This is a genomic window from Mycobacterium sp. E3247 (assembly GCF_001667785.1).
Taxonomy (GTDB): Bacteria; Actinomycetota; Actinomycetes; order Mycobacteriales; family Mycobacteriaceae; genus Mycobacterium.
Genome location: NZ_LZJG01000078.1, coordinates 1 through 48,936, shown reverse-complemented (window position 1 = coordinate 48,936; position 48,936 = coordinate 1). Strand labels below are relative to the sequence as shown.

General features: G+C 69.7%; 45 protein-coding genes and 1 pseudogene. 27 read left to right on the top strand and 19 right to left on the bottom strand.

Annotated features, from left to right (window positions below; genetic code table 11):
• The 5 genes from A9X04_RS04420 to A9X04_RS04400 form a co-directional block, all read left to right on the top strand.
• The coding region (locus tag A9X04_RS04420) for a universal stress protein (RefSeq protein ID WP_067918095.1) at window positions 1–691 on the top strand (691 nt) is incomplete at its 5' end.
• Window positions 692–706: 15 nt separating this feature from the next.
• Window positions 707–2,167, top strand: a complete 1,461-nt coding sequence (locus A9X04_RS04415) for a bifunctional aminoglycoside phosphotransferase/ATP-binding protein (RefSeq protein WP_156764212.1) — start codon at window positions 707–709, stop codon at window positions 2,165–2,167.
• A 99-nt stretch (window positions 2,168–2,266) separates the two neighbouring features.
• Window positions 2,267–3,265, top strand: a complete 999-nt coding sequence (locus A9X04_RS04410) for an NAD(P)H nitroreductase (protein ID WP_082974799.1) — start codon at window positions 2,267–2,269, stop codon at window positions 3,263–3,265.
• A gap of 49 nt (window positions 3,266–3,314) precedes the next feature.
• Window positions 3,315–4,430, top strand: coding sequence for a 3-oxoacyl-ACP synthase III family protein (locus A9X04_RS04405; RefSeq protein ID WP_067918094.1), 1,116 nt, complete (start codon window positions 3,315–3,317; stop codon window positions 4,428–4,430).
• The gene (locus A9X04_RS04400) at window positions 4,414–5,301 is read left to right on the top strand and encodes a 3-oxoacyl-ACP synthase (RefSeq protein WP_067918091.1); all 888 of its coding nucleotides are present in this window, start codon (window positions 4,414–4,416) and stop codon (window positions 5,299–5,301) included. Before A9X04_RS04405 ends, A9X04_RS04400 begins: the two co-directional genes overlap by 17 nt.
• A gap of 88 nt (window positions 5,302–5,389) precedes the next feature.
• On the opposite strand, the gene ppsA is transcribed toward A9X04_RS04400, so the two are convergent.
• The gene (gene ppsA, locus A9X04_RS04395) at window positions 5,390–7,795 is read right to left on the bottom strand and encodes a phosphoenolpyruvate synthase (protein ID WP_067918090.1); all 2,406 of its coding nucleotides are present in this window, start codon (window positions 7,793–7,795) and stop codon (window positions 5,390–5,392) included.
• A 247-nt stretch (window positions 7,796–8,042) separates the two neighbouring features.
• On the opposite strand from ppsA, the gene A9X04_RS04390 reads away from it, so the two are divergent.
• Window positions 8,043–9,419 (top strand): wax ester/triacylglycerol synthase family O-acyltransferase, encoded by a 1,377-nt coding sequence (locus tag A9X04_RS04390; RefSeq protein ID WP_067918089.1) that lies wholly within the window; start codon window positions 8,043–8,045, stop codon window positions 9,417–9,419.
• On the opposite strand, the gene A9X04_RS04385 is transcribed toward A9X04_RS04390, so the two are convergent.
• Window positions 9,414–10,094 carry a PAS and ANTAR domain-containing protein gene (locus A9X04_RS04385; protein WP_067918088.1) on the bottom strand — a complete coding sequence of 227 codons (681 nt, stop codon included), beginning with the start codon at window positions 10,092–10,094 and terminating at the stop codon, window positions 9,414–9,416. The two genes, A9X04_RS04390 and A9X04_RS04385, sit on opposite strands and share 6 nt — an antisense overlap.
• An 88-nt stretch (window positions 10,095–10,182) precedes the next feature.
• Complete coding sequence (locus tag A9X04_RS04380; protein ID WP_067918113.1) at window positions 10,183–10,632, bottom strand: Hsp20/alpha crystallin family protein; 450 nt, start codon at window positions 10,630–10,632, stop codon at window positions 10,183–10,185.
• Window positions 10,633–10,776: 144 nt separating this feature from the next.
• On the opposite strand from A9X04_RS04380, the gene A9X04_RS04375 reads away from it, so the two are divergent.
• The 7 genes from A9X04_RS04375 (at window position 10,777) to A9X04_RS04345 (ending at window position 18,977) form a co-directional block, all read left to right on the top strand.
• Window positions 10,777–11,154, top strand: a complete 378-nt coding sequence (locus A9X04_RS04375) for a helix-turn-helix transcriptional regulator (protein WP_067918087.1) — start codon at window positions 10,777–10,779, stop codon at window positions 11,152–11,154.
• Between the two features lie 78 nt (window positions 11,155–11,232).
• Window positions 11,233–11,769: a DUF1360 domain-containing protein gene (locus A9X04_RS04370; protein ID WP_067918085.1), complete on the top strand. Its 537-nt coding sequence runs from the start codon at window positions 11,233–11,235 to the stop codon at window positions 11,767–11,769.
• A gap of 287 nt (window positions 11,770–12,056) precedes the next feature.
• Complete coding sequence (locus A9X04_RS04365; protein ID WP_067918084.1) at window positions 12,057–12,764, top strand: GAF and ANTAR domain-containing protein; 708 nt, start codon at window positions 12,057–12,059, stop codon at window positions 12,762–12,764.
• Window positions 12,765–12,818: 54 nt separating this feature from the next.
• On the top strand, window positions 12,819–14,000 hold the full coding sequence (locus tag A9X04_RS04360; protein WP_067918083.1) for a zinc-dependent alcohol dehydrogenase: 1,182 nt from the start codon (window positions 12,819–12,821) through the stop codon (window positions 13,998–14,000).
• Window positions 14,001–14,069: 69 nt separating this feature from the next.
• Window positions 14,070–16,220 (top strand): glycogen debranching protein GlgX, encoded by a 2,151-nt coding sequence (gene glgX / locus A9X04_RS04355; protein WP_067918082.1) that lies wholly within the window; start codon window positions 14,070–14,072, stop codon window positions 16,218–16,220.
• A gap of 143 nt (window positions 16,221–16,363) precedes the next feature.
• The gene (locus A9X04_RS04350; RefSeq protein WP_067918081.1) at window positions 16,364–18,118 is read left to right on the top strand and encodes a sensor domain-containing diguanylate cyclase; all 1,755 of its coding nucleotides are present in this window, start codon (window positions 16,364–16,366) and stop codon (window positions 18,116–18,118) included.
• 91 nt (window positions 18,119–18,209) lie between these two features.
• Window positions 18,210–18,977: an SDR family oxidoreductase gene (locus A9X04_RS04345; protein WP_082974797.1), complete on the top strand. Its 768-nt coding sequence runs from the start codon at window positions 18,210–18,212 to the stop codon at window positions 18,975–18,977.
• 93 nt (window positions 18,978–19,070) lie between these two features.
• On the opposite strand, the gene A9X04_RS04340 is transcribed toward A9X04_RS04345, so the two are convergent.
• Genes A9X04_RS04340 through A9X04_RS04330 form a run of 3 tightly spaced genes read right to left on the bottom strand, consistent with a single transcriptional unit; the run spans window position 19,071 to window position 22,136 of the window.
• On the bottom strand, window positions 19,071–20,039 hold the full coding sequence (locus tag A9X04_RS04340; protein ID WP_067918109.1) for an aldo/keto reductase: 969 nt from the start codon (window positions 20,037–20,039) through the stop codon (window positions 19,071–19,073).
• 10 nt (window positions 20,040–20,049) lie between these two features.
• Window positions 20,050–21,054: a sensor domain-containing protein gene (locus A9X04_RS04335; protein ID WP_067918077.1), complete on the bottom strand. Its 1,005-nt coding sequence runs from the start codon at window positions 21,052–21,054 to the stop codon at window positions 20,050–20,052.
• Between the two features lie 44 nt (window positions 21,055–21,098).
• The gene (locus A9X04_RS04330) at window positions 21,099–22,136 is read right to left on the bottom strand and encodes a hypothetical protein (RefSeq protein WP_067918071.1); all 1,038 of its coding nucleotides are present in this window, start codon (window positions 22,134–22,136) and stop codon (window positions 21,099–21,101) included.
• Between the two features lie 148 nt (window positions 22,137–22,284).
• Here A9X04_RS04330 and A9X04_RS04325 point away from each other — a divergent pair, with 148 nt between their 5' ends.
• Both A9X04_RS04325 and A9X04_RS04320 read left to right on the top strand, forming a co-directional pair.
• Window positions 22,285–22,845 carry a hemerythrin domain-containing protein gene (locus tag A9X04_RS04325; protein ID WP_067918069.1) on the top strand — a complete coding sequence of 187 codons (561 nt, stop codon included), beginning with the start codon at window positions 22,285–22,287 and terminating at the stop codon, window positions 22,843–22,845.
• 67 nt (window positions 22,846–22,912) lie between these two features.
• Complete coding sequence (locus tag A9X04_RS04320) at window positions 22,913–23,572, top strand: UdgX family uracil-DNA binding protein (protein ID WP_067918067.1); 660 nt, start codon at window positions 22,913–22,915, stop codon at window positions 23,570–23,572.
• Between the two features lie 12 nt (window positions 23,573–23,584).
• On the opposite strand, the gene A9X04_RS04315 is transcribed toward A9X04_RS04320, so the two are convergent.
• From A9X04_RS04315 to A9X04_RS04295, 5 genes are all read right to left on the bottom strand, one after another.
• Entirely contained in the window at window positions 23,585–25,378 is a 1,794-nt protein-coding gene (locus tag A9X04_RS04315) for a thiamine pyrophosphate-requiring protein (RefSeq protein ID WP_067918066.1), read from the bottom strand.
• Window positions 25,379–25,686: 308 nt separating this feature from the next.
• Window positions 25,687–26,742: a DNA topoisomerase IB gene (locus A9X04_RS04310; protein WP_067918065.1), complete on the bottom strand. Its 1,056-nt coding sequence runs from the start codon at window positions 26,740–26,742 to the stop codon at window positions 25,687–25,689.
• Between the two features lie 119 nt (window positions 26,743–26,861).
• Window positions 26,862–27,257, bottom strand: coding sequence for a heme-binding protein (locus tag A9X04_RS04305; protein WP_067918064.1), 396 nt, complete (start codon window positions 27,255–27,257; stop codon window positions 26,862–26,864).
• Between the two features lie 279 nt (window positions 27,258–27,536).
• Window positions 27,537–27,944, bottom strand: coding sequence for an STAS domain-containing protein (locus A9X04_RS04300; protein WP_067918062.1), 408 nt, complete (start codon window positions 27,942–27,944; stop codon window positions 27,537–27,539).
• A 239-nt stretch (window positions 27,945–28,183) separates the two neighbouring features.
• Complete coding sequence (locus A9X04_RS04295) at window positions 28,184–29,023, bottom strand: SDR family oxidoreductase (protein ID WP_067918060.1); 840 nt, start codon at window positions 29,021–29,023, stop codon at window positions 28,184–28,186.
• Between the two features lie 171 nt (window positions 29,024–29,194).
• Here A9X04_RS04295 and A9X04_RS04290 point away from each other — a divergent pair, with 171 nt between their 5' ends.
• Window positions 29,195–29,431 carry a general stress protein CsbD gene (locus A9X04_RS04290; RefSeq protein WP_067918059.1) on the top strand — a complete coding sequence of 79 codons (237 nt, stop codon included), beginning with the start codon at window positions 29,195–29,197 and terminating at the stop codon, window positions 29,429–29,431.
• A gap of 143 nt (window positions 29,432–29,574) precedes the next feature.
• Window positions 29,575–29,871 carry a DUF3349 domain-containing protein gene (locus A9X04_RS04285; protein WP_067918058.1) on the top strand — a complete coding sequence of 99 codons (297 nt, stop codon included), beginning with the start codon at window positions 29,575–29,577 and terminating at the stop codon, window positions 29,869–29,871.
• A 10-nt stretch (window positions 29,872–29,881) separates the two neighbouring features.
• On the opposite strand, the gene A9X04_RS04280 is transcribed toward A9X04_RS04285, so the two are convergent.
• From A9X04_RS04280 to A9X04_RS04270, 3 genes are read right to left on the bottom strand one after another with little or no spacing between them, the layout of a single operon-like run.
• A complete protein-coding gene (locus tag A9X04_RS04280) occupies window positions 29,882–30,646 on the bottom strand; it encodes an endonuclease/exonuclease/phosphatase family protein (protein WP_067918056.1) in 765 nt (254 codons plus the stop codon).
• 52 nt (window positions 30,647–30,698) lie between these two features.
• Window positions 30,699–31,472, bottom strand: a complete 774-nt coding sequence (locus A9X04_RS04275) for a PIG-L deacetylase family protein (protein ID WP_067918054.1) — start codon at window positions 31,470–31,472, stop codon at window positions 30,699–30,701.
• A gap of 8 nt (window positions 31,473–31,480) precedes the next feature.
• Complete coding sequence (locus A9X04_RS04270; RefSeq protein WP_067918053.1) at window positions 31,481–32,422, bottom strand: acyl-CoA dehydrogenase family protein; 942 nt, start codon at window positions 32,420–32,422, stop codon at window positions 31,481–31,483.
• 341 nt (window positions 32,423–32,763) lie between these two features.
• On the opposite strand from A9X04_RS04270, the gene A9X04_RS04265 reads away from it, so the two are divergent.
• On the top strand, window positions 32,764–33,369 hold the full coding sequence (locus tag A9X04_RS04265) for a nucleotidyltransferase (protein WP_067918051.1): 606 nt from the start codon (window positions 32,764–32,766) through the stop codon (window positions 33,367–33,369).
• Here the strand turns inward: A9X04_RS04265 and A9X04_RS04260 are convergent.
• Window positions 33,363–33,620, bottom strand: a complete 258-nt coding sequence (locus A9X04_RS04260; protein ID WP_007168278.1) for a hypothetical protein — start codon at window positions 33,618–33,620, stop codon at window positions 33,363–33,365. The two genes, A9X04_RS04265 and A9X04_RS04260, sit on opposite strands and share 7 nt — an antisense overlap.
• Window positions 33,621–33,775: 155 nt before the next feature.
• Between A9X04_RS04260 and A9X04_RS04255 the strand changes: the two genes are divergently transcribed.
• From A9X04_RS04255 to A9X04_RS04245, 3 genes are read left to right on the top strand one after another with little or no spacing between them, the layout of a single operon-like run.
• Complete coding sequence (locus A9X04_RS04255) at window positions 33,776–34,792, top strand: chemotaxis protein CheB (protein ID WP_067918105.1); 1,017 nt, start codon at window positions 33,776–33,778, stop codon at window positions 34,790–34,792.
• Complete coding sequence (locus tag A9X04_RS04250; protein WP_067918107.1) at window positions 34,785–35,543, top strand: STAS domain-containing protein; 759 nt, start codon at window positions 34,785–34,787, stop codon at window positions 35,541–35,543. Before A9X04_RS04255 ends, A9X04_RS04250 begins: the two co-directional genes overlap by 8 nt.
• Before the next feature lie 55 nt (window positions 35,544–35,598).
• Window positions 35,599–37,440, top strand: a complete 1,842-nt coding sequence (locus A9X04_RS04245) for a CheR family methyltransferase (RefSeq protein ID WP_067918049.1) — start codon at window positions 35,599–35,601, stop codon at window positions 37,438–37,440.
• A 5-nt stretch (window positions 37,441–37,445) separates the two neighbouring features.
• On the opposite strand, the gene A9X04_RS04240 is transcribed toward A9X04_RS04245, so the two are convergent.
• Window positions 37,446–38,330 (bottom strand): chemotaxis protein CheB, encoded by an 885-nt coding sequence (locus A9X04_RS04240; RefSeq protein WP_067918047.1) that lies wholly within the window; start codon window positions 38,328–38,330, stop codon window positions 37,446–37,448.
• Between the two features lie 184 nt (window positions 38,331–38,514).
• Between A9X04_RS04240 and A9X04_RS04235 the strand changes: the two genes are divergently transcribed.
• The 3 genes from A9X04_RS04235 to A9X04_RS04225 all read left to right on the top strand — a co-directional run bounded on the left by A9X04_RS04235 (window position 38,515) and on the right by A9X04_RS04225 (window position 41,638).
• Entirely contained in the window at window positions 38,515–39,681 is a 1,167-nt protein-coding gene (locus tag A9X04_RS04235; protein WP_067918045.1) for a glycosyltransferase, read from the top strand.
• Window positions 39,682–39,723: 42 nt separating this feature from the next.
• Window positions 39,724–40,818, top strand: a complete 1,095-nt coding sequence (locus A9X04_RS04230) for a helix-turn-helix transcriptional regulator (RefSeq protein ID WP_082972993.1) — start codon at window positions 39,724–39,726, stop codon at window positions 40,816–40,818.
• Between the two features lie 304 nt (window positions 40,819–41,122).
• Entirely contained in the window at window positions 41,123–41,638 is a 516-nt protein-coding gene (locus A9X04_RS04225) for an STAS domain-containing protein (protein ID WP_082974795.1), read from the top strand.
• Here A9X04_RS04225 and A9X04_RS04220 read toward each other — a convergent pair.
• Window positions 41,635–42,993, bottom strand: a complete 1,359-nt coding sequence (locus tag A9X04_RS04220; RefSeq protein ID WP_067918099.1) for an FAD-dependent oxidoreductase — start codon at window positions 42,991–42,993, stop codon at window positions 41,635–41,637. The genes A9X04_RS04225 and A9X04_RS04220 overlap by 4 nt on opposite strands.
• Before the next feature lie 131 nt (window positions 42,994–43,124).
• Between A9X04_RS04220 and A9X04_RS04215 the strand changes: the two genes are divergently transcribed.
• Window positions 43,125–44,081 (top strand): alpha/beta fold hydrolase, encoded by a 957-nt coding sequence (locus tag A9X04_RS04215; RefSeq protein ID WP_067918042.1) that lies wholly within the window; start codon window positions 43,125–43,127, stop codon window positions 44,079–44,081.
• On the opposite strand, the gene A9X04_RS04210 is transcribed toward A9X04_RS04215, so the two are convergent.
• Entirely contained in the window at window positions 44,076–45,422 is a 1,347-nt protein-coding gene (locus A9X04_RS04210; RefSeq protein WP_067918097.1) for a flavin monoamine oxidase family protein, read from the bottom strand. The genes A9X04_RS04215 and A9X04_RS04210 overlap by 6 nt on opposite strands.
• Before the next feature lie 198 nt (window positions 45,423–45,620).
• Here A9X04_RS04210 and A9X04_RS04205 point away from each other — a divergent pair, with 198 nt between their 5' ends.
• Together A9X04_RS04205 and A9X04_RS04200 are read left to right on the top strand one after the other, a co-directional pair.
• Window positions 45,621–46,859 (top strand): MFS transporter, encoded by a 1,239-nt coding sequence (locus A9X04_RS04205; protein WP_082972995.1) that lies wholly within the window; start codon window positions 45,621–45,623, stop codon window positions 46,857–46,859.
• 4 nt (window positions 46,860–46,863) lie between these two features.
• On the top strand, window positions 46,864–48,240 hold the full coding sequence (locus A9X04_RS04200; protein ID WP_067918039.1) for an LLM class flavin-dependent oxidoreductase: 1,377 nt from the start codon (window positions 46,864–46,866) through the stop codon (window positions 48,238–48,240).
• On the opposite strand, the pseudogene A9X04_RS04195 reads toward A9X04_RS04200, so the two are convergent.
• Window positions 48,223–48,936: pseudogene (locus A9X04_RS04195) on the bottom strand (hypothetical protein); the annotation flags it as partial. The gene A9X04_RS04200 and the pseudogene A9X04_RS04195 sit on opposite strands and share 18 nt — an antisense overlap.

Sequence of the window (48,936 nt, the reverse complement as noted above, 5' to 3'; positions counted from 1 at the left end):
GCAGGGCCGCGAGGTTCTCGAGCAGGCCGTCAAGATCGCCGAGGAGGCCGTCACCACCGACCGTAAGGTCGACGTCCGCAGCGAGCTCAGGTGCGCGCCCCCGGTGCCCACCCTGGTCGAGATGTCCAAAGAGGCCGAGATGGTCGTCGTGGGCAGCAATGGCCGCGGCGCGCTGGGCAGGCTGTTGCTGGGCTCGGTGAGCGGCAGCGTGGTGCGCAGCGCGCGCTGCCCGGTCGCGGTGATCCGCGACGAAGACCCGCTCATGGAGCATCCCCAGCAGGCCCCGGTGCTTGTGGGCATCGACGGCTCACCCGCCTCCGAGGCGGCGGTGGGCGTCGCGTTCGACGAAGCGTCGCGCCGCGGGGTCACCCTGACGGCGCTGCACGCATGGAGCGACGTCGACGTCTTCGAACTGCCCGGGGTGGACTGGTCGGCGGTGAGGGCGGAGGCCGAGCGGAGCCTGGCCGAGCAACTGGCGGGCTGGCAGGAGCGTTATCCCGACGTCACCGTGCAACGGGTCGTGGTCGCCGACCGGCCGGCCCGGCAGCTGATCGAGCAATCGGAATCGGCGCAACTCGTCGTCGTGGGCAGCCACGGCCGCGGTGGCCTGTCCGGCATGCTGCTGGGTTCGGTGAGCAACGCCGTCGTCCACTCGGTCCGCATGCCGGTGATCGTCGCGCGGCCGTCCTAGGGCCGCGCCGCCGCCGTGCCGTATCTCGATCTGCACGAAACCCACACGGGCGTCGTCATTCTCGCCGGCGACCGCGCCTACAAAGCCAAGAAGCCGGTGCTGACCGACTTTCTCGACTTCCGCGCGCCGCAGCAGCGCGAGCACGCCTGCCGCCGGGAGGTCGAGCTCAACAGCCGGCTCTCGCCCGAGAGCTACCTCGGCGTAGCGCACCTCACCGATCCGCTGGGCGGCCCGGCCGAGCCGGTCGTGGTCATGCGGCGCTACCGCGACGAGGACCGCCTCGCGCACCTGGTGGCCCACGACACCGCAGAGTCCGTGCACCGCGTGCTGGACGCGGTCGCGGCCGCGCTGGTCCGCTTCCACGAACGCGCCGAGCGCGGCGAGGCGATGGACGCCCAGGGCGAGGCCGCCGCGATCGAGGGGCGCTGGCGGGAGAACCTGTCCGAATTGGAACGGTATGCGACCCAATCGATTCCGGGCATAGCCGAAAGTGAGGTAGCTCTTCTGCAGCGCCTGGTGACCCAGTTCGTCGCCGGCCGCGCGCCCCTGTTCGCGCGGCGCGTCCGCGAGGGGCGCATCGTCGACGGGCACGGCGACCTGCTAGCCGATGACATCTTCTGGGTGGACGGAAAACCGGCGCTGCTGGACTGCCTGGAGTTCGACGACCGGTTGCGCTACGTCGACTGCATCGACGACGCCGCCTTCCTCGCGATGGACGTGGAGTTTCTGGGCCGCAAGGACTTCGGCGACTACTTCCTACAGCGTTACGCCGAGCACGCGGGTCGGGCGGCGCCGCGAGCGCTGTCCGACTTCTACATCGCCTACCGGGCCGCGGTGCGGGCGAAGGTGGACTGCGTCCGCGTTTCGCAGGGCAGTCCGGGCGCGTCCGAGGACGCCGCCCGCCACCTGGCCATCGCCACCCGGCACCTGCAGAGCGCCACCGTCCGGCTCGCGCTCGTCGGCGGCAACCCGGGCACGGGGAAGTCCACCGTGGCCCGCGGTCTGGCTGAATCGTTTGGGGCGCAGCTCATTTCCACCGACGACGTGCGCCGGGAGCTCCGGGACTCGGGCGCCATCGCCGGTGAGCCCGGCGTGCTGAACGCCGGGCTCTACAACCCCGACCAGGTCGCGGTGGTCTACGAGACCACACTGCGCCGCGCGCGGCAGTTGCTGGGCGAGGGGCACTCGGTGATCCTCGACGGCACCTGGCGCGATCCGCGGGCGCGCGAGGCGGCTCACCGGCTGGCCACCGAGACGCACTCGGCGCTCGTCGAATTCGTGTGCTCGGTGACGGCCGACGTGGCGGCCGACCGGATCAGGACCAGGCCCGCGGGCAATTCGGAGGTGACCCCGGCGATCGCGGCCGCCCTGGCCGCCGGGCACGCCGACTGGGACGGCGCGCACCGGATCGACACCTCGCGGCGCCCGGACCTCGTCGCTCACGAGGCGCAGGACCTCTGGGTGCGCGCGACGTAACAGCCTCGGGAGGTTCCAACGTCCCGGCCGCCGGGGACCAACGGCCCTGCCCGCAGCCGCCGCGCGGCGCATACAGTTTGCCTCACCGAAAGCGACGAAATGGTGAAGATGGACGCGAAAGTGCCGACCGAGCAGGTCATCCGGGACGCGGTGGCGCTCGCGTGCCGCGCGCCTTCGCTGCACAACAGCCAGCCCTGGCGGTGGGTGGCCGACGGCACGAGGCTGCACCTGTGGGCCGATCCGCGCCACGCGATGCACGGCACCGACCACACCGGCCGGGAGCTGATCCTGAGCTGCGGCGCGGTCCTCGACCACCTGCGGGTCGCGATGGCCGCCGCGGGCTGGGAAAGCGTCACCGAACGTTTTCCCCCCGAGGGCAGACCGGATCACCTCGCGAGCGTGGGCTTTCTGCCCGTGGAGAACGTGACGGCGCAATGCCGGCTGCGGGCCGACGCGATCCTTCGCCGCCGCACCGACCGGCTGCCCCTGGGCGCACCGACCGCGTGGCCCACGCTGCATTCTGCCCTGAGCCACGCGGTGACCCCGTACGACGTGTCGCTGGACGTGGTCGACGACGACGAGCGACCGAGGCTGGCCGAGGCGTCGCGGCTCACCGAGCAGTTGCGCCGAAGCGATACGTCCTACCTGACCGAATTGCGTTGGTGGACCTCGCCCTTCGAAGCGAACGCCGACCACGTGCCCGAAAGCGCTCTGCTGTCCAGTTCCGAGGCCGCGCGCGTCGACATCGCACGCGCGTTCCCGCCGGCGGGCGGGGGCCGCCGCCGCGCCGCGATCGAGGCGGACCACTCCAAGATCGTGGTCCTGTCCACCCAACACGACGATGCGCCGCCCGAAGTGCTGCGTTGCGGTGAGGCGCTGTCGGCGGTGCTGCTCGAATGCACTCTGGCCGGCATGGCCACCTGCACGCTGACCCACATGACGGAGATGTCGCTGAGCCGCGACATCATCAGGCGGATCACCGGCGGCTCCGGCCAGCCGCAGCTGCTGATCCGGGTCGGCCGGTCACCGGCCAAAGACCCGCACGCGAAGCCCACCGCCCGGCGCCCGGTGACCGAAATCCTCGAGATGCGTGGGTGACCGACATGCCCAGGACTACGGCAAGGACTAAGCCAAGGAGGTGCCATCGATGACTCGGCACTGGCTGGTGATGGAAACAACCGGGGAAGCGGCCGGGGAAGGTCCTGAGGCCCCCTTCGTCGCGCGGGTCGCGGCCGCGGGCCGGCATCTGCCCGGAACCCACCTGACGACCGACGAGCTGATGGCGTCGACCCGCCACCACACCCACATCGACCTGGAACGGCTGACCGGGATCCGCGAACGCCGGGTGTCGGTGGGCGACGAGGATTCCTACACCCTGGCCAGCTCGGCGGCGCTGAACTGCCTGGCCACCGCGCAACAGGACCCGGCGGCGCTCGACGTGGTGATCAGCTGCAGCATCACCAAGTTCCGCGACGGGCTGACCCAGTGGCTCGAGCCGACCATGAGTAGCGCCGTGGCGCGCGGGATCGGGGCGGTGAACGCGATGACGTTCGACGTGTCCAACGCGTGCGCCGGAATGCTCACGGGCGTAACGATTGTGAACAACTGGATCCGCCAGGGCGTCGTCGAGCGCGGGCTGGTCGTCAGCGGCGAGTACATCTCGCAGCTCAGCAACAACGCCGCCCGGCACATCCGCAACATCATGAGCAAGGAGCTGGCCTGCCTGACCCTGGGCGATGCCGGCGCGGCGCTGCTGCTCGAGCGGGCGCCGGCCGGTTCGGCCGGCATCGCCCTGGCGGGCTTCACCACCGTCGCCGACTACAGCCGGCTCTGCCTGGCGTATCCGCAGGGGGACGACCCCGGCGCGCGGATGTTCACCAACTCCCGCGCCATCCAGAAGGCCGCGATCGCCAACACCCCGCTGCTGTTGAGCGAAGTGCTTGACACCGTTGGTCTTTCGATCCATGACATCGACCACGTCATCACCCACCAGACGTCAGCGCGCGCCATCCGCAAGGGAATGGCCCGGATGTCGGAGGTGTTCGGCGACAGCCCGCGCCACGACGCGGTGATCACCGTCGACCGCTACGGGAACACCGCCTCCACGACCCACACGGTGGCGCTCGTCGAGGAACTCGAGGCCGGGCGGATCAAGCCCGGGGAGCGAATCGCGTTGCTGGCGTTGGCCTCCGGGCTGGAGATCGGTGTGGTCTTGTTGACCCTGGACGAGGATGTGGTGAGCCGCTATGGGCACGGTGATTGATCGGATCGACGTCTCGCATCCGCGGCTGCGGGGGCGCCACAGCGCGTTGCACCTGGCCGTCGTCGCCGCCAAGGACTGCCTGAAGCGGGCCGGATGCGAGGCCAAAGACCTCGACCTCGTCGTCAATGCCGGCATCTACCGCGACCGCAACCTCGGTGAGCCGGCACTCGCCGCGCTGATCCAGGACGACATCGGCGCCAACCCGGAGGACCCGCACGCCGGTGCCCACGGCACCTTCTCCTTCGACATCGCCAACGGCACCTGCGGGCTGCTGACGGCGCTGCAGATCGTCGACGGGTTCATGCGCAGCCGCGCCATCCGGCGCGCGCTGGTGGTCGCCAGCGACGCCGACCCCGGGCACGGGATGAGCGAGAACTTCGGATTCTCGGCCGCCGGCGCGGCGATGCTGTGCGGCTGGTCCGACGACGACTACGGCCTCAGCCGGGTCTCCTGGGTGAACGACCCGAGTGAAGCAGGCGACGAAACCTTCAGCGCCACGGTCGGTTTCGCCGATTCGCGCAACGTCCTGCGCTTCGCCGAGTCGGCGGCGATGGACGAGCGGTTCGCCGCGGCGGCCGGGCGGGCGGTGTCGGCGTGCCTACAGGAGCAGTCGGTCGGGCTGTCCGACGTCGACGTGATCGTCGCCGCCCCCGCCCGGGCCGGATACCGCAGCGCACTGGGCGCCCGGCTGGGCGTGCCGGTCGAGTCGATCAGCGTCGCCGACGACGAACGCATGCACACCGCCGCCCTGGCCGCCGCGTTCGGGCGGCGGGCCGAGCGGTTGCCGGCGGACGCGCGGGTCCTGTTCGTCGCGGCCGGGGCCGACGTCGTCGCCGGCGCCGCCCTCTATCGCCAGCCGCCGCGCGGGTGAATGCTGAGCCAGGCCGCGCCGAGATTGCGCTCAGGATCGTGAATGCTCACGATCTTCAGCCCTGAAGGCAATCTCGACGCTCAGTCGATTACTGCAGTTGCACCGCGCGCTCGAGGTCCAGGATCTGCCGAGTGGTCTTGACCACCACGTCGGGGTTCAGGCTGATCGAGTCGATGCCGCAGCGAACCAGGAACTCGGCCATATCGGGGTAGTCCGACGGTGCCTGACCGCACAACCCGGAGTGGATCCCGTTGCGCCGGCAGCCCTCCACGGCCAGGCGGATCATCTCCTTGACGCCCTCGTCGCGTTCGTCGTAGTCGAAGGCCACGATCTCGCTGTCCCGGTCGACGCCGAGGGTCAGCTGGGTGAGGTCGTTGGACCCGATGGAGAACCCGTCGAAGCGCTTGGCGAATTCGTCGATCAGGATGACGTTGTTGGGGATCTCGCACATCGCGTACACCTTGAGCCCGTTCTCCCCGCGGCGCAGACCGTGTTTGGCCATCTCCGCCAGGACCAGGTCCGCCTCGGCCACCCGGCGCACGAACGGCAACATCAGCACGACGTTGGTCAGCCCCATCTGTTCGCGCACCCGCTTCATCGCCCGGCACTCCAGCGCGAATCCCTCGGCGTAGGCGGGGTGCGCATAGCGCGAGGCGCCGCGGAAGCCGATCATCGGGTTGCTCTCGGCCGCTTCGAAGTCGCTGCCGCCGACCAGGCTGGCGTACTCGTTGGTCTTGAAGTCCGACATCCGCACGACGACGGGCTTGGGCCAGAAGGCGGCGGCGATGGTGCCGATCCCTTCCGACAGGCGCTCCACAAAGAATTCGGCGCCGTCGGAATAGGCGTACGTCAGCGTGTCGATGGTCCGCCGGGCCTCGGGATCGTCCACCCGGTCGGGGTGGAGCAGGGCCAGCGGGTGCACCCGGATGTATTCGCTGATGATGAACTCCATCCGGGCCAGCCCCACGCCGTCGTTCGGCAAGAACGACGTCTTGAACGCCAGATCCGGGTTGCCGAGGTTGAGCATGATCTCGGTGTGCGGGCGCTCCTGGTCGGACACCTCGGTGCGGTCGACGCGAAAGCCCACCTCGCCGCGGTAAACCCGCCCCGTGTCGCCCTCCACGCACGACACCGTGACGACCTCGCCGTCGGGCACGCGCGTGGTGGCGTTGCCCGCGCCGACGACGGCGGGGATGCCGAGCTCGCGGGCGATGATCGCCGCGTGACAGGTGCGCCCGCCGCGGTTGGTGACGATGGCCGCGGCGATCTTCATGATGGGTTCCCAGTCGGGCGTGGTGATGTCGGCGACCAGCACGTCGCCGGGCTGGAACTCAGACAGCTTCCCGAGGTTGTCCATCCGCCTGGCGATGCCCGTGGCGACCTTCTCGCCGACCGAGCGGCCCTCGGCGAGTATCTCCTTGCGTTCGCCGCCCTTGCCCTCGAGCACGTAGCTTTCGAGCACCGTCTGGCTGCGCTGGGAGGCCGCGGTTTCGGGGCGCGCCTGGACGATGTAGAGCCGCCCGTCGAGACCGTCCTTGGCCCATTCGATGTCCATCGGCAGTCCGTAGTGCCCCTCGATGGCGCACGCGTAGCCGGCCAGCTCGAGAACGTCGTCGTCGGTGACGCAGAACCGGGCCCGGTCGGCCCTCGGCGTGGGGATGTTGCGGGTGGTGTTCTTCGTCTCGCCCTCGACGAAGATCATCTTGACCGCCTTGTCCCCGATCAGCCGGCGCAGCACCGCCCGGTGGCCGGCCTGATACGTCGGCTTGTGGACGTAGAACTCGTCGGGGTCGACGGCGCCCTGGACCACGTTCTCGCCGAGTCCGTAGGCGCCGGTGATGAATACGACGTCGTGGAAGCCGGATTCGGTGTCCAGGGTGAACATCACCCCCGACGAGGCGAGGTCGGAGCGCACCATCTTCATGACGCCGATCGACAGCGCCACCTTGAAGTGGTCGAAGTCCTGGTCGATCCGGTAGTGGATGGCCCGGTCGGTGAACAGGCTGGCGAAACACCGGCGGCAGGCGTCCAGCAGGCTCTCGGTGCCCTTGATGTTGAGGAAGGTCTCCTGCTGGCCGGCGAAGCTGGCGGTCGGCAGGTCTTCGGCGGTCGCCGAGCTGCGCACGGCCAGGCTGACGTCTTCGCCGTATTCCTGCTGAAGCTGCCGGTAGGCGGCCGTGATCTCGGCGGTGAGCTCAGGGGGAAGCCCTGCGCCGTAGACGATTTCGCGGGCGAGCTTGCCCTTGCGTGCCAGCGCGGTGACGTCGTTGGGGTCGAGGTCGTCGAGCGCGGCGTGCAGCGCGTCCCAGGCGCCGGCGCTGTCCAGCACGTGCCGGTAGGCCTCGGCGGTGATCGCGAACCCATGCGGGACCCGCACGCCCTGTCCGGTCAACTTTTGGAACATCTCGCCCAGCGAGGCGTTCTTCCCGCCGACCAGCGGGACGTCGGAGATGCCGATCTCTTCGAAGAAGCGGACATAGGTGAAATCGCTCATGGTGTTCTTCCTCCGGTGGGTTGCATCGCGTCGTAGATGCGGCAGCAGATCGATCTCGATCGGTCCGGCAGTGCGGTCGGGTCGGTGCGGGACGCGGCTGCGAAAGCATCTGCCGCGCTGCTCAATTGCTTTCCCGTCACCCCCTCACGATATGGCCGGGGGCGCGCCGCCACAGCCGCCGTTCGACCTCAGTAGTTGGGGACTTACGGCCCTGCCAGCGGGGCATTGCGGCGCGGAAAGTAGCACCATGGAGCAACTGACCGCCCTGGACGCCGGTTTCCTGGAGGTCGAGGACTCCGATCCCCACGTCAGCCTGGCGGTGGGCGCGGTGTCGATCGTGGAGGGACCGGCCCCGACGTACAAAGAGTTCGCCGCCTCGTTTGCCGAACGGGTCGAGACGATCCCGCGCTGCCGGCAGGTCCTGCGGACCCACCCACTCGACCTGCGGCCGCCGGAGTGGGTGGACGACCCCCGCTTCGACCTCGGGCGCCACCTGCACCGGGTCGCGCTGCCGAACCCAGGCGGCGACGCGGAGCTGTTCGACATGATCGCCACGCTGATGGAACACCGGCTCGATCGGGAGCGCCCGCTGTGGGAATGCTGGATCATCGAGGGGCTCGGCAAGGGCCGGTGGGCGGTGCTGACCAAGATCCACCACTGCATCGCCGACGGCATCGCGACCACCCAGCTGCTGGCGAAGTTCAGCGACGACGGCGACGAGGACAGCTTTGCCGCCGACGTCGGCGCCGCGAAGAAGCCCGCGCATCCCGATGCGCCGAAGGTGAGCCTCAACCCCTTGAGCTGGGTCGGCGGAATCAGTCGGAGCGCGTTCGGCGCGGTGGCCGCGGCCGAACACGCGGCGATCGGGGTGGCCGAGCTGGCGGCCGGCCTGCTGCACCCCGCCCCGGAGTCGTCGCTGCACGGGTCGGTCACCACGATGCGGCGGTACAGTGCCGCACGCGTCGGGCTGGCAGACATGAACAAGGTCGCCCGGGCATTCGACGTCACGCTGAACGACGTTGCGTTGGCGGCGATCACACACAGCTATCGGGCGATCCTGCTGGCGCGCGGGGAGCAGCCCGGCCCGGATTCCCTGCGCACCCTGGTTCCCGTCTCGGTGCGCGCGGTCGACCATTTCCATGTCGCGGGTAACCGGGTCTCGGCGATGCTGCCGTTGCTGCCGGTCGACGAGCCCGATCCGGTGCAGCAGCTCAAGCTCGTGCACCACCGGCTCGCCCGCGCCAAGGCGAGTGGCCAGAGCGAGGGCGGCAGCGCGGTGGTGGTGGCAGCCAAGCGTACCCCATTTGCGTTGTCCGCGTGGGCGATTCGGTTGCTGTCCCGGTTGCCTCAGCGGGCGGTGGTCGCGTTGGCGACCAACGTGCCCGGCCCGCGCAGCCGTCAGCGGCTGATGGGCCGCCGGGTGCTGGAGCTGCTGCCGATTCCGCCGATCGCGCTGCAGGTGCGCACCGGCATCGCGATGCTCAGCTACGCCGACACGTTCGTCTTCGGGATCACCGCCGACTACGACACCGCCCCGGACATCGACACGCTCGCCACCGGCATCGAGAAGGGCATGGGCCATCTCGCCGCCGCCGCCCGTGGCCGGCGCCGCAAGTCGTCATGACCCGTCGGCGGGGGCGATGCGTTGGTGTGCGGTGAGCATCAGGTGGTCGAACTGCGCCTGGGCGTTGGGGGGCAGGCCGGCGCCGCGGAAGTCTTGCGCGATCTGCTCGGCGAGCGCCCGCAGCTTGATATTCGCTTCCTGCGAAAGCCATTTGAGCAACTCGAAGGCCGCGCTTTCGCCGATGCCGTAGACCAGCATCAGCATGCCCTTGGCCTGTTCGATGCCGGCCCGGTTCTCGCTGATCTCGGCCAGCCTGGCGCTGACAAGCTCCTCGTTCGCCTGTCCCGGGGCCGGTGAGACGTCGATATAGAAGCCCTGCGTTCCGACCACGTCGCCGTCGTCGTCGAAGAACCGGTCGCCCACCACGACGACCTGGCGCACGTTGCCGGCGGTGTCGATGATGCGATGGCGGGTGCTGAACGCCTGGCGGGTGTTGACGATCTGATCGATGGTGGCCGCGACCTGCCCGCGGTCGTCCGGATGCTTGTGCGAGAGCACCAGTTCGGTGGTGGGGGTGACGGTCCCGGGCTCGTAGCCGTGCATCCGTTGGACCTGCTCCGACCACTCCCAGCGCTGGTCGGTGAAGTAGAAGCGAAACCAGCCGGCCGGTTGGGCGGCGCCGCCGGCCAACGCCCGTTCGACGTCAGCCGTTTGCCCGTCGAGTTCCCACTTCATGTCGCACCTGGTCTCCCTTGGGACCGTTGAGCAGGGGCGGGGCGGCGGCCGGTGTGCCCGGCACGACCCGGGCCGCCGCCCGCCCTCGTCAGGCGTTGATGACCTCGTGCTGCTTGGCGTTTTCGTCGATGGCCGTCTGCGCGCCGCCGTGCTCGACGGTGATCTTGCGCGGCTTGGCCCGTTCGGCGACCGGAATGCGCAGGCGCAGAACGCCTTCGCGGTAGGACGCCTCGATCTTGTCGGTATCGAGGTTCTCTCCGAGGACCAGTTGCCGGCTGAAGACTCCGCGCGGCCGCTCGGTGGCCAGCATCTCGCGGTCGGGGTCCAGGCCGGGCCGCTCGGCGCGCACGGTCACCACGTTGCGCTCGATGTCGATGTCGAGCGAGTCGACCTTGATGCCCGGGAGGTCGAACTCGACGACGAACTCCTCGCCCTGGCGCCAGGCGTCCATCGGCATCACCGCCGGCCGGGCGGCCGTGCCGAACGCCTGCTGGGTAAAGCGGTCGAGGTCACGGAAGGGGTCGCTACGCATCAGCATGGTGGTCACCTCTCACTCCGATCTGGGTTGTGGTCTGGCAATTCCCTATGTCTAATGACATAGATTTCTTATAGCACTGTCGACACTATGTCGCAAGTGTGATAAATAGATTTTCTGAGCCAGCTAGCTTCGAGGAGACGCGTGATGACCGACCAACGCGGCGATTCCGGCGCCCCGGCGTCCGATCACGGCGTGTACGGCATCTCGGTGGCCGCCGAGCTTTCGGGCATCGCGGTGCAGTCGTTGCGCCTGTACGAACGCCATGGTCTGATCACGCCGGCGCGCAGCGACGGCGGCACCCGGCGCTACAGCGCCGACGACCTGGCCCGGCTCAAGCGCATCAGTGAGCTCGTCGACGCCGGCGTCAACCTGGCCGGGATCGCCCGCATCCTCGACCTCGAGGACCACAACGCGTCGCTGTCGGCGGCCAACACCGACCTGCGGTCCACCAACCGGACGCTGCGCAACGCCGTCCGGGGCGCGAGGTTCACCGGCGCCGCCGCCGGTGAACAGGGTGTCTGACCGCCCCGCGGGTCCACCGATTGCACGCACCGCCACCGGGTATCCAGCCTGCTGTGCCCCTGAGGTGAAGGAGATGCAATGGCAGACGTGGCGGAAGCCAAGACCCAGGTGGTCGACGGCGCACGGCGCGAGGCGGACGCGTATCGCGGTGAGGCGTCCCGGCCGCTGGGCGGCTACGTGGCGGTGTTGGTGATCTACAGCGCCGTGGTGGCCGTCGCGACCGCCGCCGCGCTGCTCAGCGGGCGCACGCTACCGAATCGCTGGCGAATCCAGGACCTGGTCACGGTGACCCTGGGCACCCACAAGCTCTCCCGCACCCTGACCAAGGACGCGGTGACGAGCCCGCTGCGCGCGCCGTTCACGCGCTATGCGGGCACCGGCGGGCCGGCGGAGGTTATGGAGGAGGTCCGCGACGAAAGCCCGCTCCGGCACAGCCTGGGGGAGCTGCTGACCTGTCCGTTCTGCCTGGACATGTGGGTGGCGACCGGCTTCGCGATCGGCCTGGTGTTCGCGCCGCGGTTCACCCGCCTGATCGCGGGTGTCTTCACGGTGCTGGCCGGCGCCGACTTCCTGCAGCTGGTGTACGCGAAGGCCCAGCAGTCGGCCGAAGGCTGACCGGTCCTCGACACCGACGGCGGTGGCCGGCGAATTCGGTAGTTGTGGCGAAAAATGTTTATTGCCAGCGCATTACGTGTATGCAGTGCTGCTGCCGAACTAAGCAGAGTGATTGGCGTGGGAGGTTGCGCTTCGCTAATTGGCCGATAGACTTCGCTTGGTGGGTTGACACACCGAACTCACGTTTTCAACGATCGAACCTGCGAGGCGTGGCTCTCGAAAAGAAGTGTGCCCTAATTCGCCCCTTGGGCGGTCACCCAGGGGGCAGACGTTCGAAGGGGGATGCTATGCAGAACGGCAGTGCGGTGGTCGTCGCCCAGCTCGCCGAGATGGTGTCCAACCTCGAACGCCGGGAAATCGACACCGCGGCGGGGCTCAACGAGCTCATCGGCAACGGCGTTCTGCATGTTGCGGGCTCGCAGTACGCGGGGATCACCGTCGCCGAGCGCAGCAAGTCCGTCACCAACGTGGCCGCCACGCACCGTTATCCGGTCCTGTTGGACGAGATCCAGAATCGGTACGCGGAGGGGCCGTGTGTGGAGGCGGCCTGGCGTCACCACGTGATGCACGTCGAGGACCTCAGCGAAGAGCAGCGGTGGCCGCGCTATCGGCGGCACGTGCTGGAGCAGACCCCGATCCGGTCCATTCTGTCCTACGAGTTGTTCGTCGACCGCGGCAGCATGGCGGCGCTCAACTTCTACGCCGACGCCCCGCACGCGTTCCCCGACGATTCGCTGGAGCTCGGTGCCGTTTATGCCACCCACATCGCGCTGGCGTGGTCGATGTTGCGGCGCCAGGACCAGTTCCGCAGCGCACTGGCGTCGCGGGACATGATCGGTCAGGCCAAGGGAATCATCATGGAGCGCTTCAATCTCGACGCCATCGAGGCGTTCGAACTGCTCACCCGCCTCTCGCAACAGTCCAACACCAGGCTCATCGACATCGCCCGGGGGCTCATCGAGAGCGAGCATCCACTCAAGCGCTGTCACGGCTAGCGGGCCGCATCGGCCCGAGTTTCGCGCCCGTCCAGGCGGGTATGTGCCATCCTCATGAAAGCTGTCACATGGCACGGCAAGCGCGACGTGCGGGTGGAGTCGGTGCCCGACCCGAAGATCGAGAAGCCCACCGACGCCATCATCGAAGTCACGTCGACCAATATCTGCGGATCCGATCTGCATCTGTACGAGATCCTCGGGGCTTTCATGAAGCCCGGCGACATCCTGGGGCACGAGCCGATGGGAGTCGTGCGGGAGGTCGGCGGCGAGACGGGCGACCTGCGGGTCGGGGACCGGGTCGTGATCCCGTTCCAAATCTCTTGCGGCAGTTGCTACATGTGCGACCACCAGCTCTACACCCAATGCGAGACGACCCAGGTGCGCGAGCAGGGCATGGGCGCCGCGCTGTTCGGCTACTCGGAGCTCTACGGCGAAGTCCCCGGTGGGCAAGCCGAGTTGCTGCGCGTCCCTCAGGCGCAGTTCACCCACATCAAAGTCCCTGTGGGACCGCCAGATTCGCGATTCGTCTATCTGTCGGACGTGCTGCCCACCGCGTGGCAGGCGGTGGCCTACGCCGACATCCCTGACGGCGGCACGGTGACGGTGCTCGGCTTGGGGCCCATCGGCGACATGGCCGCGCGCATCGCAGATCATCTCGGCTACCGGGTGTTCGCCGTCGACCTGGTGGCCGAACGCCTGGGACGCGCCGCGCAACGCGGTATTCACACCATCGACCTGGGGCGGCTGGATTCCTCGCTGGGCGACGCGATCCGGGACCTGACCGACGGGCGCGGCTCCGACTCGGTCATCGATGCGGTGGGCATGGAAGCGCACGGTTCCCCGGCGGCCCGGCTGGCCCAGCAGGCCACCGGCCTGTTGCCCGACGTCTTCGCCAAGCGGCTCATGCAGACGGCGGGGGTGGACCGGCTCAGTGCGCTGTATTCGGCCATCGACATCGTGCGCCGCGGCGGCACGATATCGCTGATCGGGGTGTACGGCGGGATGGCGGACCCGTTGCCGATGCTCACCCTGTTCGACAAGCAGGTGACGCTGCGGATGGGCCAGGCGAACGTGAAGAGGTGGGTGGACGACATCATGCCGCTGCTCACCGACGACGACCCCCTCGGCGTCGACACATTCGCCTCCCACGTGCTGCCGCTCGACGCGGCCCCGCACGCGTACGAGATCTTCCAGAAGAAGCGGGACGGGGCGGTCAAGGTCATCCTCAAGCCCTGAAAATCGTTGGGGTGCAATCTCTTCCGCGCAACCGTTTGGGGGTGGCGCGGGTAGGGTATTGATTGCGCCATGACCTCCGCAGAAACACCCGCCCCCACGCCCACCGGAGAGGTGTGGCCGGGCCGGGCCTATCCCCTGGGCGCGACCTACGACGGTGCGGGCACCAATTTCGCCGTGTTCAGCGAAGTGGCCGAACGGGTGGAGTTGTGCCTGTTCGACGCCGACGGCACCGAGAGCCGGGTCCTTTTGCCCGAGGTCGACGGTTACATTTGGCACGCCTACATCCCCAACATTGAACCCGGTCAGCGTTACGGCTACCGCGTGCACGGCCCGTACGACCCGCAGAACGGCCTGCGGTGCAACCCGAACAAGCTGCTGGTGGACCCGTATTCGAAGGCCATCGACGGCTCGTTCGAGTGGGATCAGGCCCTGTTCAGCTACAACTTCGGCGATCCGGAGAGCCGCAACGACGACGACTCGGCCGCGTTCATGCCCAAGTCGGTGGTGATCAACCCCTACTTCGACTGGGGCAACGACCGGCCGCCCGACCACCAGTACGCCGACACGGTCATCTACGAGGCGCACGTCAAGGGCCTGACGCAGACCCACCCCGACATCCCCGAGCAGCAGCGCGGCACCTACGCGGCCGTGGCACACCCGGTGATCATCGAGCACCTCAAGAGCATCGGCGTCACCGCCATCGAGCTGATGCCGGTGCACCACTTCGCCAACGACTCCACCCTGGTGGACAAGGGCCTCTCGAATTACTGGGGCTACAACACGATCGGCTTCTTCGCGCCCGACTTCAAGTACTCGAGCTCCGCGTCACCGGGCGGCCAGGTGCAGGAGTTCAAGGCGATGGTGCGCGCGCTGCACGAGGCCGGCATCGAGGTCATCCTCGACGTCGTCTACAACCACACGGCCGAGGGCAACCACATGGGCCCGACGCTGTCGTTCCGCGGCATCGACAACGCCGCGTACTACCGGCTGGTCGACGACGACAAGCGCTACTACATGGACTACACCGGCACCGGCAACAGCCTCAACGTCGGGCACCCGCACGCGCTGCAGCTGATCATGGACTCGCTGCGCTACTGGGTCACCGAGATGCACGTCGACGGCTTCCGGTTCGATCTGGCCTCGACGCTGGCCCGCGAGTTCTACGACGTGGACCGCCTGGCGACGTTCTTCGAACTCGTGCAACAGGATCCGACGGTGAGCCAGGTCAAGCTGATCGCCGAACCCTGGGACGTCGGGCCGGGTGGTTACCAGGTCGGCAACTTCCCGCCGCAATGGACGGAATGGAACGGCAAGTACCGCGATGCCGTCCGCGACTTCTGGCGCGGCGAGCCGTCGACGCTCGACGAGTTCGCCTACCGGCTGTCCGGGTCCGCCGACCTCTACGAGCACACCGCGCGCCGGCCGGTGGCCTCGATCAACTTCGTCATCGCCCACGACGGCTTCACGCTGCGCGACCTGGTGTCCTACAACGAGAAACACAACGAGGCCAACGGCGAGGACAACAACGACGGCGAGAGCCACAACCGGTCGTGGAACTGCGGCGCGGAAGGGCCGACGGATGACCCGGACGTCAACGCGCTGCGCGCGCGCCAGCAGCGCAACTTCCTGACCACGCTGCTGCTGTCGCAGGGTGTGCCGATGATCTGCCACGGCGACGAGCTGGGCCGCACCCAGAAGGGCAACAACAACGGCTACTGCCAGGACAACGAGCTCACCTGGATCGACTGGGCGAAAGCCGACAACGGCCTGCTGGAGTTCACCCGGCTGGTGTCGGCGCTGCGCGGTAACCACCCGGTCTTCCGCAGGCGCCGTTTCTTCTCCGGCAAGCCGCTGGGCCGCCGTGGCCAGGACGGGCTGCCGGACATCGCCTGGTTCACCCCCGAGGGCACCGAGATGACCGAGGAGGACTGGGGCGCGGGGTTCGCGAAATCCGTTACCGTATTCCTCAACGGGCACGGCATCCCCGACCGCGACGCGCGGGGGCAGCGGGTGCTCGACGACTCGTTCCTGCTGTGCTTCAACGCTCACCACGAGCCGATCGAATTCACTTTGCCGGCAAAGGAATTCGGCGCCGCTTGGCAGCTCGTGGTGTTCACCGGCCCCGACGAGGAGACGCCCGCGGAGGAAGTGCCCGGGGGAGGCACCTTCACCGTGGACGCGCACACCGCCGTGGTGTTGCAGGCCCCCGACGGGGCCTGACCCGCACCGGCGGCGCGCCGCGGCGATCGTGCGCGAGCGGTGACCTTTCGCCCACAGATTGGTTACCTTGTGCCCTCCGCCGCCGGCCGCCCCTTCCCGCACACTGTCGGTTGCACCGCCGCGGGGGGAGGAAGGGGCAGCCGATGGACAAGTCGAGCCCCGACTCGTGTCTGAACGACGTGGCCTGGTGCAGGCGGATCGCCCTGCTGGTGGTGTTTGCCCTTGCCGCCCTGACCTGGGTGGGCTGGACGACCGGCATCGACCGGCTGACCCGGATCGACCCGGCCTGGCCGCAGATGATGCCATGGACTTCGTTGTGGCTGGTAGGGCTGGCTGCGGCGATCCTGCTCCAGTCCGGTCGCCCCTCGCGGGGGCGGGTGTGGGCCGGGAGGGGCCTCGCCCTGGCGGTAGGGGCCCTTGCGGCCGTCACCGTCGTGGAGTACGTCATCGGCAGGCCGTCGACCGGCCTGGACCTGGTGTGGTTCTCCGACGCGGTGCGCGCGTCGCAACAGACGTGGCCGGGGCGCCCCAGCGCGCAAACGACGTCGTCGGTCCTGCCCCTGGCGGCCGCGGCGGCATTGATTCGCGTGGATCGCGGAACCCGCGTGGTCTGGCCCGCGTGCATGGCGGCCGGCGCGCTCATCCCATTCGTCACGGTCGGGGCCTACCTGTTCGGCGCGTTGGCGCTGGTGGGCTTCTCGCCGTCGACCGGCCAGGCGCTCATGACGGCCGTGGCCCTGCTGCTGCTCGGCGCCGCGACAACGCTGGCACGCCCCGACCGGTCTCCGGTCGCCTGGCTGCTCGCCCGGCCCGACAAGAAGACGCTGCTGCGGTTGGCGGTCCTGCTCGCCGCGCTTCCGGTCGTCGTCGCGCTGTCGCGGCCCTTCTTCCTGCGGCTTCGTCTGGGCGAGCACGCGGACTGGACGTTTTCCATACTGCTGGGCACGGCCGTCGTCGGGGCGATCACGTTCTTCTTCATTCAGCGCGAACAGAAACTGTTGATTGAGAAGGAGCTGGTCAGCAAGGAACGCGCCGACGCCGAGGCGCGCTACCGCCTCATCGCCGACAATGCGGTCGACGTCATCGTCCACCTCCGCGGCGAGGACGTCGCGTGGATCTCACCGTCGGTTGAGGCCGCGTTCGGCGGGCCACCCGAACACTGGACCGGTGCACAATTCAGCCGCCAGATCCACCGTGATGACCGCGATGCGATCGTGTCGGCGTTGCAGCGGATCGCCGGCGGTGCATCGGTCCTGCAACGGTTCCGGATCCGCTCCACCGACGGCAGTTTCCACTGGGTCGACGGCCACGGGAAGCCGTATGTCGACGCCGACGGCAGGACCGACGGACTGATCGCCTCGCTGCGCATCGTCGACGATCAGGTCGAGGCCGAGCAGCGACTCGAACGGCTGGCCCGGTTCGACACCCTGACCGGCCTGGTGAACCGGGCCGAGGCCATCGGCCGGCTCGCCGCGGCGCTGGAGCAACCGCGACCGCCGGGAATGTATGTCGGCGTGTTGTTCTGCGACGTAGACCATTTCAAGGACATCAACGACACGTGGGGACACGGCATCGGCGACTTCGTACTCGCGACCTTGGCCGCGCGGGTTCGCGGCAGCGTTCGACGCGGAGACACCGTCGGCCGGACGGGCGGCGACGAAATGCTGGTCCTGTTGCCCGGCGTCCGCAGCATCGACGAGCTCACCCAGGTGGCCGAAAAGATTCGTTGCCGTGCCGCCGAACCCATTTATGTCTCCGGCAAGGCGCTGTACGCGACGCTGAGCATCGGCGCCACCCTCGCCCTTCCCGGTGACTCCGTCGACGCGGTCACGGCCCGGGCGGACACGGCCATGTACCAGGCCAAGTTCGGCGACCGGAACACCGTCGTCCGGAATTGAGCAGCCCAACCATCACCGCGTGACGGGCGATATCCGGTAGGTTCTTGCCGACGGCAGCTCGTTACAAGAGAGGGCAAATATGTCAAGGACAGTGGTGGTGGGCGCCTCGAGCGGACTCGGTCGTTGCATCGGCGTGGGCCTCGCCCAGCGCGGCGACCAGGTCGCCCTGTTGGCCCGGCGCCGCGATCGGATCGAGGCGGCGGCCAGGGAGGCCGGCCCGGGCGCGATCGCCATCGAATGCGACGTCACCGACGAGGCGTCGTGCCGGTCTGCGATCGCCGCCGCGGCCGACGCCCTGGGCGGCATCGACAACGTCGTCTACACCCCCGCCGTCGGCCCGCTGGTCCGCATGGTCGACACCGACGCCGCGACCTGGCGGCGCATCTTCGACACCAACGTCATCGGCGCCGCGCTGGTGACGGCCGCGGCGGTGCCGCACCTGACGGTCTCCGCGGGTAAGGCCGTCTACCTGTCCTCCGACGCCGGCACGTTCGGGCCGCCGTGGCCGGGCCTCGGCGCGTACGGCGTCAGCAAGGCGGCCCTCGAGCGGATGGTCGACGCCTGGCGGGCCGAACACCCCGACATCGGCTTCACCACCCTGATCGTCGGCGAATGCCCGGGTGGCGAGGGGGACGCGGCGACCGGAATGAACAGCGGCTGGGACATGGACCTCGCGATGCGGGCCGTGCCGCTGTGGGCCTCCCGCGGCTGCATGCCCGGCAAGCTGATGCCGGTCGAGGACCTCATCGACGTGGTGCACACCATCCTGCGGACCAACGCCGCGACCTCGATGCCGGTGGTGGTGGCCAGGGGCGCGCCCGCCAGCCCCGCCGCGTTCGCCGATTCCGCCCAGTCCTAACGGGTCCGCGGGTCTGCGCGTCCGCGCCGAGATTGCCGTGGTGGCTGTTCTCGAGGGCCTGGCCACAGCCCTGATGGCAACCTCGGCGCGAAACTAGCGGCCCAGCTTCTCCCGGACCAGGTCGGTCAGGAAACGCCCGGCCGAGACCGGCCGGAAGGCGCGGGCCGCCCCGGTGAGCGCCTCACGGGCGTCCGCCGGCAGTTCGATGTCGGCGGCGGCGACGTTGAATTCGAGCTGCTCGACGCTGGACGCGCCGGGGATCGCGACGACCCCCGGATGACTGATCAGCCACGCCAGCGCCACCTGAGCCGGTTTGGCACCGACGGTGGTCGCCACGTCGCGCAGCGTCTGCAACAGCGGCTCGACGCGGCGCAGGTTCTCCGTGCCGAACAACGAATTCAGCGCCCGGATGCCACCGGGCCGGTTGTCCAGGCCGTACTTGCCGCCCAGCAGCCCCTGCTCGAGCGGGCTGTAGGCGATCACGATGCGGTTCTCCCGCTCGGCGAAGGGCACCAGGTCCTCCAGCGGCCCGCCGTGCGCCAGCGAGAAGTGCACCTGGTTGCTGACGACCGGCCGGCCGAGCGCGGCGTCGGCCTTCCGCCACCGCTCCAGCGAGTAGTTGGAGACGCCGACCGCGCCGATCTTGCCGCCGTCGAGCAGGTCGCGCATGCCCGGCATGATCACGGTGTCGGGGACCAGTGGATTGGATTGGTGGATCTGGTAGAGCGGGATGCGGTCCAGGCCCAGCCGTCGCGCGCTGGCGCGCTCGCGCTGCTTGACCACCGCCGGGAACGGCGCGACCGGCATGATCTTGCTGGCCACCGCGACGTCGGCGCGTTCGTCGCCGAGCGCCTCGCCGAGGATCCGCTCGCTCTTGCCCAGCCCGTACACCTCGGCGGTGTCGAACAGTGTCACCCCCAGGGCGAGCGCGCGGCGCACGATGTCACGCGCGGCGCCCGAGGCGTAGCCCTCGCCGTAGCCCCATTCGCGTGACCCGAACTGCCAGGTGCCCAAGCCGATCCGGCTGACCCGTCCGACTCCGTCGACGTCGAGATACTTCATGCCGCCCACCCTAGCCAGGGATCTTGCCCAGCACGTAGGTGGCGATGCCCACCCCGGCCAGTCGCGGCTGCTCGGCGTCCGTCGTGCCGCTGCAGGAGACCATCAGGTCGACGATCACGTTGGCCTTGGCCGCGATCGCCCGGGCCGAGCGGATCTGCAGCCCCCGGGGCGTCAGGTCCAGAGTGGTGATGCCGTTGCCCGCGTCGGCGGGCGCGCCCACCGCGAAGGGGAGCGCCTCCCCGCTGGGCGGTGTCAGCGTCACGGTCAGGCCGCCGCAGCGGCGCCACCCCGACAGCAACGCCGCGAGCTGCGACTGCGCCGCCGCCGGGTCCCGGAAGGCCACGACCGCCTCGATGACCTGGGTCGACTTGAGGAAGGTGTGCGTGTCGCGGTACTCCGCCGCGTGGTATCCGGCCACGTCGCCGGTGTAGGCGTCTGGCGTGCCCGGGGCGATGCTGCCCCAGCATTCCGGCCGGTCGATGGCCCCCGCCGCGCCGGGGCGGCCCGGGTTGTTCCAGGTCTGGCCCGCCTCGAGGTTCTGGTCGGTGGTGAGGTTCTTCAGGGCGTCGGCGCCGGGCAGCAGCGCCGCCAGGGCTTCCGGTGTGACCGGACCCGGACCGGCCGGGGTCGTCGGGCCCGTGGAGGTGGTCGCGGGCGCGGCGGTCTGCGGGGACGGGGCGGGGCCCAGGGTGGACCACGCGACCAGGGCGACGACGCCGACGGCGATGAACGCGTACGACAGCGCCAGGCCCGCCCGGGCGCGGTCCCGGCCGGGCTCGCCGGTGCGGCGGATCTGCGCCAGCCCCGCGTGCCCCAGGATCGCCCCGACCGGCGCGAACACGAACGCGAACACCAGCGACAGCGTCGCCAGCACGTTGACGGGCGGCCGGTACGGCGGGGTGGGGGCCGGCAGCGGAAGCGGCGGCGGTTCCAGCGGAGGTGGGGTCGGCGGGACCCGGCCCAGTGGGTCGTAGGTGTACGGATGTTGCCAATACCGGTCTTGCGGGTCGGTCACGCCAGCGCCTCCTTACCGGCCGAACCTGCCCGCAATGTAGCCGATCACAGGCGCGGTTTGGCCACGCTGACCACGTAGGGCCTGTCGGCCAGGGTCAGGTACACCCGATGCGGCCCGATCGCCATGCCCGACAGCGCCGCCGACTGGGCCGCCGGCGGCAGTCCGGCCCGGTAGCCGGTGACGCGGATGACGGGGATGGTCCGGCTCGGGAAGCCGGTGAAGCTGGCCGTCTCGAGCACCACCACCTCGCGGTCGGTGGCGGCGTAGAGGCGGGTGTCGTCGGTGCCCAGCTCGCGGATGGGGGACGGCAGCCGGGTGCTGGCCAGTACCGTCAGGCCCTCACCGCCGCGGCGCGAGTCCACCGCGTACAGCGTGCTGTCGTCACGCCCGGCCACGTAGCTGCGAGTCACCGCGGCGCCGTCGCCCGCCGAGACCGCGACGTTCATGCGCAGCGACCCGCGCTCTTCGGCGGGTGACGAATGCCCTTGGTAATGGCGGATTCCCGAGGGCGCGTAGGCGTGGTAGTCGATCTCGCGGCCGCGGTTCGCACCGTCGATACTGTCCGCGGGCTCACCGGTGACCGGGGCGGTGGGCAGTTTGCGTAAGCCGTACTGGTCCACCGGCGTCACCGACGTCCCGTCCGACGACAGCGCCAGGAGCGTCCGCAACCCGGCGTCCTCGGACAGATACGCCGGGGCGGGTCCGGCGTCGAAATTGCCGACCTGGCGCAGGCTTTGGAGGTCGACCTCGGCGACCCGGCCGCGGTCGGGCTGCGGCACGAACACGACGTGATCGTCTTTCTGGCTGATCTGCAGGTTGCGTCCGGCCGCCATGGGCGCCGAGAACCGGGTGTCGGCGTCGCCTGGGCGGTCACCGGCGCTCACCTCGGCGACCCGCTGATCGCCGGTGAGCGCGACGAGGGCGTGGGCCCGATACGACCACACCGGCGCGCGCAGGGGCGCCGCGACCGACCAGAGCACGACGTCGGGGGCGCTTTCCAACGATGCCCCGGGCGCGGCACACCCGGCGGTGACGACGAGGGCGCCGAGGATCGCCGCCCGGGTGCGGACACGGCCGGCCATGAGCGTCCTCCCTTTCGCGGCTTGACTTTCGCGACTTGGTGAGGAACTACCCACTGGTGGGCGGCCGTACCCGTTTGGTGGCGGATTTCGTCGGGTAGCCGAAAGAAAGCGCGCAACAGCCCGCGCGCCGAATCAGGGGAAGGACACCATGGCTCAGAGCGCCATCAAGTCGCCCACCGATGTGGTCGACTTTCTCGTCAGTCAACACCAGCAGATCAAGTCGTTGTTCGCCGAGACGTTGGCGGCTTCGGGGAAAGAACGTGAGAAGGCGTTCGTCGAGCTCAGGCGGCTGCTGGCCGTCCACGAGACGGCCGAGGAGGAGATCGTGCACCCGCGCGCCAAGCGGAAGCTCTCCGACGGCGCCGCGGTGGTCGGCGAGCGGCTCCACGAAGAGCACGAGGCCAAGACCGTCCTGCAGAAGCTGGAGAAGCTCGACGTCGACAGCGCGGAGTTCACCAGCATGCTGACGCAACTGCGCGACGCGGTCGTCGAGCACGCCGAGCACGAGGAGCACGAGGAGTTCTCCAAGCTCGGCCAGGAGCTGAGCGACGACGAACTCGAACGGATGGGCCGCGCAGCCAAACTCGCCGAGGCGATCGCGCCGACCCGCCCGCACGCCGGTGTCGAGTCGCAGGCCGCCAACCTCGCCGCCGGACCGTTCGCGGCGATGCTGGACCGCGCCCGCGACGCCATCGTCGGCAAGGGCTAGCACGGACTCACGGGGTGTCCCCACTCGAGGGGGAGTGGGGACACCCCGTCCCGCGCCGAAGAAAAACATGACCGCCGCCAAGACCCCCGGCGCCGACCGTTACCTGCCCGCCGAGCGCGGGCTGGATGCGCTGCGGGCGGCGGCCGAATGCTGCCGCGGCTGCCCGCTTTTCGCCGACGCCACCCAGACGGTGTTCGGTCGCGGAGACCCCGGCGCGCCCATCATGCTGGTGGGCGAGCAGCCGGGCGACCAGGAGGACCGCGCGGGCGAGCCGTTCGTGGGTCCGGCCGGCCGCCTGCTCGCCCGGGCCCTCGAAGACGCCGGCGTCGACCCGGCGTCGACGTACGAGACCAACGCGGTCAAGCACTTCAAGTTCACCCGCAAGGGCGGCAAGCGGCGGATCCACCAGAAGCCGGGCCGCACCGAGGTGGTCGCCTGCCGGCCCTGGCTCATCGCCGAGATCGAGGCGGTGCGGCCCCGGGTCATCGTCTGCCTAGGGGCCACCGCCGCGCAATCCCTTCTGGGAGCGGCGTTTCGGGTCTCCACCCAGCGCGGACGACGCCTGCCGCTACCCGACTCGCTCGTCGACCTGGAGTCCGAGCCCGTCGTGGTGGCGACAGTCCACCCGTCGGCGGTGCTGCGCGATCGCAGCGACCGGCACGACGAGTCCTACCGGCTCTTCGTCGACGACCTGCGCAGCGCCCGTTCCGGAGTCGCCGACCGCTGAGCGATCCTTCGCTCACCCCTTCCTGTGCGGCATGAATTCCTGCGCCTTGGTTTTCAGGCCCACCTTGACGAAGCCCACGCGGTCCTCGTCGCCGGAGAGCACCGCGGTGGCCGACGATTTGAACTGGTCCCAGGTCGCGTGCGGCGGGATGGGCGGCATGTCCGGGTCGGTGAAGACGTCGAGCACGCTGGGGCGGTCGGCCGACAAGGCGTTGCGCCACGCGCCCCCGAGTTCGTCCGCGTCCTTGATGGCCATCGCGTTCAGGCCCAGGCTGGCCGCGAACGCCGCGAAGTCGACGTCCGGAAGCGCTTGGGATTCATGGAATTTCGGCGCACCGGCCATGGCACGCATTTCCCAGGTGACCTGGTTGAGGTCGTTGTTGTGCAGAATCGCGATGATCAGCCTGGGGTCCTCCCACTCCTGCCAGTACCGCTTGATCGTGATCAGTTCGGCCATGCCGTTCATCTGCATGGCGCCGTCGCCGACGAACGCGATGACGGGGCGGCGCGGCTGGCCGAATTTGGCGCCGATCGCGTACGGCACGCCTGGTCCCATCGTGGCCAGCGTGCCCGACAGCGAGCCCCGCATGTTGCCGCGGAAACGCAGGTTGCGCGCATACCAGTTGGCCGCCGACCCGGAGTCGGCCGTCACGATGGCGTCGTCCGGCAGCATCGGGGAGAGCTCGGAGTACAGCCGCATCGGGTTGATCGGGTCGGCGCTGACGTGCGCCTCCTTGTCCATCGTCTCCCACCAGCGCGCCACGTTCTTCTCGATGGTCTCGCGCCACGACCGGTCCTCCTTGCGGCGCAGGTGTGGAATCAGCGCCCGCAGAGCGGTTTTCGCGTCGGCCACCAGGTTGACCTCGTAGGGGTAGCGCATTCCGATGAGCCGGCCGTCGACATCGATCTGCACCGCGCGGGCCTGCCCGAAATCGGGCAGGAACTGCGTGTAGGGGAAGCTGGACCCGACCGTGAGCAGGGTGTCGCAGTCCCGCATCAGCTCGTAGCTCGGCCGCGTCCCCAGCAGGCCGATAGAGCCGGTGACCCAGGGCAATTCGTCGGAGAGCACGTCCTTGCCCAGCAGCGCCTTGGCGGCGCCGGCGCCCAGCAGGTCGGCCACCTGGCTCAGCTCCTCGTGCGCCCCGCGGGCGCCGGTGCCCACCAGCATGGCGACCTTCTTGCCCGCGTTCAGCACCTCGGCCGCGCGCGTGATGGCCGCGTCGTCGGGGGCGATCTCCGGGTACGCGATGCCCAGGCTGGAGGGCACCATCTTGAACGCGTGCTCGGGCGGCGAGTACGGCAACTCCTGCACGTCGCTGGGGATGATCAACGCCGTCGGCGCCCGCTGGGTCATCGCGATCCGGATCGCGCGGTCCAGCACGTTGGGCAATTGTTCGGGGACGGTGACCATTTGGACGTAGTCGCTGGCGACGTCCTTGAACAGGGTCAGCAGGTCGACCTCCTGCTGGTAGTTGCCGCCCATCGCGGTCCGGTTGGTCTGCCCGACGATCGCCACCACCGGGACGTGGTCGAGTTTGGCGTCATAGAGGCCGTTGAGCAGATGGATCGCCCCTGGGCCCGACGTGGCCGCGCACACCCCGAGCCGGCCGGTGAATTTCGCGTAGCCGACCGCCTCGAAGGCGCTCATCTCCTCGTGTCGCGATTGGATGAATTTCGGCTTGTTGTCCGCGCGGCCCCACGCGGCGAGCAGCCCGTTGATGCCGTCGCCGGGGTAGCCGAACACGTGCTCGACACCCCACGCCCGCAATCGATCCAGCAGATAGTCCGAGACCTCTTGCTTGGCCATTGATGTCCCTCCTCGACAGACGGTTCGATGATGTTCGCTGCGTACGCCGGCCGACGCGGAGCCACAGTGACGCGTGGTTTGCTGCGAGGGCCCGCGGCCGTCTGTTTCGACCGCAGTCTGGCGCGAATGGGCGGCTGGCGCGCATCCCACACGTCGGGCATACCCGGGATCGCCGTGATTATTCGTCGGTGTGACATCGCAGCCGACGGCTATTCGGGTGCCGTTGAGGGTGCGGGCGATGTCCGCCAGGAGGTGTGGGCGAGAGGCGGTTTGCCGGAGCGGTTTCGCCGGGAGCTACCTGGCGTGGGTCACGCAATCTTGGCCAGGTCGGACGATTCGGACGCGCTATGGCCCTTGGCCACGCGCCGGATCAGCATGCGCGTGGCCTTGTCGAGGATCTCCTGTGCGGAGTCGGGATCGCGGGCGCGTTCGGCGCGCCGCGTGGCCGCGGCGATCGTGAGCCCCTGTTCATACCCGGTCACCACGCGCGGGTCGACGTAGGACCCGCGCGCCACCGCCGGCGTGTTGCCCAGCTCCTCGGCAACCTCCTTCATGACGGCGGATTCCACGCGTTTGGCCACCCGCCGGGAAACGGCGGGGTCCGCATCGGCGAACGCCGTTGCCGCCAGCACCGTCCCGTGCCAGGTCCGCAGGTCCTTGACCGTGTATTCGTCGCCGACGAGCTCCTTGAACCGGGCGTTGAGGTCGTCGGATCGCAACTCGACCCAGCCGGACGCGGTGCGGCACACCAGGAGTCGTTCCGTCCGGTCGGGCCGGCGTGTCAGCGCGCGCACCGCGCGAACCACCTGGGGATCCGCGATCTCCACGGTGCGGCGCACGCCGCTCTTGGCGGGGAAGTCGAATTCGACTGCGCCACTGCGGACCACCACGTGCTCGCACAGCAGGGTCGCCAGGCCGTACGACTCGTGCTCCTCGGCGTATTGTTCCCCGCCGGCGCGGAAGTAGCCGCGATCCAGCAGGCGCAGCGCCAGCCCCAGCACCCGGTTCCGGGTCAGCCCGCTGCGAGTCAGGTCTTTCGCGATGACGGCGCGCCACTGTGGCAACCGGGTGGACAGTTCCAGCACGCGGTCGAACTTCTCCTCGGCGCGTTCCTGTTGCCACGCGGTGTGGTAGAGGTACTGGCGGCGGCCCGCGGCGTCGACGCCGACGGCCTGAATGTGTCCGTTCGGGTGCGGGGAGATCCACACGCTTTTCCAGGCCGGCGGAATGACCAGATCCTTGATGCGCTGCAGGGTTTGCGGGTCGGTCAGCGGCTCGCCGTCGGGCCCGTAATACGCGAAGCCTTTCCCGCGGCGCTTGCGCGCGATGCCCGGCTTGTTGAGAACGCTGCGACGCAGCCGCATGATTTTCCTCCAGTTACGTTCGCTGACTGGACAATTACCCGTCGCGGTTGCCGTTCACACGTAGCGCCGAGCGGCCCGCCACGGCGTCGTGGCGGGCCGCTCGGCGCTCTCGGCGCGGCTCAGCCGGCCATGAACTCCTGGTAGGCCGACTCCAGGGTCGGCGGCAGGGCCGAGACGTTGCACTGCCGTTCGGTGTCGCCGATCGGCGCCAGGATGCCGCGCAGGTCGTAGTACTCCTGCGGATGCGCCGTGAAGTAGCTCCGCAGGTTCGCCGCTGCCTCTGGACGCGGCTGGCCGTAGGCGGCGGTGACCACCTGTCCGGCGCCCGGATGTGCCGCCAGGTACTGCTCGGCTGAGCCCCGCACGGACGAGACGGTGGCGTTGACTCCGCCGGGGCTGCAGTCGGGCGCCGCGGCCGCGGACGGCGCGACGACGCCCATGGTGATTCCCCCGAGCAGGCAGCCGGCACTGATGCCGGCCAGTCGCCGGCGCGCGACAATGCTGCTGATTTTCATGATCAGTGTGTCCTTACAGAAATTGCGAATTGGTTCTCGACAGAGGCTCCCGATCCTCGAGAACCAAAGTAGCCGAGGGCTAGAAGGTGCCGAGTTCGCTCGCGACGAACGCGGGAGGCAATATCCATCAATACGGCCAGGGAACGTAAGCGTTCACTAAGCGAATGGTCAATTCCGGCCGGCAACGTTGAGAATTCTTAGGGACCGCACGGTGTTCTTAAGGAACCGTAATCGGGATCGTGATGGAACCGTTACCTGAAATCAGCGCCATCGCGGCCCTCACGGGGTGCGCACGGCGCCATGGATCCGTTGAAGTGCCTCGGCAACCGAATCGACCAGCGGCAAGCCGAGGCCGGTGATCAGTCGGGTGAGCCGACGCAGCGCGACGCAGCTGACCACGCTGTAGCGCACGCCGCAGAGCTGACACTCGTCCTGGATTAGCAGCAGCACGCGGAGGGCCGCGCTGCCCAGGTAAGTCACGCGGCCCAGGTCCAGGATCAGCGGGGCCCGCAACCGCACGAAGCGGCGGATCGCCGTGGAGACCAGGTTGGCATTGGACGCGTCGATCTCGCCCGCGATGCGCACCAGGTTGGCCAGGCTGTGCGCCTGCACGTACAGTTGCGCGCCGGCACAATCGATTTCATAGCAGTGGAGTCGTTCTTCGGCTCGGTAGGGTTGAGCAGTCATGTCGTCGCCCCTCGGATGCGGTGATCGGTGGTGAGCGACCGGTGCCCGCGGCCGCTCGAATGAGGGCAGCTGTGGATTCAACCTGAGGTGACCCTAGCGTCGATGCCGCCGCCGCGATATGCCAATGACTTCGCCTTGGCGTTACGGCCGCCCCGAAAGTGCCACCAACCAGCGGATTCCGGGCCGACCGCGCCGGCGTGGGCCGACAACTCTTCGTTTCCCGGCCGTGCGACGCCCGCTCAGATCCGGGAGAAATCCGGTCGGCGCGACGACGCGTGCGCGCCGTCGCCGCCGTCCTTCGCGTGGCCGTCGGCACCGGCCCGGGGCAGCGACCGCAGCCAGGTCTCGACATCGGGCCCGACCACCACCGCTCGCTCGGTTGCCAGCAGCGCTCCCGCGGCGAGTGCGGGAACGGCGGGCTTGACCGGCCGCACGGCGCGGCTATCACCGTGACGGGCAAGCACTTTCGAGGTCAACTCGGGCAGCCGGATGGCCTCCGGGCCGGTGATGGTGCGCGGCGTGGGCGTCTGGCCCAGGGCCGTCTCGACGAGCACGTCGGCGACGGTGTCGGCGGCGATGGGCTGAATCAGCCAGTCCTCCACCATCACCCGGTCCCCGTCATGATTCACCGGCCCCGCGGGGCCGGTGGCGGATTCGTACCACGGGGTGGACTTCACCAGCGTGGCCGGGACGGGGCCGTCGAGCAGGATCTGCTTGGCCGCCCGTTTGGCCTCGAAGTAGGGGATCCCGTCGAACGCCGGATCGTCGATGCCGGCCATGATGGAGACGACCAGCCGCTGGACGTCGCGCGCGGCGCACACGCCCATGATGTTGCGCGAGGCGGTGACCAGGGCCTCGGCGGCGGTCGGCTGCCCGTCGCCCGCCAGGGGTTTGGAGACGTCGATCGCGACGTCCACTCCCTTGAACGCCCGGTACAGGCCCTCCCCGGTCAGCAGGTCGACGCCATGCGCGCGCGATATCTCGACGACCGCGACGTCGCGGGCCTTGAGCCTGGCGACGACGCGGGATCCGGCGGTGCCGGTCGCCCCGATGACGGCGATGGTGGTCAGAAGCCTCACCCTCTTTCGTTGGTCGCTGAGCTTTACCCACTCGATTGCGGTTCAAACGGTCCGATTCGGCCGCAGGAGCCCGCCCGTGATCGCACGCACATCGGCGGGGGAGTTTGGCGGGTCGGCCGGCGGGAACGCCGTAGGGGCCGAGTTGCACAGTAACCAAAGGGAGGTCGATCCATGGGGGATGACAAGAGCGGGCCGCAGGAAGCCGTCCAGGGCACCGTCGAGGGTGTGAAGGGCAAGGTCAAGGAGGTCGGCGGGGCCGTGCTCGGTCGCGATGACGTGGTCAAGGAGGGTCAGGCCCAGCAGGACAAGGCCGACGCTCAGCGCGACGCGGGCAAGAAGGAGGCCGAAGCCGAGTCCGCGCGGGCCGGCGCGGAGGCCGCCGAGCAGCGCGAGAAGGAAAACCAGTAAGTCGCCGGCGAAGGGGCCCGGTCCCGTTGGGGGCCGGGCCCCTTTTTCGTGCCCGCGCCGCGGTTTCAAACCGCCGAGCCGGGTTATCCCTGGCTAGAACCGACCGCCGGTGTGTAGCGTGCGGTGGACTAGCGAGGTGGACGATGAGCTTGACCGAACGGGTCTCGAGCGTTCTCGCGTTCTTGCGCGCGGGTTACCCGAACGGTGCGCCCGCGCTCGGGTACGCGCCGCTCCTGGCGCTGCTGCCGCGACGGGTGTCCGACGACGAGGTCACCACCATTGCGACGAAACTGGGTGCGCTCGAACGCGGTCCGATCACCAACGTTGACGTCGGGGTGGCGATCACCCGGGTCACCGACGAGCTGCCGTCGGTGGACGAGATCGAGCGGGTCCGCCACCGGCTGAGCGCGATGGGATGGGCGGGGCGCCCGCACGCCTGAGCCCCGTGCTTCACGCGTGTGCGAGGTCGACCACCAGCGGTCGATGGTCGGAGATCCCCATGGGCTCGCTCTCGACGGCGCTGCCGCGCAGGTGGCGGTCGTCGGTCAAGATGTGATCGAGCTGGCGGTCGGGGGCATCCGCGGGGAAGGTCGCCGCGGATGCCAGCGCCCGCATACCCGACCACCGCCGCACCGTCTCGGGGGTCATGTTCAGGTCGCCGGTCAGCAGCCGCGGGCCCGGGAAGCCGCGCAGGTCGTGCACCAGCCTGCGTAGCTGGCGCCGATTCCAGCCCGGCACGAACGACAGATGCGTGTTCGCCACCGTCAGCCCGCCCATCGGGGTGTGCAGCTGCGCGATCACCGCCGCCCTCGGCTCCTCGTCGACGACCATCACCCGGTTGGGCCCGGGCAGGTACATCGGAAATCGCATCGGGATGCGGGGCAGCCGCACCACCTGCCAGCTGGCCACCGGATAGCGTGACAGCAGCGCGATCCCGTAGGCCGCCGTCCCCGGCTGCTCGTGACCCGTGGCCGCCATCCACGTCGCCCCCGGGGTGCCGGAGATCGCGGCGACGAACCGGTGTTCGACCGCCCCCATGGCCTCGGCCGCCACCGCGGTGAGGTCGGCGCGATCCGAGCGCGGCTGATCACAGTCGACCTCTTGCAGGCTCAGCACGTCGGGATCGAGGCGACGCACGCAGTCGCGCAGCCGCTGCAATTCCACCCCGTCACCGACGGTGCGGCCGTGCAGGATGTTGAAGGTCGCCACGCGCATAGGGTCCTCCTACCCACTTCCCGGGTGGGCAGTCACGACCGCCAAGGATGTCTCACCGGAACACGACCTCTCCCACGGCGAGCAGTCGCTGCAGGACGAATGGCGGCACGACGGTCGCGCGCCCGGCACGGCTGGGCCCCAGCCTGCTCCGATAGCACTGCGCCGCAAGGCGTTTGCGGTTGACGGCCCAGCCGGGTGCGGGCACCGTGCGGGCGCGGTCCCACGGCACCGTCGGATCGGCCGGGGCGGCCCAATGCCACATCCATATCGGATATTCGAGCAGGGCGACGCCGGTGCGCGCGCACGCCGCCGCCGCCGACCGTCCCACGGCCTCGTGATCGGGGTGCCCGTCTCCCCGCCAGGTCGCCGCGCACCACGTGTCGGGACCGGCGGTCGCGAGGATGTCGACGAGCGACTCGGTGATCGCGTCCTCGTGGTCGGCCAACTCGCCGCCGGGCAGGCCCAGCGTGACGGGCGGACTGACGCCCAAAACATCGCTCGCCCTGCGTAATTCGTATCGACGCGTGGTCGCCAGACGGATCCGGCCGGATCGCGTCGCACCGGGCTGGGCCGTCCCCCCGTCGCTGACCGAGACCACCCGGACGTCGACGTGCGACGCGACCAGTTGGGCGATCGTCGCGCCCAGGCCGAGGGTTTCGTCGTCGGGGTGGGGGGTGACGACGATCAGGCGCGGGCACTCGCTCAGGTCCAGTGGCGGCACCGGGCCGCGCTGGAAAGCGGCCAGCCACAACGGCGCCGGAGTGCCGCCGTGGGTAAGCGGCTTGGCGGCGAACCGGTCGCGGTTGCTGGTCGATGCGGTTCTCACGGCGCGCCTCAGCGCCGCTGGCCCGCGAGCCGCCCGAGCTCGGCGAGGTCCCGCTCGGCGTGGCTCTGCCGAATGTAGATGCTCAGGTCGGCGACGCGCTGGGCGTGCCGCCCGTCCTGGCAGAGCGGGCCGGGCCCCAGCGCACGGCCGGTGCGGGTGATGGCCTCGTCGACCGCGTGTTCCACGACCGAGCGGACGCGCCGGGCCAGCAGCTGCGCGGTACCGGCCCGGTCGAACGGGTCGCAGTCGACCTGGCTGGCCGCCACGGCCAGGATCGCGTCACCCGCGGCCAGCGCGGCGTCCACGGCGCCGAGGTGGGCCAACGAGTAGGCGTCGGCGGATTCGCTTGCGGCGCAACGGTACAGGGGGTCGGCCACTCTGCGCGCGCCACCCAGCCAGCAGGCGGCCACGCCGATCGCCGCGTGCCAGAACCCGGGTCGGTTCAGATAGTCGCCCGGGTCGCCGACGGCGACGGCGTGGGTGTTGGTGAACTGCACGGGCCGGGTGTCGCTGCCCGCCATTCCGGCGTTCCACCAGGTGCTGGGCAGGGGTTTGACGCCCGGATCCGTCACCTGGACGGCGAACAGGCCCGGCGTTCCGTCCTCGAGCCGGGCGGTCACCAGCGCATGGGTGCAAAACCCGGCGCCCGAGCACCACACCTTCGTGCCCGTCAGGGTGAACGCGCCGTTGACATCGGTCGCCGTCAACACCGCGTCCGGGGACTCGGCGGCCCAGACACCCCACAGTTGGCCGGATTCCGGTGGTTTACCGCCCAATTCGTGCAGGATCGCCACGGCGTCGGCATGGGCTTCGGCGACCCTGGCCGCCACGATGTTCTCTTCGGCCAGCGACGCCAGGCGCTGCCAACGTTCGGCGGTGCGCCCGGAGGCGGGCAGCGGCAGCTCGAGTCGACCGGACTCCAGCCAATGCCTGACCAAACCCGCCGTCACGCGCAATCACCCGCCACCGATCTCCCCAGTTGCCTGGGGCGGTCAGCGAACCCGTGTGGCGCCCGAGCCCGGGTTCGCGCCGACGTGATGACGGACGATTCGGTGTCGCGGTGGCTGCGGTTGCCCGCGGCGCGAAGGCCGCCGATGCGCCCACACACCGACAATTCCGCCCGTTGTTCATGGGCGGAGATCGGGGTGGCTGCGGCATCACGCGCATGGAGCCAGGCGGCTGACATAACCGTAAGACTTGCCCAAACGACCGCAACTTAAACGGCTTACCGTCCCCGCCGCCGCGTCCGCGCAGGTTCCGCCCCCCGCCCGGGGGGTATCACCTAGGCACGATGACACCCCACGAGACGACAACGCACGAGACCCACGTCGACCCGCCCGCGTCCAGCACGCCGCTGCGCGAGGCGCTGCGGGGTGCGGCCTCGGCGCTCAAGGGGAACGGACCGCGTTTCGCGCTGGCCGGCAGCTACGCACTGTGGGCCTACGGCGCTCCCGAGCCCACTCACGACGTGGACCTGGTGGTGGCCGAGTCGGACGTGGACGACGCCGTCGCCACCCTCAGCGACGCGGGCTTCACCGTCGAACGGCCGCCGGAGGACTGGCTGTTCAAGGCGCGCGCCGGCGAAACGGTCGTCGACGTCCTGCATCGCCTCAACGGTGTGCGGGTCGAAACGTCGACCCTGGACCACGCCGAGCAGCACGACGTGCTGGCCATCCGGATGCCCGTGCTGCCGCCCACCATGGTGCTGATTCAGCAACTGCGGTCCCTGGGGGAGCATTACTGCGACTTCGCCAGGCTGCTGCCCGCCGTGCGCGCGGTGCGCGAACGGCTGGACTGGGATCAGATCAGGGCGCAGACCGCCGACAACGACTACGCGGTGGCCTTCCTGGTGTTGATCGAGCGGCTCGGCCTCACCTGCGCCCGCGACGGTCAGTGATTGCGCAGCTTGGCAACCAGCTTGTCCTTCGTCAGGCTCGAATACCCGGACATGCCAAGTTCTTTCGCGCGCTTCTTGAGCTGAGGGACGGTCCAGTCCTGATACGAGCCCGACTTGCCGCCCTTGCGCCCGACCGAGGACTTGCCCCTGGCGGCGGCCGCATTCGAAATGCGGGCGGCTTTCTCCTTCGAGTCGCCCTGCTTGCGGAGGTCCTTATACAACTTCTCGTTCTTGATCGACGAATTCGGCATCATCCATCCTCCTGTCCACGATCACCAGAGCCGAAATCAGGATGCCCGCCCGGATCGGGGTAGAAACTCCTGCCCGCGAAGCCCGCCCCGGCCGATACGCGCATCTATCCCTCGCCACGTGGGTTACCTACCATTGATGCGGGTAGTCGAGGGTGGTGACCGGAGCGATCAGTGACAACGGCGAAGTCCTCGGTGTGGTGGCAGTCGGTGCCTCCGCCGGGGGAGTGGAAGCGCTGTCGAAGCTCGCCGCGGGACTGTCGCCCGACGTCCCCTACGCCTACGTGATGACCCTGCACGTCCGGCCCGGTGCGCCCAGCGTGCTGTCCCGGATCGTCGACCGCTCCGGCCCGCTGCCGGCCGTCGCGGCCGAAGACGGCGCGAAGCTCGAACCGGGGCGCATCTACGTCGCCCGCCCCGACCACCACCTGCTCGTTGCCGACCACCGCGTGCTGTTGTCGCAGGGACCCACCGAGAACGGGCACCGGCCCGCGATCAACGCGCTGTTTCGCTCGGTCGCGCTGGCATTCGGCCCGCGCGCGGTGGGCGTCCTGCTCTCCGGGGTGCTCGACGACGGGGTGCTGGGCCTGGCCGCGATCCGCTCGCGCGGCGGCATCACCGTCGGCCAGTCACCCGAGGACGCGCTGTTCCCCGCGATGCCGACCAACGCGCGCGACGCCGGCCTGCTGGACCACCAGGCCACGGCCGCCGAAATCGGCGCCCTGCTCAAGGAACTGTCGCACCAAGAGCGAGAGGATCCAGAGATGGAGCCTGACGCCGCAATGGAACTGGAGAATCGCATCGCCATGATGTCGCGGTTCTCGACCGATTTCGACACCCAACAACTGGGCGCCCCGTCGGGGTTCACCTGCCCGGACTGCAATGGCTCCCTGGTTTCCCTCAGCGAGGGCAACTTTCGCTGCCAGGTCGGTCACGCCTGGACGGCCGAGGCGTTGCTCGCCGCGCGGGGCGACGAAGTCGAGGGCGCGCTGTGGGTCGCCGTGCGCAGCCTGCAGGAGAAGGCGCGATTGGCGCGACAATTGGCCGACCGGGCCGCGCCAGGTCTGCTCAACCGGCGCTACACCGACCTCGCCGAAGAAACCGAACGGGCGCTGAAGGCCCTCAGCGATCGGTTGTCGAACACCGCTCCGCATGGCGGTGATGGCGGTGGCTGAACCGCGGTCCGCCGTCGGCATCGACACCGAGGCGCAGGATGAGGTGCCGGTGCTGGTGGTCGCGGGCGTGCTGGACAGCTTCACGTATCGGACTCTCCGGGACGCGGTGATCAAGGCGGCCCTGGACGAGCCCAGCGCGGTGATCGTCGACGTCGACCGGCTCTCCGCGCCGACGGCGTCGGCCTGGACGGTCTTCACCAGCGCGCGCTGGCACGTCAGCGTCTGGCCGGACGTCCCGATCCTGCTGGTGTGCTCGGCACCGGACACGCGGCGGGCGATCGCCGCCGGCGGCGTGACCCGGTACGTGCCGGTGCACCCCACCCGGGAGTCGGCGCTGGACGCCGTGCGCAGTCAGTCGTTACGGGTCCGCCGTCGGGCCCGCACCGAGCTTCCGCGTTCACGCGGCAGCCTCGGCCTGGCCCGCACGATCGTCAGCGATTGGCTCACCGAATGGGACAGCCGGGAGGCGGTCCCCGTGGCGTCCACGGTGGCCACCGTGTTCGTCGAGAACGTGCTCGACCACACGACGAGCGCGCCCGTGCTGATCGTCGAAAGCTTCGACGACGCCGTCACCGTCGCGGTCGAGGATTGCAGCGACCGGTTGCCGGGCCGGCACGAGGACGCCGAACGCGGCGCCGAGCTGGTGTCCGGCCTGGCGATCGTCTCCGCCCTGTGCCGGGCCTGGGGTGCCACGCCGACCTCGACGGGCAAGACGGTGTGGGCACTGGTCGGTTGCGAGAACCGGCTCTGATCACCGCGAGTAATGTTCAAGTCCTTCGGCCACGCTCGAGGCGGACGGGACTTGGATGGACGGGACGACTGACGAGGCTTTCGAGGCCCTGTTGCGCTACATGCGGGACTCGCGCGGCTTCGACTTCACCGGCTACAAGCGCACGTCCCTGATGCGCCGGGTCCGCCACCGGATGGACCAGGCGGGCTACAGCACCTTCGAGGAATACCTCGACTTCCTGCAAGCCAGTTCCGACGAATTCGCCGCGCTCTTCAACACCATCCTGATCAATGTCACCGCCTTCTTCCGCGACCCGGAGGCTTGGGAATACATCGCCGCCGAAGTCATTCCGCGGATGCTGGCCGAGCGCGGTCCGGGGGACCCGATCCGGGTATGGAGCGCGGGCTGCGCGTCCGGCGAGGAGGCCTACACGCTGGCCATGCTGCTGGCCGAGGCGCTGGGGCCCGAGGCGTTCCGGCAACGGGTCAAGATCTACGCCACCGACATCGACGAGGACGCGCTGACCGAGGCGCGCGCCGCGTCCTATGACGCCAAGGCCGTCGAGTCGGTGCCCGCCGACCTGCTGTCCCGTTATTTCGAACAGGTCAACGGCCGCTACGTCTTTCACAAGGACTTGCGCCGTGCGGTGATCTTCGGCCGCAACGATCTGGTCGCGGACGCGCCCATCTCCCGCGTCGATCTGTTGGTGTGCCGCAACACGCTGATGTACCTCAATGCCGAGACGCAGCGAAACGTGTTGAGCCGCTTGCATTTCGCGCTTGCGCCGCAGGGGACGCTGTTCCTCGGGCACGCCGAGATGCTGCTCAGCCACGGCGATCGGTTCACCCCGCTGAACCTCAAACACCGAATCTTCCGCAAGGCGATCGGCAGCCACGTCGGCATCGAGCGCTACGACCCCGCCGGGGCGTTCTACGAGCGCAACGTCGACCTGACGGGCCTGACGACGGTGCGCGACTTGGCTTTTCGTGCCAGTCCGGTGGCTCAGATCGTGGTCACCGGCGAGGACACCGTCGCGATGATCAATCAACAGGCCGAGACCCTGTTCGGGCTCTCAGCCCGCGACATCGGCCGGCTGCTGCGCGACCTCGAGGTGTCCTACCGGCCGGTGGAGCTGCGGGCGTATCTGGAGCAGGCCAAGGTGGAGCGCCGGCCGGCGCGGATCCAGGACGTCAAATGGCAGCGGCCGGGCGCCGAGACGGTGTGGTTCGAGATCCACGTGAACCCGCTCGTCGACGCCGAGAACGGGTTGCTCGGCGTGTCGATCGTGTTCTTCGACGTCAGCGCGACGCGCGCCCTGCTTGACAAGGTGGTCCAGACCAACCGCCAGCTCGAAGCGGCCTACGAGGAGCTGCAGTCCACCAACGAGGAACTCGAGACCACCAACGAGGAACTGCAGTCCACCGTGGAGGAACTGGAGACCACGAACGAGGAGCTGCAGTCCACCAACGAAGAACTCGAGACCATGAACGAGGAGCTGCAGTCCACCAACGACGAGTTGCACACCATCAACGACATGTTGCGGGAGCGCGGCGTGGAACTGGACGACGCGAGGACCTTCCTGGATTCGCTCATCGACTCGGTTCACATGGGCATGGTGGTGGTGGACCGCGAGATGAAGGTCATCCTGTGGAACCGTGGCTGCGAGGAGCTGTGGGGGCTACGCGCGGACGAAACGATAGGAAACAGGCTCACGAATCTGGACATCGGCCTGCCGTTGGAAAGCGTGCGGCCGCTGATCGGCAACGCGTTCGTCGACGCCGACAGCTCCGGTGAGACGGAGGTCGACGCGGTCAACCGGCGGGGGCGGCCCACCCGGGTACGCGTCACGTGCACGTCGTTCCGGTCGGGTGAGGAGACGACCCGGGGCGCGCTGCTGCTGATGGAGGTGGTGAGTTAGCCGCCTCAGCGCCCCCACCGCGCGGCCGCTTCCTCGGCGGCCTGGTGGGCCAACTGCGCGCGGCGCCGCGACTCGGCGGCCCTGCGCCGCGCCGTCTCCACCGTTTCCGTGGTGGCGCCGAATCCCGCGGAGAGGTCCCGGCGTCTGCGGGCGAGTTCGGCGGCGCGCGACGCGGCGAGTTCGGCGCGGCCCGCCGCGTTGTTCACGACCTCTTCGCACAGCAGCCCCGGTGCCGGCGTGTCCGCACCGGAGTCGTGCATCGGGGGGCCCCAGGACACCCTGGCGCCGTCGTGGGGCTGCTGCGCGGGCAGCGGCGCCCCTTCGACGATGGCCGTCAGCGCCCGGCCGATCTGGTGAATCGGCAACACCGGTTCGGCCCCGGCCCGCGCCGCCGCCACCGGCATCGACGAATACAGGGCGGTGTCCGGGCTCTCCGCGAGGACGACAGCGCCGGCGCGCTTCATCGCCGCCGTGCCCGCGGCCCCGTCTTGCCCGGAGCCGGACAACACCGCCGCCACGCTGCGTGGCCCGTACGATTCGGCGACCGACCGCAGCAGCACGTCGAAGCGCCGCATCCCGAGGCTCTTCATGGCGCGCAGGTGGCAGCGGCCGTCCGGGGTCAGCTCCAGCTGCATGCCCGGCGGGCAGATGACCACCTGTCCCGCCGCCAGGGCCTGCCCGTCGCGCGCCCAGCTGACCGGCCGCGCGCTCTGCCGGCGAAGAATCGCCGGCAGCACGCTGTCGTGGTCGCCGAGGTGTTGCTGTATGACGACCGCGGCCGGAAACTCGTCCGGCAGGTCCGTCAACACTCGTGACAGCGCGTCCAGGCCACCCGCCGACGCCAGCAGGACCACCAGCTCGACGACGGGCAGGTGCGCGTCGCTCGCCACCCGTCTAGTCTTCCAAAACGTCGGCCGCGGCACAGTCCCGCCAGCGATCCGTTCGGGTCGGGCCCCGAAGCGTTGTCCACAATGCGAAACCGCGGCGCCTGAGGCGAAACGGCTGCGCCGCCGAGTTTCGCCCATATCGGGCCGGGTACGCCCCCACGCCAAAGGCGACGGAAGGGGTTCGAAGGTGAGGATCGCGATCGTCAGCGGCGACGACGTCGTCGGCGACGACCCACAGCAACTGTCCGCCGCGCTCGCGGCCCAGGGCCACCAGGTCACCCGGTTCGTTCGGCACAATGGCCGCCGAGCTGCGGGTATCAGCACCGACGGCCGCACCGTATCGGTGGGCGTCGGCCCACGAGCGGCAAAGTCGGTCTCGGACGTGCTGCCCTACGTCGGCGACTGGGCGGGCGCCCTCGCCGGCCAATGGGCGGCCGAGGCGCCCGACGTCGTGCACGCCTACGGGTGGCTCGGCGGTCTGGCCGCGCAGCTGGCCGCCCGGCGGCAGGACGTCCCGACCGTCCAGACTTTCCCGGGCCTGGCCGCCACGAACGGGACGGGCAAGCATTCGGAGAGCGAACGGCTCCGCATCGAACCGCTCCTGGCGCGCAGCGCGAGGTGGGTGACCGGTGAGAGCTCCGATGACGTCGACGCGCTGACCCGGCTGCGCCGCAGCCGCGCCCGCGTGTCGGCTTTGACGAGCGGTGTCGACGTCGAGCGATTCACCTCGAGCGGTCCGGCGCTGGCCCGCACCGACCTGCATCGTGTCCTCTGCCTCGCGCCGAACCCCCTGCCGGACAACGGTTTTGATATCGCCATCGGCGCCCTGCGCAGGGTCCCCGCCACCGAGTTGGTGGTGGCGGAGACCGGCGCCACGAACCGGGCGCACGACGAGGCGCGGGTCCGGCTGCAACTGCTGGCCGCCAGGCTGGGGGTCGGCGACCGGGTTCGGTTCGCGGGCACCGTCGCCGATGACGAGCTGCCGACGCTGTTGAGATCCGCCGACGTCGTCGCCTGCACGCCGCGACGGCCGCCGCGCGCGACAGCGGTCCTGCAGGCGATGGCCAGCGGGGTGGCGGTGGCGGCGTTCGGGGTGGGGGTGCTCAAAGACGCCGTGGTGGACAACGTCACCGGCTTGGTGCTGTCGCCGGGATCGTCCGTCGGACTGTCCGCCGCGCTGAGAAACCTGCTCCCGCAGAGCTTTCAATGTGAGAGCATGGGCGCTGCCGGCCGCAGTCGCGCCGTGTCGCGCTATGCGTGGGACCGGATCGCCCTCGACACGCTCAACATTTACCGACAGGTGGGCTCCCCACGCTGGACACCGGCGCGCTTGCAGTCGTCGGGTGTCCGGTGATGCAATGATGACAGTGCGAAAGCCCTGGGGGGGCCGCAGACTATGACCGCCATGACGAGCATCACCGATAGCACCGGCCCTGGTGTGGCCGCCGGTGCCGGCTGTCAACGGCCCGACGCGCAGAAAGCCGACCCGGGCGCCCCGGCGCTCGTCGGCGATGCCGGGCGGCCGGCAGGTGTTCCCGGCTCGGCGATTCGGTTCGACCAGTTCCGCACCGTAGACGCGCAGGCCGCGCGGCGATTCTTTGCCGGCGTCTACACCCCCGGGTGGCGCATCACCGGGCTGATGGGCCGCTCGGCGGTGTCCCACCGCCGCTGCGAGGCCGGCTCGATGACGCTGGACGACGTGACGATTCAGGGACGCGTCGCGCTGGAGATCCCCGCCTCCGCGGGCGTCGTCGTGATCCAGCCCCGCGCGGGGTCGACGAGCGTTGCCGGCGGCCCCCTCGCGTCGGTGGACTTGCCGGTGCTCGTCGCCGGCGGGATGCCGTGCGTGCTGCAGTGCAACGGGTCACGGTTCGATGTGGTCAGCATCCCCGGGGACGTGCTGCACCGGGCCGCCGCGGATTGGCGCGCGCCGTTACCCCGGCAGATCCACTTCCGGGACTGGCGCCCACGCTCGCGCGCGGCCGCGCGGGCGTGGCAGCGGGCGCTGGATTATGTGGTGGGGACCTTGGCCGGGCCGGACACGGCGCATCAGCCGCTGATCGTGGCGGGGTTGGCTCCGCTGCTGGCCGGCGCGCTGCTGGAGTGTTTCCCGTCCAACGTCACCGAACAGGATCTGGCTGACGAGCCGGCGTTGCCCGAAACGCTCAGGGAAGCAGTGTCTTTCATCCATCGTCACGCCGCCGCCGACGTCAGCATCAACGACGTCGCCGCGAAGGTTCATCTGACGCCCAGGGCGGTGCAGTACCTCTTTCGCCGCCAGCTCGCCACCACGCCAACGGAATACATTCGCCGCGTGCGCCTCAACCGCGCCCATCAAGAGCTGCTGGCGGGCGCGCCGTCCGACACCACCGTCACCGAAATCGCCCAGCGGTGGGGGTTCGCGCACACCGGCAGGTTCGCGGTGCTGTATCGGCAGACGTACGGCCAGAGCCCGCACACCACCCTGCGGCACATGACCCCGCAGCCGTAGCGACACGCCGCCAACGCGCAGGTCAGGCCCGTCGCGTCCCCTCGCGCGTCACCCTCACGCCATGGTTGCGATGTGAACACGCCGAAAGTTGTTTTTTCCCGCCCCGTGTCGTCGGTGTAACCCCTGGTCGGCCGCCGATTGCGGGCCGAACGGCGGGCGGGCCGGGCCGCCGATGTCCGCCGGCGGCCGCCGTAGCCGGTAGGCTTTGGTCAGGTTGAGTCCCCAGCTGCCGTTATCTACGGGCGCCACTTGGACACCGTCGTCGCTCGCCCTGCTCACTCTCAAGCCTGAAGGGCGCACAACCATGACCGCTTCACCCGATCTACGCACACCCCAGACGCATCCGCCCGCGCTGCTCGGCCAGCCGCGCAGCCGTTATCAAATCGATTGCGCCGGAGCGCAAATCCATGTTCACGCCCGCAGCGTGGCCACCGTCTTGCGCATCGACGGTGAGGTCGACGCATCGAACGTCGACCTGATCACCGAGGCCGTTCGCCGGTTTTCGCGGCTGAAGGCCCCGCTGGTGCTCGACCTCGGCGGCCTGGATTTCCTTGCCGGCTCGGGCCTGCGCGCGCTGCTGGTCCTCAACGAGGAGCATCGCCGGGCCCAGCTGCGGTCCGTCGTCGTCGGCGGCGCGGCGCTGCGCCGGCTCACCCGGATCGTCACCGACCACGGCCTGCCGATCGCCGACTCGGTCGCCGTGGCCCTCGCGCACATCGAAGGCGCGACGACGGCCCGCCGTCGGCTGGTTTCGGGCCCCGCCCGGCAACACGAACCGCAAGGGGACATGTCGGCGCGGCTTCGGGGGCTGGCTTCCTAGCGGCCCAACCGGTGCATCAGCTGCTCGGCGGCGTAGCGCCCGCTGGCCAGGGCGCCGTGCACGGTGGCCGGATTGTCGACGCCGACGGCCTCGCCCGCCAGGTAGAGCCGGTCGCTGACCGGATCCTGCAGCCGGCGGCGGTCGTCGAGGCCCGAACCGGGAGCGTGAAAGGAGTAGGCGCCCCGCGCATACGGGTCCGCGCTCCAGTTCGACGTCTTGACGCCCACCGGCGAGACATCGCCGAACAGGCGGCGAGCGACGGGCAGCGCGGTGACCATCAGGTCGCGCGGTGAGGCGGCCTCCGCGGTGCGGCCGCGGTCACCGGCGTTGAACGCCAACACGATTGGACCCGCCGCGGCCGGCAGGGTGAACCACTGGGCCCAAGGGCCCCCGTCAGCGGCGAGGTATTCGTAGAAGGCGCTGTCCGCCGTCCACCCGCGCCGGTCGAACCGGAAGAAACTCTTGGACAGCACCCCGAAGCCCAGGGCGTCGATTGCGCGGCTGTGTTGGTCGGGCAGGGGCGGATCAAACGCGATGGCACCGGCTTTGAGCACGCCGAGGGGAACCGTGACGATGGCGGCGGGTCCCCGGAACGACCGATTCCTTGCCCGCACGACGACGGAGTCGCCCCGGTGCGCGATCGCGGTCACCGGCGTGTTCAGCTCGAGCCGCAGGCCGTTGGCGAGCAGCCTGGGCAGGGCGTCGTAACCGTTCGTGACGACAACCTGATCGCCGCCGGTGTAGTCGCCCTCGTCAAAGGTGATGGCGGACAGCCGATCCGCGTCGGCGGCGAACTCATTCTCGATTTCGGTGGTGAGGTAGAAGGCCAGCTGCGCGCGATCGGAGGTGGACAGTGCCCGGCCGCCGACCGCGGCGTCGATGGCGGCGGCCAGGGAGCCGCCGTCGACTTGGTACCGCGCCCGTTCCACAAAGGCGCGCCACAGTGTCGGGTCGTAGTCGAGCGGGGCGAGTTCGGGGTCGATCACGAGCTTGGCCCAGCTGTAATAGTCGGTCGTGACCAGCTGCGCTTGCGCTTGCCGCGCCAGCGGCACCAGCGGGTTGTCGGTCGTTCCGTGGATCCACGACGCGCCCATTTCCAGCGGGGTGCCCCAGTCGCGGTCGGTGTGGACGCGTCCGCCGATGCGGTCGCGGGCTTCGATCACCCGAACCGGCCATCCCGCGTCGGCCAGGCTGCGGGCGGCGGACAGGCCGGCCATCCCCGCGCCGACGATCAGGACCGACCGGGTTTCCGGCCACGGCGGTTGCGCCGGCGGGGGGCGCCGCGGCGCGCAGGCGGCCAGCAGCCCGCCGCCGACCACGCCCGTGGTTGCCGCGATGAATTCCCGACGGGACATCGGGTACACGGGTCTTAGCGTCTCACATCAGAATCGTTTGCCGGATTTACCGAATCCGAACGGACCTTAGGGATAAACTTGCTGGCGTCCTTAACTGCGGCGACGGGGCCGTGTTGGAGGGGGGTGCGGCGATGAGCGCTCGACGAACGGCTCGCGCAATCGATCCGTACCCCCACGTGCTGCCCCCCAGCCAGACGGTGGCCGTCCGGGCGACCGACGGCACCCGGTTGCACGCCGAGGTGTTCGGGCCGCCCGACGGCTACCCGATCGTGCTGACGCACGGCATCACGTGTGCCATCCGGGCCTGGGCCTACCAGATCGCCGATCTGTCCAACGATTACCGGGTGATCGCCTTCGATCACCGCGGTCATGGGCGCAGCGGCATGCCCCGGCGCAACGGATACAGCCTGAAACACCTTGCCTCCGACCTGAATTCGGTGCTCGATGCGACGTTGGCGCCGCACGAGCGCGCGGTGCTGGCCGGACATTCGATGGGCGGCATCACCATCGCCGCGTGGTCCGCACGGTACCGGCACATGGTTCGCCGGCGCGCCGACGCGGTCGCGCTGATCAACACCACCACCGGGGACCTGGTCCGCAAGGTGCAACTGCTGTCGGTGCCACACGGGCTGTCGTCGGCCCGGGTGGCCGCCGCCCGCGCCCTGATCCACGCGTTCGGCGGGTTCCCGATCCCGAGCGCCGCCCGCATCCCGAGCCGCTACTTCGTCGGAATGCTGGCGGTGGGCCGGGACGCCGACCCCAGCGTGGCCAGGATCGTGCACCAGTTCTTCGAACAGACCTCGCCCGCGGGGCGCGCCGGCTGCGCACGGATGCTGGTCGCGGCGTTGGGGTCGCGGTACCTCGAGCTGGACGGTTTGACGGTGCCGACCCTGGTCATCGGCAGCGAACGCGACCGGCTCACCCCGATCGGCCAGGCCCGCAGGATCGCGGGCACCGCGCCCAACGTGGTCGGCCTGGTCGAGCTGCCCGGCGGTCACTGCTCGATGCTCGAACACCCGCGTGAGGTCAACCGCCATTTGCGGGCGCTCGCCGAATCGGTGACCCAGGACGTGCGGATCAGCTCATAGCAGGGCGGTGATCTCGGCGGCCGCCCGCTGGCCGGACCTGACGGCGCCGTCGAGGAACCCGGTCCATTCGTCCGCGGTCTCGGTGCCGGCCCAGTGGATGGGGCCGACCGGCTCGCGCAGCCACCGCCCGAACCGGGTCCACGATCCGGGCGGGACCGCGGCGGTGGGCCCGCCGGGCGCGAATTCCTCTGCACCCCAACAGTGGTCGACGTAGTCGAGCGGCTTGAGCGCGTCGTCGCCGAACAGCGTCGCAAAGCAGCGCAGCGTCTCGTCGCGGCGCTGCTCCGGGGACAGCGAGTCGAACGCGCGCGCATCGACGAAGCCCATCAGCACACCGGGCCCGTCGGCGTGCGGGCTGACGTCGAAGGTGATGAACACCGGTCCGGTGTCGGACAGCGCCTGGCCGGAGAAGCCGTTGGCGCGCCAAAAGGGCGTGGAATACGCGGCGTACGCCTTGCTGAGCCGGCCCTGCGGCCAATGCCGGGCGAGTTCGTGGTACTCGGCGGGCAGCGGGGGCGCGAACTCGATCGATGCGCGATGGGCGGGCGGCACCGCGACGACCACGAACCCCGCCTCGGCCTGGCCGACGTCGGTGGTGACCGTCACCCCGGCGCCGTGCCGGTCGATGCGCCGGACCGGCGCGCCCAGCACGACCCGGGTGCCCAGCTCGGCGGCCGCGGCCTCGGCGATCTGCTGGGTGCCGCCCGGGAAACGGTCCTGTTGGGCGCCGTTCTCGACGTCGAGCAGCCGGTCCAGGCCACCGGCGGCGTGCGTGTAGCGGGCCGCGTGCAGCATCGACACGTCGTCCGGTTCGCATCCCCAGGTCACCCGCGCCACGATCGCCAGTAGGTCGCGCGACGAGGCGGTGGCGTGCACGGCCCGCAGCCAGCCGCCGAGCGACACGTCGTCGAGCTCGCGCGCACGGCGCGCGTCCCACGGGGCCGACAACGGGACGCTGCGGGCGATCCGGTCGAATTGCCAACGCAGCCGGCCGATGTCCAGCAGCCCGGTCAGCGAGAGCTTGGGGATGGTGCCGCGGTAGGAATGCGTCCAGCCGCGCCAGTGGATCACGTTCTTGCCGTCGTGGTGGGTCGGGATGGTCGAGACGTCGAGTTCGGCCGCCAGCTCCAGGACCGCGTCCTGGGTCGGCCCGACGAAGGTGCCCCCGAGATCGGCGGGCAACCCCGCCACGCTGCCGGTGAAGGATCGACCCCCGACGCGGTCGCGGCCCTCGAACACCACCACGTCATGCCCCTGGCGGGCCAGCTCGCGCGCCGCGGCAAGCCCCGCAAAGCCCGCGCCGACCACGACGACGTCGACGATCCACGGCGGATTTGGCACGCGCACCAGTCAACAACACTTTCCGCGGTTCCGTGCGGCAAACGCCGGCGCCGGTTTCGCGCGTTCGCATCACGGCGAGGGCAAACATACGTTGACGTCGGGACTTTGGTTAGCGTGCGTCTACGTGATCGGCACGTGATTACCACCGCACCGGCAGCCGACGTCAGGCCGGACCTGCGAACCGTCGCCCTGGGCAGCATGGTCGGCACCACCATCGAGTGGTACGACTTCTACCTGTACGCGACCGCATCCGCGCTCGTCTTCAAGCCGCTGTTCTTCCCGCACGTTTCCCCCACCGCGGGGACGCTGGCCACCTTCGCGACCTACGCCGCCGGCTTCGGGGCACGCCCGATCGGCGCCGTCGTCTCCGGCCATTTCGGGGACCGGCTGGGCCGCAAGGCGGTTTTGGTGGCCGCGCTGCTGGTGATGGGTCTGGTCACCACCGCGATCGGCCTGCTGCCGACCTATGCGACGGCCGGGCTGCTTGCGCCGGTCCTGTTGGCGACGCTGCGGGTGCTGCAGGGGCTTGCCGTGGGCGCCGAGTGGGGCGGCGCGGCGGTGTTGTCGGTGGAGCATGCGCCGCCCGGCCGCCGCGGTTTGTTCGGCAGCTTCACCCAGCTCGGTTCCCCGGCAGGCATGTTGCTGGCGACGTCGGTCTTCTACGTGACCCGCAGCGCGACCGGCCCGGCAGCCTTTCTCGCGTTCGGCTGGCGAATTCCGTTTCTGTTCAGCGCGGTTCTGGTCGGCATCGGATTGTTTCTGCGACTGCGGCTCACCGACGCCGACGTCTTCGGCCGGCTGCGGGAGCGCGACGAGCTCTCGCGTCTGCCGGTGTTCGAGGCGCTGCGCCGCCAGCCGCGCAACGTGCTGATCACCACGGGGTTGCGCCTGTCGCAGATCGCACTGTTCGTCCTGCTGACCACGTATTCGCTTACCTACCTGCAGGATTCGTTCGGTAAGGGCAATAGCGTCGGGTTGATCGCGGTGTCGATATCGTCGGCTCTGGGTTTCGTGAGCACTCCGGGCTGGGCGCTGCTGTCGGACCGCGTGGGCCGGCGACCGCCGTACCTGTTCGGCGCGCTGGCCGGCGTCGTGGCCCTCGCGCTGTTCTTCATCGCGGCTTCAAGCGGCTCGGCGGTCGCGGTCGTCGCGTCAATCGTGTTCGGCGTCAACGTCGTTCACGACGCCATGTACGGCCCGCAGGCGGCATGGTTCGCCGAGCTGTTCGACACCCGGATACGCTACAGCGGCTCGTCGCTCGGGTACCAGATCGGCGCGGTCCTGTCGGGAGGGTTCGCGCCCTTGATCGCCGCGGCCCTGTTGGCGGTCGGCGGCGGCAGCCCATGGCTGATCGTGGGCTATTTCGGCGTGCTCGCGGCGATCACTTTCGCGGCGGCCTTTGCGGCGCGGGAGACGCGCGCGGACGAGATCGGGTGAGCTGATGAGCAGGATCTTTCTCAATGCCTTCGACATGGCCTGCGTGGGCCACCAATCGGCGGGGCTGTGGCGCCATCCCGAGGACCAGGGCTACCGGTATCGCGAACTCGGATACTGGACGGAGCTGGCCCGCATCCTGGAAGACGGCGGCTTCGACGCCCTGTTCCTCGCCGACGTGCTGGGCGTCTACGACGTGTACGGCGCCTCGCGGGACGCGGCGGTCATCGATGCCGCGCAGTTCCCGGTCAACGACCCGACCGCGGCGGTGTCGGCGATGGCGGCGGTGACCCAGACCCTGGGCTTCGGCATCACGCTGTCGCTGACGTACGAACAGCCCTACGCGTTGGCGCGCCGGCTCTCGACCCTCGATCACCTGACCGGTGGACGGGTGGCGTGGAACATCGTCACGTCGTATCTGGACAGCGCCGCACGCAACCTCGGGCTGGACACGCAGATCCCGCACGACCAGCGCTACGAGATCGCCGACGAGTATCTCGAGGTCTGCTACAAGCTGTGGGAAGCGTCGTGGGAGGCCGGCGCGGTCGTGCGCGACCGGGAGCGGGGAGTGTTCACCGATCCGGCGAAGGTGCACGACATCGAGCACAAAGGCCGGTACTTCTCCGTTCCCGGCCCGTTCCTGTGCGAACCCTCGCCGCAGCGCACCCCGGTGCTGTTTCAGGCCGGCGCCTCGCCGCGCGGTGTCCGGTTCGCCGCGGCGCACGCGGAGGCGGTTTTCGTGTCCGGCCCGACGCCGCAGATCGTGCGCGGCCCCGTACGCGCCCTGCGGCAGGCCGCCGCCGAGCTGGGCCGCGATCCCCGGTCCATCAAGGTCTTCACCATGGTCACCCCGGTGGTCGCCGCAACCCATGAGGAAGCCGTCGCCAAACTCGCCGACTACCGGCGCTTTGTCAGCCCCACCGGGGCGCTGGCCCTGTTCGGCGGCTGGACCGGGGTCGACGTGGCCGAGCTCGACCCCGACGAGCCGCTGCGCTACGTCCAAACCGAGGCCAACCGATCCGCGCTGGCCTCGTTCACCACCGCGGATCCCGATCGCGCCTGGACCGTTCGTGAACTCGCCGACGAGATCGGCCTCGGTGGCCGCGGCCCGGTGCTGACCGGGTCGCCGGGGGAGGTGGCCGACGAACTCGAACGCTGGGTCGAGGAGGCCGACGTCGACGGGTTCAACCTGGCCTACGTGACGACCCCGGGGACCTTCGTCGACTTCGCCGAGCTCGTAGTGCCCGAGCTGCGTCGTCGCGGCCGGGTGCCGGAAGCCTTGCCCCGCTCGACATTGCGCGAGAGGCTGGGCGGGGCGGGGCCGTTGTTGCCCGACGACCACCCCGGTGCGGCGTATCGCGGCTCGTTACGGCGCGACGGTTAACCAGTCCTTGAATCCCGACGGGTCGTGGCGGCCCACCGCGCCGTGCTCGTAGAGGCCCCAACCCTCTTTGGGTTCGCCGTCGCCGTCCCGGCACACGGCGCGCCCGACGTGGTCGATGACCCCGAAGCCGGACCTCGCGACGATCGCCGGGTCGGTCATGTCGTAGGTCCGGCGTTCGACGAACTTCTCGCCCTTCCACATTCCGTGCAGCCAGTCCGAGTCGCCGCCGTAGCCGCCGCCGACGTGGATGGGCACCGGCAGCTTGGACTCCACGTCGAAGCGCACCGGCGTCCCGTCGGGGGCGGTGGCGTCGATCGTCGCCCCGGTGGGGATCCGGGTGCCCGACCGGTAGTGGATCTTGACCCGCGGCCAGCCCAGCTGCTCGACGCGTCCGTCGCGCCAGATCCGGGTGCAGTCGTTGAGCGATCGGAAGCCGTCGGGCGCTTCCTGGATGATCAGCACGATGGCGAAGTCGTCGAACGCCATCGGCACGTACAGCCACCACATGCCCTCGAACGGCGGGTCGGCCGGCCGGCCCGCGGGCTCGGGCTCGCCGATCGGCCGGATGCCCCAGGACCGGTCGCGGCTGCCGAGCCAGACCGCGGGGTCGACGGCGATTTCCTCGCCGTCGACGGCGATGCGGCCGCTCCAGCTGCCGAGCTGGGCGAACCGCTGGGCGTCCAGCGTCACCCGGTT

Coding starts and splice junctions, on each gene's coding strand:
- A9X04_RS04365 (WP_067918084.1), top strand. CDS start 12,057: ATGCAGAACGGCAGTGCGGTGGTCGTCGCCCAGCTCGCCGAGATGGTG.
- A9X04_RS04225 (WP_082974795.1), top strand. CDS start 41,123: ATGACCGCTTCACCCGATCTACGCACACCCCAGACGCATCCGCCCGCG.
- A9X04_RS04360 (WP_067918083.1), top strand. CDS start 12,819: ATGAAAGCTGTCACATGGCACGGCAAGCGCGACGTGCGGGTGGAGTCG.
- A9X04_RS04370 (WP_067918085.1), top strand. CDS start 11,233: ATGGCAGACGTGGCGGAAGCCAAGACCCAGGTGGTCGACGGCGCACGG.
- A9X04_RS04390 (WP_067918089.1), top strand. CDS start 8,043: ATGGAGCAACTGACCGCCCTGGACGCCGGTTTCCTGGAGGTCGAGGAC.
- A9X04_RS04220 (WP_067918099.1), bottom strand. CDS start 42,993: ATGTCCCGTCGGGAATTCATCGCGGCAACCACGGGCGTGGTCGGCGGC.
- A9X04_RS04375 (WP_067918087.1), top strand. CDS start 10,777: ATGACCGACCAACGCGGCGATTCCGGCGCCCCGGCGTCCGATCACGGC.
- A9X04_RS04320 (WP_067918067.1), top strand. CDS start 22,913: ATGACCGCCGCCAAGACCCCCGGCGCCGACCGTTACCTGCCCGCCGAG.
- A9X04_RS04200 (WP_067918039.1), top strand. CDS start 46,864: ATGAGCAGGATCTTTCTCAATGCCTTCGACATGGCCTGCGTGGGCCAC.
- A9X04_RS04340 (WP_067918109.1), bottom strand. CDS start 20,039: ATGAAGTATCTCGACGTCGACGGAGTCGGACGGGTCAGCCGGATCGGC.
- A9X04_RS04215 (WP_067918042.1), top strand. CDS start 43,125: ATGAGCGCTCGACGAACGGCTCGCGCAATCGATCCGTACCCCCACGTG.
- A9X04_RS04260 (WP_007168278.1), bottom strand. CDS start 33,620: ATGCCGAATTCGTCGATCAAGAACGAGAAGTTGTATAAGGACCTCCGC.
- A9X04_RS04410 (WP_082974799.1), top strand. CDS start 2,267: ATGGTGAAGATGGACGCGAAAGTGCCGACCGAGCAGGTCATCCGGGAC.
- A9X04_RS04245 (WP_067918049.1), top strand. CDS start 35,599: ATGGACGGGACGACTGACGAGGCTTTCGAGGCCCTGTTGCGCTACATG.
- A9X04_RS04330 (WP_067918071.1), bottom strand. CDS start 22,136: ATGGCCGGCCGTGTCCGCACCCGGGCGGCGATCCTCGGCGCCCTCGTC.
- A9X04_RS04290 (WP_067918059.1), top strand. CDS start 29,195: ATGGGGGATGACAAGAGCGGGCCGCAGGAAGCCGTCCAGGGCACCGTC.
- A9X04_RS04230 (WP_082972993.1), top strand. CDS start 39,724: ATGACCGCCATGACGAGCATCACCGATAGCACCGGCCCTGGTGTGGCC.
- A9X04_RS04385 (WP_067918088.1), bottom strand. CDS start 10,094: ATGAAGTGGGAACTCGACGGGCAAACGGCTGACGTCGAACGGGCGTTG.
- A9X04_RS04350 (WP_067918081.1), top strand. CDS start 16,364: ATGGACAAGTCGAGCCCCGACTCGTGTCTGAACGACGTGGCCTGGTGC.
- A9X04_RS04380 (WP_067918113.1), bottom strand. CDS start 10,632: ATGCTGATGCGTAGCGACCCCTTCCGTGACCTCGACCGCTTTACCCAG.
- A9X04_RS04205 (WP_082972995.1), top strand. CDS start 45,621: ATGGTCGGCACCACCATCGAGTGGTACGACTTCTACCTGTACGCGACC.
- A9X04_RS04265 (WP_067918051.1), top strand. CDS start 32,764: ATGACACCCCACGAGACGACAACGCACGAGACCCACGTCGACCCGCCC.
- ppsA (WP_067918090.1), bottom strand. CDS start 7,795: ATGAGCGATTTCACCTATGTCCGCTTCTTCGAAGAGATCGGCATCTCC.
- A9X04_RS04400 (WP_067918091.1), top strand. CDS start 4,414: ATGGGCACGGTGATTGATCGGATCGACGTCTCGCATCCGCGGCTGCGG.
- A9X04_RS04405 (WP_067918094.1), top strand. CDS start 3,315: ATGACTCGGCACTGGCTGGTGATGGAAACAACCGGGGAAGCGGCCGGG.
- glgX (WP_067918082.1), top strand. CDS start 14,070: ATGACCTCCGCAGAAACACCCGCCCCCACGCCCACCGGAGAGGTGTGG.
- A9X04_RS04305 (WP_067918064.1), bottom strand. CDS start 27,257: ATGAAAATCAGCAGCATTGTCGCGCGCCGGCGACTGGCCGGCATCAGT.
- A9X04_RS04310 (WP_067918065.1), bottom strand. CDS start 26,742: ATGCGGCTGCGTCGCAGCGTTCTCAACAAGCCGGGCATCGCGCGCAAG.
- A9X04_RS04325 (WP_067918069.1), top strand. CDS start 22,285: ATGGCTCAGAGCGCCATCAAGTCGCCCACCGATGTGGTCGACTTTCTC.
- A9X04_RS04280 (WP_067918056.1), bottom strand. CDS start 30,646: ATGCGCGTGGCGACCTTCAACATCCTGCACGGCCGCACCGTCGGTGAC.
- A9X04_RS04315 (WP_067918066.1), bottom strand. CDS start 25,378: ATGGCCAAGCAAGAGGTCTCGGACTATCTGCTGGATCGATTGCGGGCG.
- A9X04_RS04300 (WP_067918062.1), bottom strand. CDS start 27,944: ATGACTGCTCAACCCTACCGAGCCGAAGAACGACTCCACTGCTATGAA.
- A9X04_RS04285 (WP_067918058.1), top strand. CDS start 29,575: ATGAGCTTGACCGAACGGGTCTCGAGCGTTCTCGCGTTCTTGCGCGCG.